This is a genomic window from Streptomyces sp. NPDC059874, from assembly GCF_042731135.1.
GTDB lineage: Bacteria > Actinomycetota > Actinomycetes > Streptomycetales > Streptomycetaceae > Streptomyces.
On the sequence record NZ_JBHWJY010000057.1, the window covers coordinates 1 to 53,640 of the forward strand.

Below are 53,640 nucleotides of genomic sequence, written 5' to 3' on the forward strand. Positions count from 1 at the left end.
TTCTGCTGTCTTGCGTTTCCGACTCTATCAGACTCTTTCGTGTCCGACTTCCTCGGTGCTTTCCAGGTTTCCGCTTTCGCGTTTCCCTTTCCGGCGGTTCCGACTCTATCAGAATCTCTTTCCGGTCGTTTCCGACTGGATTTGAATTCCAATGGCCTTCGGGGGGCCTTTCCCTTTCGGGAGAACCAGACTTTATCAGGTTTCCCTGGGTCTGGATTCCCACCCGCCCGCGCGACTCGACCGGACACACATGTGTGCCCGGCTGTTGTGCTGGGGTGGAGACGTAAACGTACTGGAGCGGGGCCCCCGGATGCAAATCCGGTTGCCCCGCTCCGGTGATGTCGCTACGGCGAGGGTCAGACCTCGACGACGACCGGGAGGATCATCGGGCGGCGGCGGTAGCTGTCCGAGACCCACTTGCCCATCGTGCGGCGGATGAGCTGCTGGATCTGGTGCGGCTCGGCCACGCCGTCGGACGCGGCGCGGGCGATGGCTTCCTCGATCTTCGCGATGACCGGGCCGAAGGCCCCGTCGTCGATGCCGGAGCCGCGGGCCTGGATGTTCGGGCCGCTGACGACCTTGCCCGTGGTGCTGTCCACCACGACGTAGACCGAGATGATGCCCTCGTCGCCGAGGATCTTGCGGTCCTTGAGGTGGACCTCGGTGACGTCGCCGACCGAGAGGCCGTCCACGTACACGTAGCCGGCCTGGACCTTGCCGGAGATCCGGGCCTTGCCGTCGATGAGGTCGACGACCACGCCGTCCTCGGCGATGACGATGCGGTCCTTCGGGACGCCCGTCATGGCGCCGAGCTCGGCGTTGGCGCGCAGGTGGCGCCATTCGCCGTGGACCGGCATCAGGTTCCGCGGCTTGCAGATGTTGTAGAAGTACAGGAGCTCGCCCGCCGACGCGTGGCCGGAGACGTGCACCTTGGCGTTGCCCTTGTGCACCACGTTGGCGCCCCAGCGGGTCAGGCCGTTGATCACGCGGTAGACCGCGTTCTCGTTGCCCGGGATCAGGGACGAGGCGAGGATGACCGTGTCGCCGGGGACGATCCGGATCTGGTGGTCGCGGTTCGCCATGCGGGACAGGGCGGCCATCGGCTCGCCCTGGGAACCCGTGCAGACGAGGACGACCTCGTGGGCCGGCAGGTCGTCGAGGGTCTTGACGTCCACGACCAGGCCCGGCGGGACCCTCAGGTAGCCCAGGTCGCGGGCGATGCCCATGTTGCGGACCATCGAGCGGCCGACGAAGGCGACCCGGCGGCCGTACTCGTGGGCGGCGTCGAGGATCTGCTGGATGCGGTGCACGTGGCTGGCGAAGCTGGCCACGATGATCCGGTTGTGGGCGTTCGCGAAGACGTTGCGCAGGACGTTGGAGATCTCGCGCTCGGGCGGTACGAAGCCCGGGACCTCGGCGTTCGTCGAGTCGGAGAGGAGGAGGTCGATGCCCTCCTCGCTCAAACGCGCGAAGGCGTGCAGGTCGGTGAGGCGCTTGTCCAGCGGGAGCTGGTCCATCTTGAAGTCGCCGGTGGCGACGACCATGCCCGCGCCGGTGCGGATCGCGACGGCCAGGGCGTCCGGGATGGAGTGGTTGACCGCGATGAACTCGCAGTCGAAGGGGCCGAGGTTCTCGCGCTCGCCTTCCTTCACCTCGAGGGTGTAGGGGCGGATGCGGTGCTCCTGGAGCTTCGCCTCGATGAGGGCCAGCGTCAGCTTGGAGCCGATCAGCGGGATGTCCGGCTTCTCCCGGAGGAGGTACGGTACGGCGCCGATGTGGTCCTCGTGACCGTGCGTGAGGACGATGCCCTCGATGTCGTCGAGGCGATCCCGGATGGACGTGAAGTCCGGCAGGATCAGGTCGATGCCCGGCTGCTCCTCTTCGGGGAAGAGGACGCCGCAGTCGACGATCAGCAGGCGACCGTCGAACTCGAAGACGGTCATGTTGCGGCCGATCTCGCCGAGGCCGCCCAGGGGGGTGACTCGGAGGCCGCCCTTGGGGAGCTTCGGCGGCGGGCCCAGTTCAGGGTGCGGATGGCTCAAAAGGTTCTCCTTCACCACGCGCGCCACGTACCCCTTGAGGCACGTGGCGCGCATGTCATTCGTGCACTTGCTGTTGTCTGTTGTGGCGTTGCTTATTCAGTTGTGAAGTCTGTTGTCAGAGCTGTACCCCGCCCGCGGCAAGATCGATCTTGAGCTGGGCCGTCTCTTCGGTCGTCAGCTCGATCAGCGGGAGCCGCAGCGGGCCGGCGGGCAGGCCCTGCAGGTTCAGGGCGGCCTTGGTGGTCATCACGCCCTGGGTGCGGAACATGCCGGTGAAGACGGGGAGCAGCTTCTGGTGGATCTCGGCCGCCTTCTGGACGTCACCGGCGAGGTGGGCGTCCAGCATGGCGCGCAGGTCGGGGGTGACCACGTGGCCGACCACGGAGACGAAGCCGACCGCGCCGACCGACAGGAGCGGCAGGTTCAGCATGTCGTCGCCGGAGTACCAGGCCAGGCCGCTCTGCGCGATGGCCCAGCTTGCGCGGCCCAGGTCGCCCTTGGCGTCCTTGTTGGCAACGATACGGGGGTGCTCGGCCAGGCGGACGAGAGTTTCCGTCTCGATCGGGACACCGCTGCGGCCGGGGATGTCGTAGAGCATGACCGGCAGCTCGGTGGCGTCGGCGATCGCCGTGAAGTGCCGGAAGAGGCCCTCCTGCGGCGGCTTGCTGTAGTACGGGGTGACGGCGAGCAGGCCGTGGGCGCCGGTGCGCTCTGCCTGGCGGGCCAGCTCAAGGGTGTGGCGGGTGTCGTTCGTACCGATGCCGGCGACCACGTGGGCGCGGTCTCCGACGGCTTCGAGCACGGCTCGTACGAGGTCGTTTTTCTCCGCGTCGGTGGTGGTCGGGGACTCACCGGTGGTGCCGTTGATGATCAGGCCGTCGTTGCCTGCGTCCACCAAGTGGACGGCGAGCTGCTGCGCGCCGTCGAGGTCGAGTGCGCCATCCGCCGTAAACGGCGTGATCATGGCGGTGAGGACCCGCCCGAAGGGGGTCTGCGGAGTCGAGATCGGAGCCATGGGTAACACGCTACTCGCTGCCACGCTCGCGGTGAGCCCTCGGGGGACGTAACTGGGTGTTGGACGCCGGCACTGCCTGCTCGGGGGTTCAAGCAGTGCCGGGTCCGTTTGATCAGCCTAGATGAACTTTACGAAACGCCGCAATACGGACACTTCGGACTTGACTCAGTACATCTGTACGTGGCGGGCGTAGCGGACCTTACGGGGCAACCCGGCCGTTGCCGTTGAAGGCCGCGTACGTGAGCGGCATGAGCTTCGCCCAGTGCTGCTCCATCTTCTCGCCGACCATCTCGATCTCCCGCTGCGGGAAGGACGGCACGGTCGCGAGCTCGTGCTGCGTGCGCAGGCCGAGGAAGTGCATGAGCGAGCGCGCGTTGCAGGTGGCGTACATCGAGGAGAAGAGACCGACCGGCAGGACCGAGCGGGCGACCTCGCGCGCCACGCCCGCCGCGAGCATCTCCTGGTAGGCCTCGTAGGCCTGCCGGTACGAGTCCTCCATGACCCGGCCGGTCAGCTCCTGCTGGGCCGCGGTGCCCTCGACGAAGACGTACTTGCCCGGGCGGCCCTCCTGGACGAGCTTGCGCTCGGCGTCCGGGACGTAGAAGACGGGCTCCAGCTCCCTGTAGCGGCCGGATTCCTCGTTGTAGGACCAGCCCACGCGGTGACGCATGAACTCCCGGAAGACGAAGATCGGGGCGCTGATGAAGAAGGTCATCGAGTTGTGCTCGAAGGGGCTGCCGTGGCGGTCGCGCATCAGGTAGTTGATGAGGCCCTTGGAGCGCTCCGGGTCCTTCTGCAGCTCTTCCAGCGACTGCTCGCCGGCCGTGGAGACACGGGCGGCCCACAGCACGTCGGAGTCGGCGGCGGAGTGCTTCACCAGCTCCACCGTCACATCACTGCGGAAGCTGGGTTTCAGATCTGAAGCGGCGGTCTCGCTCACCGGGGTCCTTCCAAACGTGCGTTCCTGGGGCGCGCCCACTCTACGACGCCCCTCACGGGTCCTCGCGCAAGCGCAGTCGCGGCTCGGCCACCCGGACAGCTGACGCGTCGACATGAAATTTGGTGAATGTCCCGAAATCCGGCACCGATTGATCGGTTCGTACGTCCTACGTAGGAGAACGCACGCCCACCGATCCCAAGGAGATGCCCCTGATGTTTCGCCGGCGCGAACCCGTCCCGTTCGCCTTCGTCGCCGAGGCCGACCGTTTTCGCAGCAACGTCACTCCGCCGCCGCGCGAGAGTCTGAGCAAGAGCCAGTTGGCCGCCCGTAGTCTGGTCGGTCTGACCGTGGTGGCGGGGCTCGTCGGCTCGCTGCTCTTCGGCATGCCGGCACTGCAACCGAGCAAGGCACCGGAGAAGTCGCAGCAGTCGGAGGCGTCCGAGGGGCGGTAGCCTCACGGGCACAGCCCAACCGAACGTGCATGTGAGTGAGGTCCAGCCGTGCCCCTGCCCTTCCTGACGGCCGACGGCGTGTCCGACGCGGACGACGACGCCGACGCGGTACTGGCCCATGTGGACCACGACCGGTGGCGGCGCCCCTACCGGCCGGGCCCCTGGCGGGTCGCCATCGCCGCGGTGCTGCTCCTGCTGTCCGCCTTCATGCTGCTGGCCACCATGATCGTCGCCTTCGTCGGCGCGGGGGCCGGGGCGCTGGTCTGCCTGGTCGCCGCCCTCGCGGTGGTCGGCTCGGCGCTGCGGATGCTGCAGATGGGCGTCTGGGTGAGCCGTGCGGGGCTGCGCCGGGTGGCGTTCTTCGGGACGCGCTCGCTCGCCTGGAGCGAGATCGTCGAGCTGCGTACGGTCCAGCAGCCGGTGCGCTGGCTCGGGCTGCCGAGGACCGTGCAGGGGCAGGCGTTGACGGCGGCCGGGCGTGACGGCGCGGAGCTGCCGGTGCTGCTGACCGACCACAACGCCGATTTCCTGTCGCGGGCCGAGGCCTTCGACCGCGCCGCCGACATGGTCGCGGCCTGGGCCGATGAGTACCGGCCCGTGACCGCCTGACGTCGTACCCCCGAGGAGCCCGTACAGGTCAGGCCTGTACGGGCTTCTTGTCGTGCAGGGCGATGGCGCGCTGCATGGCCGTGCGGGCCCGCGGGGTGTCACGGGCGTCGCGGTAGGCGACGGCGAGCCGGAACCAGTTGCGCCAGTCCCCCGGCGCGTCCTCGGTCTCGGCCCTGCGGCGCGCGAAGACCTCGTCGGCGGAGTCCCGCAGGATCCGGCCGTACTGGTCCCGTTCCAACTCGTCGACGGGCAGGCCGCCCTCGGCCTCCAGCTCGGTCGCGAGCTGGTTGGCCTTGGTGACGAACTGCGTGTTCTTCCAGAGGAACCAGACGCCGATGACCGGCAGCATGAGCACGGCCACCCCGAAGGTGACGGTGAGCCAGGTGCCGTGCCGGATCAGCATCAGGCCACGGCTGCCGGCCAGGACGAAGTAGACGACCAGGACGGCGGCCGTGAGGAAGTACGTGATCTTCGCGCGCATCGTGAAATCAGTCCGGTCAGCCCAGGTCGAGGAAGTGTTCCAGGCCGAAGGTGAGGCCGGGGGTCTGCGTCACGCGGCGCGCGCCGAGCAGGATGCCCGGCATGAAGCTGCTGTGGTGCAGGGAATCGTGACGGATGGTCAGGGTCTCGCCTTCGCCGCCCAGGAGCACTTCCTGGTGGGCCAGCAGACCCCGCAGGCGTACGGCGTGCACCGGGACGCCGTCGACGTCCGCGCCGCGCGCGCCGTCGAGGGCGGTGGCGGTGGCGTCGGGCTGCGCGCCGAGACCGGCCTCGGCACGCGCGGCGGCGATGAGCTGCGCCGTACGGGTCGCCGTGCCGGAGGGGGCGTCGACCTTGTTCGGGTGGTGCAGCTCGACGACCTCGACGGACTCGAAGTAGCGGGCGGCCTGGGCGGCGAACTTCATGGTGAGGACGGCGCCGATGGAGAAGTTCGGTGCGATGAGCACACCGGTCGCCGGGGAAGCGGCGAGCCAGGTGTTCAGCTGGGCGAGGCGGTCCTCGTTCCATCCGGTGGTGCCGACCACACCGTGGATGCCGTGGCGGATGAGGAAGTCCAGGTTCTCCATCACCGAGGCGGGGGTGGTCAGCTCGACGGCGACCTGGGCGCCGGCCTCGGCCAGCGTCTCCAGTTTGTCGCCGCGGCCGAGGGCGGCCACCAGCTCCATGTCCTCGGCCGCCTCGACCGCCTTGACCGCTTCGGAGCCGATGCGGCCCTGAGCGCCGAGGACCGCCACGCGCAGCTTGCTCATATTCACGTCCTTAAAAGAGCACGGACCTACGTCCGTACGGAATTAGGCGACCGCTTCGTCGAGGCGGGCAGCCTGCTTCTCCTTCAGCGGGCCGATCACCGCGAGTGAGGGCCGCTGGGCCAGTACATCCTGCGCGACCGAGCGGACGTCGTCCGGGGTCACCGCGGCGATGCGGGCCAGCATGTCGTCGACCGACATCTGGTCACCCCAGCACAGCTCGCTCTTGCCGATCCGATTCATGATCGCGCCGGTGTCCTCCAAGCCGAGGACGGTGGAGCCGGAGAGCTGGCCGACGGCCCGCTTGATCTCGTCATCGGCGAGGCCGTCGGAGGCCACCTTGTCGAGCTCCTCGCGGCAGATCCGGAGCACGTCGTGGACCTGGTTGGGGCGACAGCCCGCGTACACGCCGAAGAGGCCGGTGTCGGCGAAGCCCGAGGTGTACGAGTACACGCTGTAGGCCAGGCCGCGCTTCTCCCGTACCTCCTGGAAGAGCCGGGAGGACATGCCGCCGCCCAGGGCCGTGTTCAGCACGCCGAGTGCCCAGCGGCGCTCGTCGGTGCGGGCCAGGCCCGGCATGCCGAGGACCACGTGGGCCTGCTCGGTCTTGCGGTTCACGAGGTCGACGCGGCCCGCGGTGCGGATGCGCTTGGCGCCGGTGCGCGGGCCGATCGGCTCGGCGTCGGTGCGGGTCAGCGCGCCGGCCTTCTCGAAGGCGGCGCGGACCTGGCGGACGACCTTGTTGTGGTCGACGTTGCCGGCGGCCGCCACGACCAGGTGGGTCGGGTCGTAGTGCTTCTTGTAGAAGCGGCGGATCCGGTCGGCGCCGAGTGCGTTGATCGTGTCGACGGTGCCGAGTACGGGGCGGCCCAGCGGCGTGTCCCCGTACATGGTGTGCGCGAACAGGTCGTGGACCATGTCGCCCGGGTCGTCCTCGGTCATCGCGATCTCTTCGAGGATGACCCCGCGCTCGGCGTCGACGTCCTCTTCGCGGATCAGCGAGCCGGTGAGCATGTCGCACACGACGTCGATGGCCAGCGGCAGGTCGGTGTCGAGCACGCGCGCGTAGTAGCAGGTGTACTCCTTCGCCGTGAAGGCGTTCATCTCGCCGCCGACCGCGTCGATGGCGGAGGAGATGTCGAGGGCGCTGCGCTTGTGCGTGCCCTTGAAGAGGAGGTGCTCCAGGTAGTGCGTGCTGCCGGCCAGCGACGGGGTCTCGTCGCGGGAGCCCACGTGAGCCCAGATGCCGAAGGTGGCGGAGCGTACCGACGGCAGCGTCTCGGTGACGACGCGCAGGCCGCCGGGGAGGACGGTGCGCCGGACGGTGCCGATGCCGTTGCTGCCCTTGAGGAGGGTTTGGGTACGGGCGACGGCCCGCCCCTCCGAAGAGGGGCGGGCCGTCACACGGGAACTACGCGACATCACTTGTCGGAGTCGTCCTTGTCAGCGTCGTCGCCGGCAGCCTCGCCGTCGATCACGGGGATCAGGGAGAGCTTGCCGCGCTGGTCGATCTCGGCGATCTCCACCTGGACCTTGGTGCCGACCGCGAGCACGTCCTCGACGTTCTCCACGCGCTTGCCACCGGCGAGCTTGCGGATCTGCGAGATGTGCAGCAGGCCGTCCTTGCCCGGGAGCAGGGACACGAACGCACCGAAGGTGGTGGTCTTGACGACCGTACCCAGGTAGCGCTCGCCGACCTCCGGCATGGTCGGGTTGGCGATGCCGTTGATCGTGGCGCGGGCGGCCTCGGCGGCCGGGCCGTCGGCGGCACCGATGTAGATGGTGCCGTCGTCCTCGATCGTGATCTCGGCGCCGGTGTCCTCCTGGATCTGGTTGATCATCTTGCCCTTGGGGCCGATGACCTCACCGATCTTGTCCACCGGGATCTTGACGGTGATGATCCGCGGGGCGTTGGGGGACATCTCGTCCGGCGTGTCGATCGCTTCCATCATCACGTCGAGGATGTGGAGGCGGGCGTCGCGGGCCTGCTTGAGGGCCGCGGCCAGGACGGAGGCCGGGATGCCGTCCAGCTTGGTGTCCAGCTGGAGGGCGGTGACGAACTCCTTGGTGCCGGCGACCTTGAAGTCCATGTCGCCGAAGGCGTCCTCCGCACCGAGGATGTCGGTGAGGGCGACGTAGTGCGTCTTGCCGTCGATCTCCTGGGAGATCAGGCCCATGGCGATACCGGCGACGGGGGCCTTGAGGGGCACACCGGCGTTCAGCAGCGACATGGTGGAGGCGCAGACCGAGCCCATGGACGTCGAACCGTTGGAGCCGAGGGCCTCGGACACCTGACGGATCGCGTAGGGGAACTCCTCGCGGGTCGGGAGGACCGGCACGATCGCGCGCTCGGCGAGCGCGCCGTGGCCGATCTCGCGGCGCTTCGGCGAACCGACGCGGCCGGTCTCGCCGACGGAGTACGGCGGGAAGTTGTAGTTGTGCATGTAGCGCTTGCGGGTCACCGGGGAGAGGGTGTCCAGCTGCTGCTCCATGCGGAGCATGTTGAGGGTGGTGACGCCCAGGATCTGGGTCTCGCCACGCTCGAACAGCGCCGAGCCGTGCACGCGCGGGATGGCCTCGACCTCGGCGGCGAGGGTACGGATGTCCGTGATCCCGCGGCCGTCGATGCGGACCTTGTCCTTGATGACGCGCTCGCGCACCAGGGCCTTGGTCAGGCTGCGGTAGGCGGCGGAGATCTCCTTCTCGCGACCCTCGAAGGCCGGGAGGAGCTTCTCGGCGGCGATCTCCTTGACGCGGTCCAGCTCGGCCTCGCGGTCCTGCTTGCCCGCGATGGTCAGCGCCTGGGACAGGTCACCCTTGACGGCGGCCGTGAGGGCCTCGTACACGTCGTCCTGGTAGTCCAGGAAGACCGGGAACTCGCCCTCGGGCTTGGCGGCCTTGGAGGCGAGGTCCGACTGGGCCTTGCAGAGGACCTTGATGAACGGCTTCGCGGCCTCGAGGCCCGCGGCGACGATCTCCTCGGTCGGCGCCTCGGCGCCGCCCTTGACGAGGGCGATGGTCTTCTCGGTGGCCTCGGCCTCGACCATCATGATCGCGACGTCGCCGTCCTCCAGGGTGCGGCCCGCGACGACCATGTCGAAGACGGCGTCTTCGAGCTCGGTGTGCGTCGGGAAGGCCACCCACTGGCCGCGGATCAGCGCGACGCGGACGCCGCCGATCGGGCCGGAGAAGGGCAGGCCGGCCAGCTGGGTGGACGCGGACGCGGCGTTGATCGCGACGACGTCATACAGGTGGTCGGGGTTGAGCGCCATGATCGTGGCGACGACCTGGATCTCGTTGCGCAGGCCCTTCTTGAAGGACGGGCGCAGCGGGCGGTCGATCAGGCGACACGTGAGGATCGCGTCCTCGGAGGGGCGACCCTCGCGACGGAAGAACGAGCCGGGGATCTTGCCGGCCGCGTACTGGCGCTCCTCGACGTCCACCGTCAGGGGGAAGAAGTCGAGCTGGTCCTTGGGCTTCTTCGACGCGGTGGTCGCGGAAAGCACCATCGTGTCGTCGTCCAGGTAGGCAACGGCGGAGCCGGCGGCCTGGCGGGCCAGACGGCCCGTCTCGAAGCGGATGGTGCGGGTGCCGAAGGAACCGTTGTCAATGACGGCCTCGGCGTAGTGGGTCTCGTTCTCCACTAGCGTTTTCTCCATTTTCGTCGTCTCCGTCCGCCGCCCGTGTGGCGGTGGACGGTTGCGGAGAAGCGCTCCTGGCCTGGGGGCCGGTCTTCGATCGAAGCACCCGGTTCGGTGCCCGTGGGGCATTCCGGGTGCCACTACCGAGGACCGGCGGCGTAGGGAGGGCGCTCCTCCTCTTCAGTTGTGAGCGTCTTCCTCAGACGCACACGGGCGTCCGTTCCAGACTACAAAGGGTCCGGTCCGGTCCGCACGTACAGCAAAGGGAGCGGCCCCCGGATGTGGGAACCGCTCCCTCCACAACGCCTTACTTGGCGCCGGCCGCACCGCGGCGGATGCCGAGGCGCTCGACCAGCGTACGGAAGCGCTGGATGTCCTTCTTGGCCAGGTACTGCAGCAGGCGGCGACGCTGGCCGACCAGGATCAGCAGACCACGACGGGAGTGGTGGTCGTGCTTGTGGGTCTTGAGGTGCTCGGTCAGGTCCGAGATGCGGCGGGACAGCATCGCGACCTGGACCTCGGGGGAGCCGGTGTCGCCCTCCTTGGCACCAAACTCTGCGATGATCTGCTTCTTCGTAGCGGCGTCGAGCGGCACGCGTACTCCTCGTTTAGGTCTTCGTTGCCACCGAGTGCCCCAGGTCGAATTCTCTGGGGATCTTCCGTAACTCGGGAGGCGGGGTCCGCTGAGCGCAGCTTCCAGAGGATTCCGGGAGCGCGTACACAAACGGCCGTCACACAGCGTACCAGGCTGCCGGGACGCGCCGTCTCAGCTGGTGAGAGAGCGGGCCCGGGAGTAAACGTCCAGCACGGCCAGGGTCAGGGGGACCAGGCTGAGCAGGACCGCCGCCTCGGTGAGGTCGAGCAGCCTTCCCCAGAAGGGTGACAGGCCCTTGCGGGGGATGACAAGCGCAATTCCGGCGAGGAGCGCCGCGCCGGCCGCGACGGCGGCGGTCAGCCAGATCGTACGGATGTCCATGCCGCTGTGGTCCTGCTTGTACAGGGCTTCGATCAGGGCGACCGGCGGGTGCAGGGCCAGGCCCAGGATCAGCAGGGCGACGGCGGCCAGGCCCGCGCCCAGGGCGCACACCACCTGCGAGGTGTAGCGGAAGAGCCGGGCGCGCAGCAGCATGGCGAGGCCGGTGGCGAAGGCCAGCAGGCGGCCCCAGGTGTTGTCGGAGAAACCGAGCACGGCGGCGGAACCGACGGCGATGGCGGCGCAGCCGGCGACGAGGCCGAGCAGCATCTCGTGGCCACGGCGGGCCTGGGCGGCGATCGCCTCGGCGTCGAGCGGGGCGCCCTGCTCGGTGCCCTCGGTGCCGGGGTGGTCACCGTACGGCTCGGTCTCGTAGCGGTCCGGGGTCTCGTAATCCTCGGTGGCGCTCTGCGGGGCGGCGTAGCCGATGGGCAGCCGGGCGACGCGGGCGGAGAGGCTCGGCAGGAAGGCGACGAGGCCGATGGCGACGGGCGCGCAGGCGGCGGCGGTCTGGGTGGCGGAGGCCTCGGTGGCGATGGCGACGAAGGTGGCGAGGGTGCCGGTGGCAGCGACGAAGGTGGCCGCGACGAAGGGGGCGTCCCCGCTGGGGGTGAGCGCGACCAGGGCGACGGAGGCGACCAGGACGCAGACGCAGCCGAGGAGGAACTGGAGGCGCCCGGGGCCCTGGCCGGCGGCCGGGGCGATGATCCCGGAGCCGGCGATCAGCAGGTGCGGGAGGGCGCTGAGGCCGAGCGCGACGGCCGAGCCGCGGTCCCGGTATACCCGGGCGCGGACCCCGGCCACGGCGGTGAGCAGGACACCGACGGCGCCGGCGATGACGCCTGGCAGTCCGTTCATGTCGTGGCGGATCGGGTCGGCGTACCAGAGGACGAAGCCCAGCATGACGAGGAGCACCGCGGCGCCGGCCAGGCCCGCGCCGCGCAGCATGTCGTCGCTCCAGCGGTGCCGGTCGCGGACGACGGCGGAGGCGACGGCGTCGGAGACGTCGTCGAAGACGGCCGGCGGCAGGGATTCCGCGAAGGGGCGCAGGCTGAGCACCTCGCCGTCGAGGACCTGCTGGGCGGCCAGGGTACGCGCGCCGTCGAGGACGGTGCCGGAGCGGCGTACGAGGTGGAAGCCGGTGGGGGCGCCCACGGGCTGGGTCTGGCCGGTGAGGCGCAGCAGCTCCGGATAGACGTCCGCGACGGCGATGTCCTCGGGGAGGGCGACGTCGATACGACTGTCCGGGGCCACGACGGTGACCCTGCAGAAGCCCGTCGTTGCGGCCGTACTCACCTGTGTGACCCCCCTGGTTGACGCCTGCGTCGACGGACGATTCGCGGATGCGCATGCCCGGACAGGACCTAGGCGCGCCACCCTACCGGGCATATGGCGGACTGTCGGCAAGTAGGATCACGGTCGCGCGGAGGAGACCCCCTCCGCGCCCGCGACTTGGGGGCGCCGGTTGCGACGTCCCGTCCGTTTTCGAGGGATTGATGCTCCGGTGAGCCAGATCGTCGTCAAACGCCCGCCGCGGTCCCTGCCGCCCGAAGTCCCTTCGGACGAGCTGAGACTGGAGGCTCCTCCGGAACTGCCGCGCGGTCAGCAAGAGGGCATGCTGATGCAGGTCCTGCCGATGCTCGGCATGGGCTCGTCCGTCGTGTTCTTCTTCATGACGCCGAATCCCATCATGCGGATCATGGGCACGCTGATGCTGGCGTCCACCGTGGGCATGATCATTGCCCAGTTGGTGCGCTACCGGCGCGGTACGCAGGGGCAAATGGCGGATGTCCGCAGGGACTACCTCAAGTACCTGGCGCAGACCCGCCGTCAGGTACGCAGGACCGCGCGGGCGCAGCGTGACGCGCAGTTGTACCTGCACCCGGCTCCCGAGCAGTTGTGGTCGGTGGTGGCCGAGGGTTCGCGGCTGTGGGAGCGCCGGGTCGGCGACCCGGACTTCGGGCAGGCGCGCCTCGGCCTGGGTTCCCAGCGGTTGTCGACGCCCCTGGTGGCTCCGGACACGGCCCCGGTGGACGAGCTGGAGCCGTTGACGGCGGGCGCGATGCAGCGCTTCCTGAAGGTGCACTCCTCGCTGGACGGGCTGCCGGTGGCGGTGTCGATCCGGGCGTTCTACCACGTGACGGTGTCCGGTGAGCCGGAGTCCGCGCGCGGTGCTGCGCGGGCGTTGGTGGCCCAGCTGGCGACGCTGCACTCCCCCGAGGACCTGATGGTGGCCGTGGTGGCCGCGCCGGGTGCGGTGCCCGCGTGGGACTGGACGAAGTGGCTGCCGCACACGCAGGTCCCGGGTCAGGTCGACGGGGCCGGTACGAAGCGTCTGTTCGGCGACGACCTCGCCGAGTTGGAGGGGCTGCTGGGGTCCCGGCTGGACGGGCGGCCGCGGTTCAGCCGCGAGGTGTCCCCGGTGCTGGACCAGCCGCACCTGGTGGTGGTGCTGGACGGCGGCATGGTGCCGCCGGACTCGGTGTTCGCCGCGGCCGAGGGCCTGCAGGGCGTGACCATCGTCGAGGTGGTGCCGGGCGAGCTGGACGAGCTGCGCGGCGGGCTGTCGGTCGTGGTGCGACCGGGCCGGCTGCGGCTGGAGTCGGGGGCGGGCGTGGCCTACGAGGGCGTGCCGGACACCCTGTCGTTGCCGGCGGCGGAGGCCCTGGCCCGGCAGCTGGCGCCGATGCGCACCGGTGGCGGGGACGACGACGAGCCGCTGCTGGCCAACCTGGACTTCACGGACCTCCTGAACCTGGGCGACGCGGCCTCCATCGACGTGGCGCGGACCTGGCGGCCGCGGTCGGCCGGTGAGCGGCTGCGCGTGCCGATCGGTGTCGGCGAGGACGGCGCCCCGGTGATGCTGGACCTCAAGGAGGCCGCGCAGGAGGGCATGGGCCCGCACGGCCTGTGCGTGGGCGCGACCGGTTCCGGCAAGTCGGAGCTGCTGCGCACCCTGGTGCTGGGTCTGGCCGTCACGCACACCTCGGAGACGCTGAACTTCGTACTCGCCGACTTCAAGGGCGGTGCGACCTTCACCGGCATGGGGCAGATGCCGCACGTCGCGGCGGTCATCACCAACTTGGCGGACGACCTCACGCTCGTGGACCGCATGGGCGACTCGATCCGCGGCGAGTTGCAGCGCCGTCAGGAGCTGCTGCGTTCTGCGGGCAACTACGCGAACATCCACGACTACGAGAAGGCCCGCGCGGCCGGTGCCCCGCTGGAGCCGCTGGCCTCGCTGGTGCTGGTCATCGACGAGTTCAGCGAGCTGCTGACCGCGAAGCCCGACTTCATCGACATGTTCATCCAGATCGGCCGCATCGGCCGTTCGCTGGGTGTGCACCTGCTGCTGGCCTCGCAGCGGCTGGAGGAGGGCAAGCTGCGCGGCCTGGACACCTACCTGTCGTACCGGATCGGTCTGCGGACCTTCTCGGCGGCGGAGTCGCGGACCGCGATCGGCGTGCCGGACGCGTACCACCTGCCGTCGGTGCCCGGTTCGGGCTATCTGAAGTTCGGCACGGACGAGATGACCCGCTTCAAGGCGGCGTACGTCTCGGGCACCTACCGCTCGGGCGGCCCGGACCTGTCCGTGGGCCTGTTCCCGGTGGAGCGGCGGCCCGCGCTGTTCACGGCGGCTCCGGTGCCGGTGGTGTACGCGGCCCCGGACCCGGCGTACCTGGCGGCGCAGTCGGCGCGGGAGGACGACGCGCTGGCGGACACGGTGCTGGACGTGATCGTGGGCCGGCTGGAGGGGCAGGGGGTGCCGGCGCACCAGGTGTGGCTGCCGCCGCTCGACCAGGCGCCGCCGCTGGACCAGTTGCTGCCGGCGTTGGCGCCGAGCGCGGAGCGCGGGCTGCACGCGGACGGCTACACGCGGCCCGGCGGGCTCGTCGTACCGCTCGGCCTCATCGACAAGCCGTTCGAGCAGCGGCGCGAGGTGCTGTACCGGGACTTCTCGGGTGCGGCGGGCCACATGATGGTGGTCGGCGGTCCCCAGTCGGGCAAGTCGACGCTGATGCGGACGCTGATCTCCTCGTTCGCGCTCACGCACACCCCGCGCGAGGTGCAGTTCTACGGGCTGGACTTCGGTGGCGGCAGTCTGTCCGCGGTCGCCGAGCTGCCGCACGTGGGCGGGATCGCCTCGCGTCTGGACCCGGAGCGGGTACGGCGCACGGTCGCGGAGGTGGCGGGCATCCTCAACCGCCGCGAGGAGTTCTTCCGTTCCAACAACATCGACTCGATCAGCACCTACCGGCGCCGGCGCGCGGCGGGCGACCTGCCGGGTGAGGCGTGGGGCGACGTGTTCCTCGTCATCGACGGCTGGGGCAACTTCCGGGGCGAGTACGAGGGCCTGGAGCAGGTCGTCAACGACATCGCGGCCCGTGGTCTCGGCTACGGCATCCACGTGGTGATCACCGCGGCGCGGTACATGGAGGTGCGGGCCGCGCTCAAGGACCAGATGCTCAGCCGGCTGGAGCTGCGGCTCGGCGACGTCATGGACTCCGAGTTCGACCGGAAGGTCGCGGCGAACGTCCCGGCGGGGATGCCCGGTCGCGGTCAGGTGGCGGAGAAGCTGCACTTCCTGGGGGCGCTGCCGCGGATCGACGGCTCGCACGAGGCGGGCGACCTGTCGGAGGCCACGGCGGCCTTCGTGGAGGCCGTGAAGCAGAACTGGGCGGGGGCCGCGGCTCCCGGCGTACGGCTGCTGCCGCGGCTGCTCCACGCCGACCAGCTGCCCAAGGGCGGGGAGCACCCCGGCCGCGGGATCGCGATCGGCATCGACGAGACGGACCTGGAGCCGGTGTTCGTCGACTTCGAGTCCGACCCCTTCCTGCTGGTCTTCGGCGAGAGCGAGTCGGGCAAGACGAACCTGCTGCGGCTCATCGCCCAGCAGATCGCGGCCCGCTACACGCCGGACCAGGCCCGCCTGGTCGTGGGCGACTACCGGCGGAGCCTGCTGGGGGCGCTGCCGGAGGAGCACCTGCTGGAGTACGCGCCGATGGCGAGCTCCCTGCAGATGCACATGGAGGCGCTGGGCGGGGTGTTCTCGCGCCGGCAGCCGCCGACCGACGTCACTCCGCAGCAGCTGCGGGACCGCAGCTGGTGGACGGGCCCGGACGTGTTCATCATCATCGACGACTTCGACCTGGTGGCCACGAGTCAGGGCAATCCCCTGGCCCCGCTGGTGGAGTTCCTGCCCTTCGCCCGGGACACGGGCGTGCGCTTCATCATCGCGCGCAACTCGGCGGGTGCCTCGCGGTCGCTGTACGAGCCGTTCATGCAGCGGATCAAGGAGCTGGGCGCGCAGGGCATCGTCCTGTCCGGCGATCCGTCCGAGGGCGACCTGGTCGGCAACGTCCGGCCGCGTCCGATGCCGCCGGGCCGGGCGTACTACGCCTCGCGCAGGCGGGGTACCTCGCTGGTGCAGCTGGGGCGGATGCCGGGGATGTGAGGAAACCGGTCCCCTCGGGCGGCGCAGAGCCGATAATCGGCGGTGAAGACCGCGCCACCGAGGGGAAAGGCCGCACATGGGCACCCAGCAGGAGAAGGACGAGCTGTACGCGCTCGACATCAGCGGCGTGGAGTGGGAGGGCCCGCCCGGGACCAGCCCGGACGAGGAGCGGGTCGAGATCGCCCGGCTGCCCGAGGGCGCGGTGGCCATGCGGTCCTCGCTGGACCGGGACACGGTGCTGCGGTACACGGCGGCCGAGTGGGAGGCCTTCGTACTCGGGGCCAGGGACGGCGAGTTCGACCTGGACCGCCATCACCCCTGAGCGGTCCGGAGACGCCGAAGGGGCGCGCCCGGTGCGGGCGCGCCCCTTCTGGTGTACCGGGCTCAGAAGGCCTCGGTGAACAGGCGCGAGGCCTTCACGTCGGTGGAGCGGTAGTCGTCCTTGCCGCGCTCGATGAGCTGGGCGACCTGCTCCAGCTGGTTCTTCATGTGGTCCGCCTGGCCCTTGTACTTGGCCTGGAGCTGGACGTACGCGGCGTGGGCCTCACCGTCCCAGGTGTCCGTGACGACCTTGAGCGCCTGGTCCATCGCGGCCAGGTCGTCGACGATCTTCTTGGAGACCGTGCGGATGCGGTTGGCCATCTGCTGGACGGACTCGTATGTGACCTTGGTGTGGCCGTCAGTGGCAGCCATGTTCTTCTCCTTAGCGCTGAGCGGGGCTTACCGGAATACGACGTGCGTCAGATGGAGTTGAGGCCCGAGCCGTTGCCACCCGCGTTGGACTGGACGGCGCTGAAGGCCGCACGCACGTCGTCGTCCTGGGCGTTGCTCAGGTTCTTGGTCTGGGCCACCGCGTTGTGCAGCACCCCGAGCAGCCGACGGATCTGGTCGTGGTCCTCGTTGACCACCGTCTGGGCGTTGATGAACCCCTGGGCACCCACACCGGTCCAGCCCGCGCCCACGGTGGCGAGGATGTCGGCCAGCTCGCGGGCCTGGGTGGTGACGGCATCGGCCGTTTCGGAGATCTTGTTCTTGGCCTGGACGATGGGATCGTCTGCAAGTCCGAAATTGTTGCTCATCCGAAGCTCCTCACTTCTCAATTCGCCGGCGCGATCGGCGGATTACGTGGCGGAGCGGACACTTCCAGGGCGGTTTTCAGCCACACGCCCCCGAGATCCCCCTCCGCTTCACGAGAATCCCCCGATCACAGTCGTGAAGCCTGCTGTCACTCTAGCCAGTTCGGCGGACCTGCCCAACACCAGTGGTCCGCTTCTGTTGATGAACCGTGACCGTTCACTGCAAACGGCGTCTGCGGCTCCGCGCCTCGCGCAGGACGGTCGCGGTCCCCGCGATGACGGCGATGAGGACGGCGCCGATGCCCAGAGCGTACGTGCCGAGGCGCTCCTCGCGCTCCTGCGCCGTCTCGGTCAGCGTCAGCTCCGCCGCCTCCGGGGCGGCGGCCGGCGGCGGGCCCGGGTCGGGGACCGGGGCCTTGGGGGCCTCACGGTCCTGGCTGAGGGCGCGCACCGGGTCGACGATGCCCCAACCCACGTAGTCGTCGCGGCCCTTGACGGAGCGTTCGGCGGTGTTCTGGATCTGCCAGACGATCTGCTGCACGGTCCAGTCCTCGTGCTCGGCGCGCAGCAGGGCGGCGACTCCGGCCACGTACGGGGCGGAGAAGCTGGTGCCGTTGTCGAGGCACTGCCCGAAGCCGGGGACGGTGGAGACCATGTCGACACCGGGCGCCGCGACCCCGATGAAGTCGCCGGGCTGGGAGAAGGCGGCCCGCTCGTTGTTGCGGTCCGAGGCGCCGACGGCGAGCACGCCCGGGAAGGCGGCCGGGTAGGTCTTGCGCTTCTCTCCGCTCATGCCGTCGTTGCCGGCGGAGGCCACGACCACGACCTTGGCGTCGATGGCCTTCTGGACCGACTTGCCGAGGTCGGAGTCGGCGGAGAGCGGTACGTCGGTGTCCTGGGAGATGTTGATCACCTGGGCGCCCTTGGCCACGGCGTGGTCGATCGCCTCGCTCAGGGACTTGGCGTTGCCCTTGCCCTGGCCGTCGTTCTGCCGGATCGGGATGATCGTGGCGTCCGGGGCCAGGCCGACGAAGCCGGTGCCCTCGTAGGGGCGGGCCGCGATCAGCCCGGCGACCTTGGTGCCGTGGCCGACCGTGTCGGTCGTGCCGTCGCCGCCCTTGGGGTCGACGAAGTCCCTGCCGGCGCCGGTGTCGAGGGCTCCGGCGAGCTGCGGGTTCGCCCGGTCCACTCCGGTGTCGATGACGGCCACCCGGACGCTGTTGCCCTTCTTGTCCTTGCCCTTGGTCTGCGCCCAGAGCTCGTCGAGGAGCAGGCGCTGCAGGGCCCAGGGACGGTCGGCGATCTGCTTCTTCATGGGGAAGGTGCACTCGCCGGCGCCGTCGAGGTGGAAGGCGTACGGGGGTTGCTGCGCGGCGGTCGCGGGCGCGGCGCCGGCCGCGAGCAGGGCGAGGGCCGTGGTGATCAGCGGCGCGCGGCGCGGGGCGCGGCTGCGGGGCTGGTGAACGGGCGGCTTGGACGGCATGTGCGGCTTCCTCACGAACCCTGCGGCTGACGGGCGGAGTTGGTGTCCAGGCGCGGGCCCTTGGAGAGGAACTCCGACCACGCGATGGGCACCAGGGTCGGGGTCACGTTCCCGTAGCCGAGCCGGATCTGCGCCTGGCTGGCCTCGGGGCGTACGTCCGTGGCGCCCTTCGCCTGCTGGTCGGCTGCGCCGATCTTCGACTTCTCGGCGTCGCTGTCGCCGTTGGCCTGCACGGCGTACCGCAGGCCGGTGTCGGTGACGAGGAAGAGGGAACCGCCGGCCGTCGTCTGCTTGCCCTGGAGCTGCGTGTAGAGCAGTCCGGAACCAGGGGTGACGTAGGAGCTGGTGCCGCTGGCCGTGATGTCGATGGGGAAGGCGGTGCCCGCCCAGGTGCTCAGGGTCTGGTTGCCCTGGGCGTCGACGGAATGCAGGACGTTGCAGACGGTGTCGCGGCCGTTGCCGCCGGAGCCCGCCGGCTGGCCGGCGGTGGCCGGAGCCGTCTGGTTGATCCGGTCGGACTTCTTCTGCGGCCACCTGGTCCCGCCGGCGAACGGGGTCGCGTCGGGGTTCAGGGCCTGGAGGTCGACCTCACGGGCCTTGCCGTGCATGTTGAGGCCGTCGGTGGCGGGGGCGGAGATCAGCAGCCAGGCGACGAACTCGGAGACCGGGGCGACCTTTCCGGGCAGCACCACGTAGTGCTGGGTGCCGGAGCCGGTCTGGGCCTTGAGCACCATGCCGACCTTGTTGTCGGCGGTGACCAGGCCCTTGACGTCTGCGTTGGTTCCGGCCTTGGCGGGCAGTTGCGGGAAGGCAAGGTCGTCGCCGGCGTTGAGGGTGGCCAGCCACTGCTCGGTGACCTGCTGCGGGGAGGCGCCGGTACCGACCAGCGCGTTGGTCATCGTCCCGGCGGCCGGGGTGCCCTCCGGGAACTTGTACTTCGTGCCCGTCCCGTCGACGAGGTAGCGCTCCTTGCCCGGCCCGGTGCTCTGGACGTACAGCACCTGGGTGTCGGTGAGCTTGCGCTCGTCGTCCATGCGGACGGCCTCGCGGTCGGCGAGGACGAAGGTCGCGGTCTGCACGGCCTGGCCGTTGCCGCCGGGCTGCTGGCAGACGGCCCAGCGCTTGCCCTTGCCCGCGTCGTCCTTGGAGGGGAGCCGGTCGGGGGCGTACGGGATGCCGATGATGGGTCCGCGCGGCACCTTGCCGCCGTCGAGGACCTTGTCGGCGACGGTGACGACCTTGCTGGATTTGGCCGGTTCGAGCAGGAGTCGGGCCGAGGCGAGGTTCAGCACCGGGTGCAGCCTGCGCTGCTCCTTGCCGTCCACCTTCGTCGTCAGCACCACGTACCGGGTCGTCGAGTCCTTGCCGACGATGACCTGGACACCGGGCTCGTCCCAGCCCTTGGGGGCCGTCGGCTTGAACATGCCCCACGCGCCGAATCCGGCGATGACCAGCGCCCCCACGATCAACCCCGGCAGGACCGCGCGCAGCGGGCGCGGTGCGCCCTCCTCGGTCCCCGTGGCGGAAGGCTGGAGGAACGCAGCCACCGTGCGCCGCTTCGCAGAGGTGTACGCGTTGAGCTCATCACGTCGTGATGCCATGACCGCCTGCTTCTCCCCGCACGGCCCGGTCGGTGGGTACGGTCCCCGAGCCTCGATTGTCGGACCGGGCACCTACTATGCCTCTTGACGGACCGTACGCAGGGGCCGGGTAGGGTGAGGCTGCCGCTCAGCGCCTTTCGGACCGCCGTATTCAGGATCATCGGGGCATCAGGGCTTGTTGGGGTGGATCGGGGAGATTCCGGTGGTCGTGCGGCAGGTGCCGTGCGGTGCCGGGATTCATGGGGCGCGGCCCCAGAAAGGGGAGCTGCGCGAGTGATGGCCACCGCGACGCCGCCACGGACTGGCACGGCCGCACCCGTACGCGGCGGGGTGACCCCGCATCCGAAGTCGAGCCCCGGCCGCTTCGGCCCGTTCCGACTGCAACAGCTCGTGCTGCTCCAGGTCGCCGCGGCCGCCCTGTTGGTGGCCTGGGTGGTGGAGCCGGTTCTGCTGGTTCCCGCCGGAATCCTGGCCCTGGTCCTGGTGATGCTCGCGGTCGTACGCCGTCACCAGCGCTCCCTGCCGGAATGGCTCGACGGCGCGCTCGCGCTGCGCGCGCGGCGGCGCCGGGCCGCTTCGCTCACCGTGCCCACGGGCACCGAGCCCGGGCTGGCCCCGCTCGTCGAGGCCGATCCCGCGCTGCGGACGCTCACCTTCAGCGACCGTGACCGGCGGCCCGTCGGGATGGTCGGCGACGGCACCTTCCTGACCGCGGTCGTCCAGGTGGACACGGACGCGACCGCGCTGCGGCCCGACCGGGCGGAGCGGCCGCTGCCGCTGGGCCTCGTACGGGACATCCTCGAAGTGGACGGCATCCGGCTGGAGTCCGCGCAGCTGGTGCAGCACACCCAGCCGGCTCCGGCCCCGCACCTGCCGGCCCAGTCGATGGCCACGCGCAACTACGCACCGCTGCAAGCCCGGACGGGGACGCCGGCGGTGCGGTTGACCTGGATCGCCCTCAAGCTCGACCCGGAGCTGTGCCCCGAGGCGGTCACCGCGCGCGGCGGCGGACTGGCGGGCGCGCAGCGGTGCGTGGTGCGGGCGGCGGACCAGCTGGCGAGCCGGCTGACGGGGGCCGGGTTCAAGGCCACCGTGCTGACCGAGCAGGAGCTGACGGCGGCGCTGGCCACCTCCTCGTGCGCGAACCCGATGGCGATCACCCAGGCGGGCCGGTCGGCCAGCACGGGGCGGCGTACGGAGGAGACCCCGCGGACCTGGCGCTGTGACGACCGGCGACACACGACGTACTGGATAGCGCGCTGGCCGCAGCTGGGCGGCTCGGGGGCGGCGCTGCCGCAGTTCGTGGCGCTGCTGACCTCGCTGCCCGCGCTCGCGACCAACTTCAGCCTCACGATGTCCTCCGCCGAGCGACAGGGCGTGACCCTGGCCGGACACGTACGGGTGACGGGGCGCAGCGACGAGGAACTGGTCGCGGCCCGCCGGGAGTTGGAACGGACGGCGCGTGGCGTGAAGGCCGGCCTCGTCCGGCTCGACCGGGAACAGGTACCGGGGCTGCTGGCTTCGCTGCCGCTGGGAGGGGCGCGATGAGGGGCGGTTTCGGGCTGGTCGGCCCGCGCCGGGAACGGCACGTGGTGGCCGCCGCGGATCTGGACTCGCTGGCGCTGCCCGTCGGGGACGACGGGGTCGTCATCGGCGTGGACTCCGGGGGGAAGCCGGCGGTGCTCGGCATCAACCGGCCGACGCCGTACGAGGTGACGCTGATCGGCGGCCTGTGGACGGCGCAGGTGCTGGCGCTGCGCGCGGCGGCCACGGGTGCGCGGGTCGCGGTGGAGACCGGGCGCGGGCACGTGTGGTCCGGGCTGGCCCAGGCGGCGGGTGGCGGGCAGCAGTGCGTGACCCTGCACGAGGTGGGCCGGATCCCGCCGCAGGGCGCCTCCGCGGGCAGCCCGGTGCTGGTGATCCGCGATTGCGGGATGCGGCCGCCGCGCGGGCGCGTGGTGGCCGGGCCCTGGCAGTCGGTGCTGACCCTGCTGCCGTACCTGAGCCCGACGGCGCCGCGGCTGCTGCAGCAGTCCGCGCTGGTGGGCGTGCAGCGGGTGTCCCCGGACGAGGCGGAGCAGATCGGCCGTCTGATGAACCTGTCGCGGCGGGCGGTGGATTCGCTCCCGACGCTGGGTGACGGGGTGACGCTGTGGTGTACGCCACGGGACCGGCAGTTCGTCATGACCCAGGGGACGGAAGCGGAGACGGGCCTGCTGGGCGGGGCCCGGCGCATCGACTGACCGTCGGGCGAACATCCACCGAACGTCGACCGAACATCGTTCACCTTGGATCGGCGCCCGGTTGACCGGGGTTGACCGTTGCCGTGGTCGCGACCGCGCGGGGCCGGGCCGACGGGGGCGGACACGGGCGGCGGGCCGCGATTAGGCTGGGCGCGGGCGCGCGTCGAGGTGGGCGCCGGACCAGTGTTCGACAGACCAGGAGGACCAGTGAGCGGCGATCGGAACGAGAGGCGCGGCGGGACGTGGGACGTCCCGACGGACGATCAGTCCGACGCGGAGCCCGAACTGACGGGCGAGTTCACCATCGACTACACCCCGCCGGCCTGGTACACCCAGGGCGCGAGCCCGGCCGCGGTGCCGGGGCTGCCCGAGGGCAGCGGCTTCGAGCCCCACCGCCCGTCGGAGGTGACCTCTCCCCCGACGATGCGCGTGGGCCCGCCGGCACCCCGCCCGGCCCCCGAGGCGGCGTCCGCGCCGCCGGCTCCGCCGGCCAACACCGCCAGCCCCGACGCGCCCACGGCCCCGGCCGAGGCCCTCCCGGCGTACCCGGCCCTGCCCCTGCCCCCGACGCCCGTCGGCGGCACACCCGCGCCCGACGCGCCCACGGCCCCGGCCGAAGCACTGCCTTCGTACCCGGCGCCCGAGCCCCCCGCGCAGTACGCGGCCCCGGCCCTGCCGACGACGCCCGCGCCCGACGCGCCCACGGCCCCGGCCGAAGCGCTCCCGCCGTACCCGGCCCTGCCCTCGGCGCCCGACAGCGGCACACCGGCCGACGACGCCCCCGCGCAGTACGCGGTCCCGGCCCTGCCGACGACGCCCGTGAGCAACACGCCCGCGCCCGACGCACCGACCGCACCGGCCGAAGCGCTCCCGCCGTACCCTGCGCTGCTCTCGGCGCCGGACGGTGGCACCCCGGCCCACGAGGCCCCCGCGCGGTACGAGGCCCCGGCCCTGCCGGCGACGCCCGATGGCGGCGCCGCTTCGTTCGCGCCCCCGAGCGAGCCGCTCCCGTCGTACCCGGCGCCTGTCGCAGACGCGTCCGGGCCCGCCGCCGGGCCGCACGACACCCCCGCCGACGGGGTCCCCGTGCTGCCGGCCGCCTCCGGGGACGCGCCGCGGGTCGGCGCGGAGACCCCGTTCGGGGGACCCGGAGGTGAACTGCCGCCGCTGCCGCCCGCCTTCGCCGCCGAGCAGGGCTACGCCTTCGCACCGCCGCAGGCCCAGCAGCAGCCGCAGCCGCCTCAGCCGCACCCGCAGGCCCAGCAGCCGCCGCAGGCAGCCCCGCAGGCGACCCCTCAGTACGACCCCCGTTCCGGCGCCCAGTGGCAGGCGAGCCAGCAGCCGTTGCCGCCGCAGCCCCACGACCCCCGTTACTCCTCCGGCCAGACCACCGGTGGGGCGCCGCTCGGCTACACCGCCGCCGTCGAGTTGTCCTCGGACCGCCTGCTGCGCAACAGGCAGAAGCCGAAGAGCAACAACAACGCCGGCGGCGGCCGCTTCCGTTTCGGCGGCAAGGCGGCGGAGGCGGAGCGTCAGCGCAAGCTGGAGCTGATCCGCACGCCGGTCATGTCCTGCTACCGCATCGCCGTGATCAGTCTGAAGGGCGGTGTCGGCAAGACCACGACGACCACGGCCCTCGGCGCCACCCTCGCCACCGAGCGCCAGGACAAGATCCTGGCCATCGACGCGAACCCCGACGCCGGCACCCTCGGCCGTCGCGTCCGCCGCGAGACCGGCGCCACGATCCGGGACCTGGTCCAGGCGATCCCGTACCTGAACTCGTACATGGACATCCGCCGGTTCACCTCTCAGGCGCCCTCCGGTCTGGAGATCATCGCCAACGACGTGGACCCGGCCGTCTCGACGACGTTCAACGACGAGGACTACCGCCGCGTCATCGAGACGCTGGGCCGCCAGTACCCGATCATCCTCACCGACTCCGGCACCGGGCTCCTGTACTCCGCCATGCGCGGGGTCCTGGACCTGGCCGATCAGCTGATCATCATCTCGACCCCGTCCGTGGACGGCGCCAGCAGCGCCAGCACCACCCTCGACTGGCTCTCCGCGCACGGGTACGCCGACCTCGTCTCGCGCTCCCTCACCGTCATCTCGGGGGTCCGCGAGACCGCGAAGATGATCAAGATCGAGGACATCGTGCAGCACTTCGAGACCCGCTGCCGCGGAGTCGTCGTGGTGCCGTTCGACGAGCACCTCGCGGCCGGTGCCGAGGTCGATCTCGACATGATGCGTCCCAAGACGCGCGAGGCGTACTTCAACCTCTCCGCGCTCGTGGCGGAGGACTTCATCCGGGCCCAGCAGCAGGCCGCCCAGGGCCACTGGGGCGCTCAGCAGCCGCAGCAGCCCCAGCCGCACCAGCAGCCCCCGTACGGTCAGCCCCAGGGGCCGCCGCAGTACCAGCAGCAGCCTCCGCCGCAGGCCCCGCAGCAACCCTACGGCCAGCCGTACCCGCAGCCGGGCCAGCCCTGGCAGCAGCCACCGGCCCCGCAACAGCCCCCGCGCGACCCGCGCCTCGGCTGAGCGGCCGAAGCACCGAACGACCGAACGACCGAGGGCCCGTACACCGGTACGGGCCCTCGTCGTTCACGTCCATCCGGCCGCGGCGGTGGCGCCGCCGTCAGCGCTGCGCGTCGTACGCGTCCGTCAGCACCCGCGACCGCTTCACGTCGTCCGCGATCGCCTCCAGCAGCCCGTCGAGCGACTCGAACTTCGCCATCCCGCGCACGTACGCGAGGAAGTCCACCGCCACGTGCATCCCGTACAGGTCCAGCCCGATCCGGTCGATCGCGTACGCCTCCACGGTCCGCTCGGTGGCGTCGAACTGGACGTTCGTCCCCACCGAGATCGCGGCGGGCATCCGCTCGCCGGCCGCCGTCAGCCAGCCCGCGTACACGCCGTCCGCCGGGATCGCGGTGTGCGGCGCGGTCTCGACGTTCGCCGTCGGGTAGCCGAGCTCGCGGCCGCGCTGCGCACCGCGCACCACGACGCCCTCGACCCGGTGCGGCCGGCCCAGGATCTCGGCCGCGCCGTCCATGTCGCCCTCGGCGACGAGCTTGCGCGCGAGCGTCGAGGAGAACGGCACGCCGCCGCCCGCATCGCCCCGCTCGACCAGGTCCACGACGTCGACCTCGTAGTCGTACGTGGAGCCCAGCTCGCGCAGGAAGTCGACGTTCCCCGCGGCCCGGTGGCCGAAGCGGAAGTTCGGCCCCTCGATGACGGCCCGCGCGTGCAGCTTGTCGACGAGCACCTTCACGATGAAGTCGGCCGGGGACAGCTGCGAGAACTCCGCCGTGAACGGCAGGATCAGCAGCGCGTCCACGCCCAGCCCGGCCATCAGTTCGGCGCGCCGGTCGTACGGCGCCAGGATCGGCGGGTGGCTGCCGGGGCGCACGACCTCGCTCGGGTGCGGGTCGAAGGTGACCACGACCGACGGGACGCCGAGCTCGCGCGCCTTCGCCACCGCCCGTCCGATGATCAGCTGATGACCCCGGTGCACACCGTCGTAGGAGCCGATGGTGACGACGCTGCGTCCCCAGTCCTGGGGGATGTCCTCCAAGCCACGCCAGCGCTGCACTGTGACCGCTCCTCGCCCGAACCCGTTAGGCCTTGTATTTGAATGCCGATTACAGGTCTAAGACTGCCATGCCGGTGCCCGGTGCCCCGCATCGGCGTCTGGATGCGACAACTGCCATGTCAGATCGTCACGTCACATCCTGCGCAGCTCTGCTGAGGGTCTCCACCGTCCGCCGTGCGCTCGGCCCCAGCAGGGCCGCCGCTTCCGCTCCCGCCTGCGCCAGCCAGCGGGCCACGAGCGCCCCGAAGGCGGGGGCGGTCCGGGTCAGCTCCACCGTCCGACGCTCGAACACCGCCGCCCCACCGGGGGCCCGCAGCAGCTGCCGCCCGGTGCGGCGCAGCAGCTCCCGCGTCCGGTCCTCCGGGCGGGCGGCAGCCCCGGCCGCGAGGGAGCCGAGGAAGGCGTCGAGCACCAGCGGGTCGGCCTCCTCGCGCAGCAGTACGTCGGCCAGCTCGCTCCGCAGCGCGTACGAGGACTCCCCGCCCGGAGCGGCCAGTACGGCGGCCAGCTCGGCCCGGACCGAGGCCGGCGCGGTCCGCAGCAGGTCCAGCACGAGCGGGCGTACGACGGGGCCCGCGGCCGGTCCCTGCTCCAGGCGCAGGTCCACGAAGGCGGCGGCGTGCGGTGCGTCCTCGGGGCACCGCGCCAGGTGCTCCCGTACGAGTTCGGCCGCGCGGCGGGCGAGCCCCGGCGTGGTCAGCGCGGCCAGGGCCCGCACCACCTCGCCGTCGGCCCGGGCCCGCAGGGCGTCGAACACCGCGTCCGGATCGGGCAGCACGGGCAGCGCCGTGACCAGCGCCGAGGCGGGCAGCCGGGCGCCGTGCTCGGGGTCGCGGAAGCAGGCCAGGGCGTCCGGCAGATAACGGCCGCGCGTCTGCGGGTCGCGGAGCAGCGTGGCGAGAGCGCCGGCGTGCAGGGTGGCGTCGGTGGGGCGGGCGAGCAGCGCCTGGGCGGCGTAGCGCAGCAGCTCGCGGTCGGCGGGGGTGCGCACGTGGGGGGCGGTGGCGAGCCCGTACGCGGCCGCCGCGACGCGCCGCCCGGGGCGTTCGTCGTGGGCCCAGCGGTCCACGGCCCGGCACATGGCGGAGGGCTCCTCCTCGGCGAGTGCGGCGAGCAGCTCGTCGGCGCGGGGGTGCCCGGCGGTGACGAGCTGCTCGGTGAGGTCGTCCAGGGCGAGCCGGCGGTGGGTGTGCAGCAGGGCCTGGGCGGCGCCGGCGACGGTGGCGCCGGGGCGGCCGCGCAGCCGGCGGCCGTCGCCGAACCAGGCGCAGAGCAGTGGCTGGACGGTTTGCGGGTCGCGGGCGGGCGGCGGGCGGCGGCGTCGAGGTAGCGGTCGCCGGGGACGGCCTCGGCGGGGTCGGCGGGCAGGAGGCGGCGCAGCAGGTCGAGGCGCTCGGGCTCGGGCAGCCGCAGCCGGTTCCAGAACCAGCCGCCGAACTCGCCGGGCCCGGCGCGCGCCACGTGCTCGGCCAGCGCGTGCAGGACGGGCAGGTGGGGACGGGCGTCGGGGGCGCGCAGCAGGCTCTCGCGGAGCAGCCGGCCGGCCCACCACCCCGCCTCGCCCCGGCTCGCCAGCCCGGCGACCCCGCCCTGCCCGGCTGACCCGGTGAGCGTGCCTGGCCCGGCTGGCCCGGCTGACCCGGCTGACCCGGTGAGCGTGCCTGGCCCGGCTGGCCCGATGAGCGTGGCCGGCTCTGCCGGTGCGGCATCCCCGGCTGGCCCGACCGGCCCGGGTGACCTGCCCGGCCCGGACGGCACGCCTGCCGGTTCCGACGGGGACGGGGGTGTGCCGGGGCGTCCCCGCAGGGCGCCGAACGCAACCACCGCCCGGCCCTCCGACCCCTGGAAACGTTCGGCGCCCGAGGAGACGCCCCGGCGCGCCACCGGCCCCGGCGGAACCCCCTCGACCCCGCCGGAGCGGCGCAGCCCACCGGCCTCTGACCCCGGCGGGACCCCCTCGCCCCCCTGAGAGCGGCGCAGCCCCCCGACCCCCGGCCCCGGCGGTGCGGCCCGCTCGGTCATGGTGTTGAGGGCCTCGACCAGGTGGGTGAGTTCGGTGCGCAGCCGGTCCGGGGGGAGCCTGCGCAAGGCCTCCAGGACGGGGCCGATGCGGTGGCGTGGCACGGGCAGGCCTTGACCGGTGGGCTGGTGGACGAGGGCGCGGAGGGCCGCCGGGACGTCCAGGTGGCCGGCCTGGAGCCAGTCGGACAGTTCCTCGTGGGCGAAGCGGTAGCCGGGTCCGGCGGGCACGAGCAGCCCCTCGGTGATCACGGCTGAGGCCCAGCCGGTGCGCCACGGGAACAGTTCCTCGAACGCGGCCCGGTCCAGCTGCCCCTGCCCTGGCCCGAGGCAGCGGCGGGCGGCCTCGTGCACCCTCCCGGCCACGCGCGCCGCCAGCCGCCGCACGCCGGGCCCGTGGACCCCGCCGGCAGCGGCGGCGATCCGGACGGCCACCCGCAGGGCCACCAGGTCCAGGTGGGTGGCGAAGACCTCGTCCCGGCCGGGCCGCCCGGCGGTGACCCCGGCGGCGCGGATCCCGGCGAGCAGGCGCAGGGTGAGCGGGTGCCGGGCGTCGGCCTCCTGGACGGCGTCGGCCGGGATGCCGAGACGGGCCCGGGCAGTCTCGGCCTCGGCGGGCGCGAGGTCGCCGAGCGGCAGTGCGGGCGGCAGGCGGCGGGCGGGGCGGGCCGGTGTGTGCAGCACCTCGGGCGGGTAGAGCGCGCCGGCCGCCTCCCAGTACTCGGGCCGCGCGGCGACGACCAGCCGGGCGCCGGCCCCCCGCAGCCACGCGACGGTGGCTTCGGTCCAGGGGCCCGGGCGGTGCGCGAGCTGGGGCGGCATCTCCTCGGGGGCGTCCAGCACCACGACCAGGCCCCGCCCGGCGGCGGCGGCCGCGCGCGCCACGGCGTCGGCAATGCCGTTCGCCTGCGGCGGGCCGGGCGGGGTCGACGGGGTTCCGCCAAGGTCGGGCGCCGGGGGGCTGCGCCGCTCCGGCGGAACTTGGCACGTTCCGCCAGCGCCCGGCGCCGCGGGGCTACACCGCTCCGGCGGGGTCGAGGAGGTTCCGCCAAGGTCGGGCGCCGGGGGGCTGCGCCGCTCCGGCGGGACTTGGCACGTTCCGCCAGGGTCGGGCGCCGCGGGGCTCCGCCGCTCCGGCGGGGGCGACGGGGTTCCGCCGGCGCCGGGCGCGTGCCGGGGCGTCTCCTCGGGCGTCGAACCTTTCCAGGGGTCGGAGGGCCGAGGGTGGTGGTGTTCGACGCCCTGCGGGGACGCCCCGGCACACACCCGACCCCGGCTGGGTCGGTCCGGGGTGGCGAGGATGCGGGCCGTCGTTGTCAGGGCGCGGGTGGCGGCGTCGGCCAGGGAGGTGTCCTGGGCGTGGAGGTCCGCGCCGCGGAGCCAGAGGGTCGGGGCCGGGCTGGAGCCGCGGGATCGACGGGCGGCCAGCGCGGCCAGGGCGGTGGTGCGGCCCGTGCCCGGGCTTCCGACCAGGGCCAGGACGAGGCTGTTCCCCGCGGTGAAGGCGTCCAGTTCGGCCGCGATGGCCGGCCGGTCGATGGGGGCGGGCTCCGGATCGTCGGCCGCGCCCAGGGTGGTTCCCGTGAGTTCCAGCGCGCCGGCGAGGTTCAGGTCCGCGCCGTAGGCGGGTACCGTCGCCGCGTTGCGGTCCAGCAGCTCGGCCAGGGGGCCGCCCGGGTCGGCCTTGGCCGCCGCGCGGAGGGCCACCGCGAAGCCGCCGCCCAGGACCGCGAGCACGGCGCCGGTTTCCGCGTCGAGGACCGGACCCCCGCACGCCTCCCCGCCCTGCCGCAGCGCGTCGCGCCCGTCGGTCCCGATCGCCAGCTCAACGACCAGTGCGTGAAGGGCCAGTACCCTCGCCTGCCGCCACCCGCGCGCGGGGACGCGTACGTACGCCCCCTGCGGGATCGGATCGCGCATCGCCACCGGCAGCGGCCGTGCCCCGAGCCCGTGGGCTTGTACGAGTGCCAGTGCGGCTCCCGGCAGGAGGGTGATGTCCGTGGACAGGCAGGTCCTGCCGTCCGGCCCGTGCAGCAGCACCCGGGTCAGCCCGGCCACGGCCTCATGGCTGGTGACCACCGTTCCGCGGTCGTCGGCGACGAATCCGCTGCCGCGCGCCCGCCCGGCCTGGTCGCAGATTTTGACGAGCTCCGCCATGGCCGCACCACCACTCCCCCGCAACACTTCCGTGCTCACGACGGTAGGCAGGCGAAGATCAGCACGGAAAGCACGCGAGGTGAAAGCGCCCCCTTACGCTCCCTCCATTCACTCCGAGCGCCTGCTCGGACGGGTGAATACCGGGGTTCGGGTGGATAGAGACCTACCCGAGGGGGGTCGTGGAGCGGTGAGCGTCAGGTCATCGGCGCTCACCGCTCCACGTCAGACGAATACCGCCAGGGACTTGGCCTTGCCGGCCTTGTTCTCCACGAGACCGAGCAGCGTTCCGTCCGGTCCGAAGACCGCCACGGTCCGTCCGGTCTCGTAGGCGTCCGGCATTTCGATCCGCACGCCGTTGGCGAGCAGCGAGGCCCGCCGGGCGTCCAGGTCCCAGCGCGGGAAGGCGGCCGCGGCCGCCTCGCCGATCGGCATGACGGTCAGCTCCTCCTGGAGCTGGTCCAGCGTCCGCGCCCGGTCGAGCTTGTACGGGCCGACGCGCGTGCGCCGCAGCGCGGTGAGGTGGCCGCCGACACCGAGGTCGGCGCCGAGGTCGCGGGCGAGGGCGCGGATGTACGTACCGCTGGAGCAGACGACGGAGACGACGAGGTCGACGACCTTCGTGCCGTCCTCGGCCTCCGTCTCGCGCATGTCGTACACCTGGAACGAGGAGATCGTGACCGGTCGGGCCGGGATCTCGAAGTCCTCGCCGTCGCGGGCGCGCTTGTAGGAGCGCACGCCCTTGATCTTGATGGCGCTGACCTTGGACGGGACCTGCATGATCTCGCCGGTCAGCTTCGCGATGCCCGCGTCCACGCCCTCCCGGGTGACCCCGGTGGCGTCGATGGACGAGGTGATCTCGCCCTCGGCGTCGTCCGTCAGGGTGTTCTGGCCCAGGCGGATCGTTCCGAGGTACTCCTTCTCCGTCAGCGCGAGGTGGCCGAGGAGCTTGGTGGCCTTCTCGACGCCCAGGACCAGCACGCCCGTCGCCATGGGGTCGAGCGTGCCGGCGTGGCCGACGCGGCGGGTCTTGGCGATCCCGCGCATCTTGGCGACCACGTCGTGCGAAGTGAAGCCGGACGGCTTGTCGACGATGACAAGGCCGTCCGGCGTCTTTCCTGCGTTGCTGCTCATTCCGCGGCTGCGTCCTCGTCGGAGTCGTCGGCGTCCTCGTCGGGCTTCTTGTACGGGTCGGCGTCGCCGGCGTACTGCGCGCCCGAGGAGACCTCGCGCACGTGGGCGTCGGAGGCGCGCGCCTTGTCGAGGAGGTCCTCGATGGTCTTGGCGTTCTCCGGGAGGGCGTCCGCGACGAAGGTCAGGGTGGGCGTGAACTTGGTGCCCGCCGCCCGGCCGACCGCGGAGCGCAGTACGCCCTTGGCGCTCTCCAGGCCCGCTGCCGCGCTGGCCCGGTCCTCGTCGTCGCCGTAGACCGTGTAGAAGACCGTGGCCTCCCGCAGGTCGCCGGTGACCCGGGTGTCCGTGATGGTCACGTGCGTACCGAGGCGGGGGTCCTTGACGCCGCGCTGCAGCTTCTCGGCCACCACCTCCCGGATGAGGTCCGCCAGCTTCTTCGCCCGCGCATTGTCGGCCACTGGTCCGTCTCCTTCTTATGTCTTGCTATCAGTCTTCATCACCGTGGAGGCGCCGTCGTACGGACAGCAGCTCCACTTCCGGACGTGCCGCGACCAGCCGCTCGCAGCGGTCGAGTACGTCCGAGAGGAACCCCGTGTCCCCACTCACGAGAGCGACCCCTATGCGGGCCCTGCGGTGCAGGTCCTGGTCGCCCACTTCCGCCGCGCTCACGGAGAACTTGCGTTGGAGCTCGGCCACGATGGGCCGGATCACGGAGCGTTTCTCCTTCAGCGAGTGGACGTCGCCGAGGAGCAGATCGAAGGACAGAGTCCCCACGTACATGCAGTTCCGGATATCCCGCCGGTGCGGGTTCGGTGGCCTGCCGGCCGTCGCTCGGCAGGGTCACCAGAACCGTACACGCAACGGCCGGGGCCGATCGACGGATATTCCGTCGACCGGCCCCGGTGTTACGAGTTACGACACGGTGCGAACCGCCTCGCGCTTACGCGCGGGGCTTCTCGCGCATCTCGTACGTCGCGATGACGTCGTCGATCTTGATGTCGTTGAAGGAGCCGAGGTTGATACCGCCCTCGAAGCCTTCGCGGATCTCGGTGACGTCGTCCTTGAAGCGGCGCAGACCGGAGATGGTGAGGTTCTCGGCGACGACCTTGCCGTCGCGCAGGAGCCGCGCCTTGGTGTTGCGCTTGACCTCGCCGGACCGGATGAGGACACCGGCGATGTTGCCCAGCTTGGACGAGCGGAAGATCTCGCGGACCTCCGCCGTACCGAGCTCGACCTCTTCGTACTCCGGCTTGAGGAGACCCTTCAGGGCCGCCTCGATCTCCTCGATGGCCTGGTAGATCACCGAGTAGTAGCGAACGTCGACGCCCTCGCGGTCCGCCATCTGCGCGGCACGGCCGGCCGCACGGACGTTGTAACCGATGACGATGGCGTCGGAGCCCATCGCCAGCGAGATGTCGGACTCGGTGACCGCACCCACACCGCGGTGCAGGACGCGGATGTCGACCTCTTCACCGACGTCGAGCTGGAGCAGCGAGGACTCGAGGGCCTCGACCGCACCGGACGCGTCGCCCTTGATGATGAGGTTGAGTTCCTGGACCAGACCGGCCTTGAGGACCGAGTCGAGGTCTTCCAGGGACACCCGGCGGACGCGCTTGGCGAAGTTGGCGTTGCGCTCACGCGCAGCACGCTTCTCGGCGATCTGACGGGCGGTGCGGTCCTCGTCGACGACGAGGAAGTTGTCGCCGGCGCCGGGGACGTTGGTGAGACCCAGGACCAGGACGGGGGTCGACGGACCCGCTTCCTCGACGTTGTTGCCCTTGTCGTCGAGCATGGCGCGCACTCGGCCGTAGGCGTCGCCCACGACCATCGTGTCGCCGACGCGGAGGGTACCGCGCTGGACGAGGACGGTGGCGACGGCACCGCGGCCGCGGTCGAGGTGGGACTCGATCGCAATACCCTGAGCGTCCTGCTCCGGGTTGGCGCGGAGGTCGAGCGAGGCGTCGGCGGTGAGGACGACGGCCTCGAGCAGGGAGTCGATGTGCAGACCCTGCTTGGCGGAGATGTCGACGAACATCGTGTCGCCGCCGTACTCCTCGGCGACCAGACCGAACTCGGTGAGCTGACCGCGCACCTTGACCGGGTCGGCACCCTCGACGTCGATCTTGTTGACCGCGACGACGATCGGGACGCCGGCGGCCTTGGCGTGGTTGAGCGCCTCGATCGTCTGCGGCATGACGCCGTCGTTGGCCGCGACCACGAGGATCGCGATGTCGGTCGACTTGGCACCACGGGCACGCATGGCGGTGAACGCCTCGTGACCCGGGGTGTCGATGAAGGTGATCTTGCGGTCTTCTTCGTTGACCTGGGCGCTGACCTGGTACGCACCGATGTGCTGCGTGATGCCGCCGGCCTCGCCCGCAACGACGTTCGTCTTGCGGATGGCGTCGAGCAGTCGGGTCTTACCGTGGTCGACGTGACCCATGACGGTCACGACCGGCGGACGCGGCAGCAGGTACTCCTCGCCGCCCTCGTCCTCGCCGAACTCGATGTCGAAGCCCTCGAGGAGCTCGCGGTCCTCTTCCTCCGGGCTGACGATCTGAACGACGTAGTTCATCTCGCCGGCCAGCATTTCGAGGGTCTCGTCGGAGACGGACTGCGTGGCAGTGACCATCTCGCCGAGGTTCATCATCACGGCGACGAGCGACGCCGGGTTGGCGTTGATCTTCTCCGCGAAGTCGGTGAGGGAGGCACCGCGCGACAGGCGAACGGTCTCGCCCTGGCCGCGAGGCAGCATCACGCCGCCGACGGACGGGGCCTGCATGGCCTCGTACTCCTGGCGCCTCTGACGCTTGGACTTGCGACCACGACGGGCCGGACCACCGGGACGACCGAAGGCACCCTGCGTGCCACCACGGGCACCGGGACCACCGGGACGACCACCGAAGCCGGGACGACCGCCGCCACCGGCACCGGCCGGACCGCCGCCGAAGCCGCCACCACCGGGACGCGGGCCGCCGAAGCCGCCACCGCCGCCGGGACGCGAGCCCGGACCGGCCGGACGACCGGCGAAGCCGCCGCCCGCGGGACGACCGGCGCCACCGGGACGCGGACCGCCCGCACCGGGACCACGGCCACCGGGGCCGCCACCGGGACGGGGACCGGGACCACCGGCAGCGGGACGCTGCGGCATCATGCCCGGGTTCGGACGGTTACCACCGGGAGCACCACCCGGACGCGGGGCGCCGCCCTGCGGACGGGGCATGCCGCCCGGGGTCGGACGGGCGCCGCCGGGACCCTGGGGACGCGGAGCGCCACCGGGACCACCCTGCGGGCGGGGAGCACCCTGGCCGCCACCGGCGCCGGGGGCACCGGGACGGGGAGCGCCGGCCGGACGGGGCGCCTGCGGGCGCGCCATGCCGGTGGAGCCACCAGAGGTGAACGGGTTGTTGCCCGGACGGGGACCGGCCGGACGGGCGCCCTGCGGACGCGGGGCCTGGGCGCCGCCCGCGGGGCGGGGGGCCTGGGCACCGGGAGCACCGGCCGGGCGCGGGGCGCCGGGACGGGCGCCGGCCTGGCCACCCTGGGCCGCCGGACGCTGCTGCGCCGGACGGGGACCGGGAGCCGCGGCGGGACGCTCGGTGCGCGCCGGGGCGGCCGGGGCCGCCGGAGGCGCGGAGAACTCGGTCGCCACGGGTGCCGCCGGAGCGGGCTTCGGGGCGGCCGGGGCCTTCGGGCCGGGACGCGGGCCGGGGGCGGCCGGAGTCACCGGGGCGCCGGCGGCCGGGGCCTCGGCAGCGGCGGGCTTGGGAGCCACCGGTGCGCCGGGCTTCGGGGCAGCAGGACGTGCCGCGGCGGCCGGGGAGGGCGCCGCGGGCTTGGCAGGCGCGGCCTTGCGGGGCGCGCCGGGCTTTGCAGCGGTCTTGCCGGCGTTGCCGCCGGGCCCCTGCAGTGCGTCAGTCAACTTGCGTACAACCGGCGCCTCGATCGTCGAGGACGCCGAACGGACGAACTCACCGAGTTCCTGGAGCTTGGCCATGACGACCTTGCTCTCAACTCCGAACTCCTTTGCGAGTTCGTATACCCGGACCTTAGCCACTTCGCTCCTTTTAGGTCCGGGTTACGCCGGACCGTTGCTACTTCATGGGCGTACTCATCGCGTACTCATCGAGTGCTCATCGCAATCTCGACCTACTTCCAACTCGCGAGGTACCTGACCGCACGGGGTATCCGTGCCGTTCTACGTCTTACGGTGTCGCCTCGGCCTGACCGGCCAGGGCTTTGTGCAGTTCCGCGGTGTCGAGCGTTCCGGCTGACCGGAGGGCCCGGGGGAACGCGCGGCGGCGGACCGCCTGGTCGAGGCAGACCACGGCAGGGTGCACGTAGGCACCCCGGCCGGGCAGCGTACCGCGAGGATCGGGGACGCATTCGCCCTCGATCGCCACGATGCGCAGCAGATCGCTCTTGGCCGCTCGCTCCCGACACCCCACACAGGTGCGTTCGGGGCATGCGCGGGCTTGCGTCCGGCCAGACACGCTAAGTCTACCTCCCCGTACCGACCTCACCCCTTCAGGCGAAAAATCGAACGGACGTTGTCGTGTTATTCCCTGTCTACCGTCCGGGAAGCCCCGGCAGGTACCGGTTTATTCCCCGCCGCGGTCCCGGTCGTCCCGATCGCGGTCCGTGTCCGGCTCGGTGTCCGGGCGGATGTCGATGCGCCAGCCGGTGAGCCGTGCGGCGAGGCGGGCGTTCTGGCCCTCCTTGCCGATGGCCAGCGACAGCTGGTAGTCGGGCACGGTCACTCGTGCGGAGCGGGAGTCCCAGTCGACGACCTCGACCTTGCTCACCCGGGCGGGTGACAGCGCGTTCGCGACCATCTCCGCCGGGTCGTCCGACCAGTCGACGATGTCGATCTTCTCGCCGTGCAGCTCGGCCATGACATTGCGCACGCGGCTGCCCATCGGGCCGATGCAGGCGCCCTTCGGGTTCAGGCCCGAGCGGGTGGACCGGACCGCGATCTTGGTGCGGTGACCGGCCTCACGGGCGATCGCCGAGATCTCGACGCTGCCGTCGGCGATCTCCGGGACCTCCAGCGAGAAGAGCTTCTTCACCAGATTGGGGTGGGTGCGCGAGAGGGTCACGGACGGACCGCGGACGCCCTTCGCCACGCGCACGACGTACGCCTTCAGGCGCAGACCGTGCGTGTACTCCTCGCCGGGGACCTGCTCCTGCACCGGCAGGATGGCCTCCAGCTTGCCGATGTCGACGAGGACGTTCTTGGGGTCCTTGCCCTGCTGCACGACGCCGGTGATGACGTCGCCCTCCCGGCCGGCGAACTCGCCGAAGGTCAGGTCGTCCTCGGCGTCGCGCAGACGCTGCAGGATCACCTGCTTGGCGGTCGTCGCGGCGATCCGGCCGAAGTCGGACGGGGTGTCGTCGAACTCCTTGGGCTCTTGGCCCTCTTCGAGGTCCCTCGGGTCTTCCGTCGCCCACACGACCACGTGACCGTTGGTGCGGTCCAGCACGACGCGGGCGCGGCGGAAGCTCCCCTCGGTCCGGTGGTACGCGATGAGGAGGGCCGACTCGATCGCTTCGACGAGCAGGTCGAAGGAGATCTCCTTCTCCCGGACCAGACCCCGCAGGGCACTCATGTCGATGTCCACGGCTACGCCTCCTCTTCCTTCTTGTCCTTGCGGTTGAACTCGATCTCGACACGCGCCTTGGCGATGTCGGTGAAAGCAATGCGGCGGGCGGTGGCCTTGCGGCCCTTCACGCCCGGAACTTCGAGGTCCATGCCCTCGTCGTCGACGTCGAGGATGCGGGCGATCAGTTCCCCGCTCTCGACCAGCTGGAACTTCACGAGACGGCCGACGGCCCGTACGTAGTGGCGGTGCTCGGTCAGCGGGCGGTCTGCGCCCGGGGAGCTCACTTCGAGGACGTACTCGTCCTCGCCCATCACGTCGGTCTCATCGAGCTTGTCGGAGACCTCGCGGCTCAGCTCCGCACACGCGTCCAGCTCCACGCCCTCGTCGGAGTCCACGATGATCCGCAGCATCCGGCGCTTGCCCGCCCGGGACATCTCGATCTCTTCGAGGTCCAGGCCCTTGGCGGCGACGAGCGGCTCCAGCAGTCCGCGCAGCCTGTCGCTCTGGGTGGTGCTCATCCGGGTGACTCCTCGGCCGCGTGTGCTGTTGTGGTTTACGTCGTGTGTCAGGTCAAAGGGTATCCGGTCGCGGAGGGTGTTGCCGTCCGCCCTGTGGACGGGGCCCCGGGTACCGTGATCACACCCTGCCCCGCCATCACCCCCGAGGACGTCGCCGTGCCCTGGACCCTGCCTTTCAGGCCCTCCCGAAGGAGCCTGCTCGCCGGCGCGGCCGGCGCGGCGGGCGCCGCGCTGCTCACCGGCTGCTCCGGCGGCTCCTCACCCGAGGAAGAAGCCGGGATTTCCCTCGAACGGCGGATGCGGGAGGCGGCCGTTCGTGACAGCGAGCGACTGCTGGAACGTTACGACGCCACGCGCGCGGCCCATCCGGCCCTGGCCGAGCGCCTCGCTCCGCTGCGCGCGGCCGTCGCCGCGCACGCGGCGGCCCTGTCCCCGACCGCCGCGGGCTCCCCCACCCCGTCCCCCGCCGCCCCGTCGGGGGCGGTCGAGGCAGCCGCGCCGACGGCGAGCGCCGAGCCGGTGCCCCCGAAGCCCGCCGAGGCGCTGACCGCCCTCGCGGCCGCGGAGCGCAAGCTGTCCGAGACCCGCATCAGCGACCTCGACGGCGCCCCCGGGGAACTGGCCCGGCTGCTCGCCTCGGTGGCCGCCTGCGGCGCCGTCCACGCCCATCTGCTGACTTCCAACCCCGGAGCCGCGTCGTGAGCGCCGAACCCTCCCCCGCCGGGAACGCCCTGGTCGCCGCCCAGGCGGCGCTCGCCGCCGAGCACGCGGCGGCGTACGCATACGGGGTGATCGGCGCGCGGACCGCCGGCGCCCGCGCGACCGAGGCCCGGGAGGCCTACGGCGGCCACCTCGCGCGACGCGACGCGCTCACCCGGAACGTGCGGGAGCTGGGCGGCGCGCCCCGGGCCGCGGAGGCCGCGTACGCCCTGCCGTTCGAGGTGCGCGGCGCCGCCGACGCCGAGCGGCTGGCCGCCGAGATCGAGGACCGGGTGGCCGGCGCGTACTCCGACCTGGTGCGGGCCGCAGAGGGCCGACTGCGCCGCGAGGCGGCCGACGCGCTGAGCGCCGCGGCCGTGCGCGCGGCACGCTGGCGTGGTGTCGGCGTAGCCTTCCCTGGGCTCCCGGAACGATCGGAACGAGCCAAGCAAAGCTGAAAGGGACCACGCACGCATGGCTTTCGAACCGCCGCAGCGGCTTGTGAGGGCGCTCGGCGAGATGCCGCAGACGGAGCAGGACGCGGACTGGCTGGGGCGGCTGCCCGGGCTCACCGACGCCGCGCTGTCCCGGCGCGGGGTACAGGCCCAGCGGGTGCAGGCCCCGGGCGGCCGGAGCAGTCTGGTCGTCCTCGTCCGGTACGCCGACGGGACCCCGGCCGCGCTGAAGCTGGCGCCGCCGTACGCCCGGCCCGACCTGGAGCTGGCCGCGCTGGCGCACTGGGGCGGTTTTGGAGCCGTACGGGTGCTCGACACGCGGTACCACGACGAGGACGGGGCGCTGCTGCTGGAGCGGCTGCACGCGGAGGTGTCGCTGAGGTCGCTGCCGGAGGCGAAGGCGCTGCTGGAGGCCTGCGGCACGCTGCGCAGGCTCTGGGTGGCCCCGCCGGCCGGGCACGGCTGGGAGACGGTGGCCGCGCGCACGAAGCGGCAGTGCGAGGCGCTGCGGGAGGCCCCGGCGGAGGTCCGGGAGCTGGCCGACACGGCGCTGGCGATGCGGGAGGAGCTCGTGGCGTTTCCGGGCGAGGAGCTGCTGCTGCACGGGAACTTCCGGCAGGGCAAGGTCCTCGCGGGCGATCGGGCGCCGTGGCTGACGGTGGGTCCCGAGCCGCTGGTCGGTGAGCGGGCGTACGACCTGGCGCGGCTGGTCCGGGACCGGTTGGAGGACCAGGTGGCCTCCTCGACGGGTGCGGCCGGCGCACGGCGGCGGGTGCAGCGGCTGGCGGACGCCCTGGAGGTGGACCGGGAGCGACTGCGGGGCTGGACGCTGTTCCGGGCGGTGGAGTCGGGCAACCGCGCGCTGGCCGCAGGACGGCACCGGGACGCGGAGCAGTTGCTGGAGTTCGCGGCCTGGCTGTAGGGCATACCGTAAGTAGGTAGGTATGCAGGTATGTCCGGTGTGTCCGGCAGGGGGCCGTCATGGTCGAGGAACTGCTGACAGCGGCAATCGCCGCCGGTGTGGGCATCGCGGTCTACGTGGGCGCGGCGGCCCGGGTGGTGAAGCAGTACGAGCGGGGCCTGGTCTTCCGCTTCGGCCGGCTGCGCGAGGAGATACGGCCGCCCGGCTTCACCGTGATCGTTCCCGGGGTCGACCGGCTCCGCAAGGTGAACATGCAGATCGTGACCCTGCCGGTGCCGGCCCAGGAGGGCATCACCCGGGACAACGTCACGGTGCGGGTGGACGCGGTCGTGTACTTCAAGGTCGTCGACCCGGCCAGCGCGATCGTGGCGGTGGAGGACTACCGCTTCGCCGTCTCGCAGATGGCGCAGACCTCGCTCAGGTCGATCATCGGCAAGTCCGACCTGGACGACCTGCTGTCCAACCGGGAGATGCTCAACCAGGGCCTGGAGCTGATGATCGACAGCCCGGCCGTGGGCTGGGGCGTGCAGATCGACCGGGTCGAGATCAAGGACGTGTCCCTGCCGGAGACGATGAAGCGGTCGATGGCCCGGCAGGCGGAGGCGGACCGGGAGCGGCGGGCGCGCGTGATCAACGCGGACGCGGAGCTCCAGGCCTCGCACAAGCTCGCCGAGGCGGCGGGCGTGATGTCGGACCAGCCGGCGGCGCTGCAGCTGCGCCTGCTGCAGACGGTGGTGGCGGTGGCGGCGGAGAAGAACTCCACCCTGGTCCTCCCCTTCCCGGTGGAGCTCCTGCGCTTCCTGGAACGCGCCGCCCCGCCTCCGGCGACGGGCCCGGGCGCGGAGGGTGCGGCCGTGCCTCCGCCGGCGGCAGTGGTCCCCGGTGCCGGTGGCGAAGTCCCGCCGGCGGTCACCGGCGCGGGGCCCGATGCCCCCTCGCCTGCCGCGGCCCTCGGTGGGGACGAGCCCGCGCCGTGGCCCGGCTCGGCCGCCGAGGGGGCCGGCCCCGACGGGACCGGTCCGGCCCTCGGGGCCGTGGACGGGTCGGCGCCGCCGGACGACGGGCCGCCGGAGTAGCCGCTGCGCGGAGCCGTCCCCTACCCGCCCTTCCACCGTTCCCTGGGCTCTGCCCAGACCCGCGCAGCGGCACTTCCAGCCCCGCCGGCGTTTGAGGCGCGGGGTCTGGGGCGGAGCCCCAGGCAGCGGCGCCGCGGCCGGCGGGGGTGGCGCGCAGCGGCACTTTCAGCCCCGCCGGCGTTTGAGGCGCGGGGTCTGGGGCGGAGCCCCAGGCAGCGGCGCCGCGGCCGCGCACCGGCCGGTCAGCCCCCGGCAGGGGTCAGGCGGGACAGGGCCTCGGCCAGGGGGAGTTCCTCGCGGTGGCCCGTCGCGCGGTGCTGCAGCTCGACCACCCCGTCGGCCGACCGGCGGCCCGCCACCAGGATCCACGGGACGCCGATCAGCTCCGCGTCGGTGAGCTTCACCCCCGGGGACAGGCCCGGCCGGTCGTCCAGTAGGACCCGGAGCCCCCCGGCGGACAGCGCGTCGGCCGCCTGCTCGGCCAGCGCGAGCGGCCCGGCCTTGCCCGCGGCCACCACGTGGACATCGGCCGGGGCCACGGCCGCCGGCCAGCACAGCCCGCGTTCGTCCGCCGACTGCTCGGCCAGCGCGGCCACCGCCCGGGAGACGCCGATGCCGTACGAGCCCATGGTGACCCGGACCGGCTTGCCCTCCCGGCCCAGTACGTCGAGCCCGAACGCGTCCGCGTACTTCCGCCCCAGCTGGAAGATGTGGCCGATCTCGATGGCCCGGTCGAGCCGCAGACCCGCGCCGCAGGAAGGGCACGGGTCGCCCGGTTCCACGACCACCACGTCGAGGTACCGGTCGACCTCGAAGTCCCGCCCGCAGACCACGTTCCGGGCGTGGGTGTCGACCCGGTTGGCCCCGGTGACCCAGGAGGTGCCCGGCGCCACCCGCGGGTCCGCCAGGTAGCGGACCTTCTCCAGGCCCTGCGGGCCCACGTAGCCGCGTACGAGATCGGGACGGTCGGCGAAGTCCTCGGCGGTGACGAGCTCGACCACCGCCGGTGCCAGGTGTTCGCCCAGCTTGCCGAGGTCCACCTCGCGGTCGCCCGGCACGCCCACGGCCACGATCTCGCCGTCCACCTTCACCAGGAGGTTCTTCAGCGTCGCGGAGGCGGGTACGCCGAGCTGCGCCGCCAGGGTCTCGATCGTGGGGGTGTCGGGGGTGTCCACCTCCTCCGGCGCGGGGTGCTCCCCGGCGGCCGGCGTCAGGGGGAAGGTGACGGCCTCCGTGTTCGCCGCGTAGTCGCAGGAGGGGCAGTCGACGAAGGTGTCCTCGCCGGCCGCCGCCGGGGCCAGGAACTCCTCGGACGCCGAGCCGCCCATCGCCCCGGACACCGCCGACACGATCCGGTGGTCGAGGCCGAGGCGGGTGAAGATGCGGACGTACGCCTCGCGGTGCAGCCGGTAGGACTCCTCCAGGCCCTCGTCGGAGACGTCGAAGGAGTACGAGTCCTTCATCTGGAACTCGCGCCCGCGCAGCACCCCGGAGCGGGGCCGTGCCTCGTCCCGGTACTTGGTCTGGATCTGGTAGAGCATGACCGGCAGGTCCTTGTACGAGGTGCACTGGTCCTTCACCACGAGGGTGAAGATCTCCTCGTGGGTGGGGCCGAGCAGGTAGTCCGCGCCCTTGCGGTCCTTGAGCCGGAACAGCAGGTCCCCGTACTCCGACCAGCGCCCGCTGACCTCGTACGGCTCCTTCGGCAGCAGCGCGGGCAGCAGCACCTCCTGCGCGCCGATCGCGTCCATCTCCTCGCGGACGATTCGCGAGACGTTGTCCAGGACCCGCTTGCCGAGCGGCAGCCAGGTCCACACCCCGGCCGAGCTGCGCCGGACGTAGCCGGCGCGGACCAGCATCCGGTGGCTGAGGGTCTCGGCGTCGGCCGGGTCCTCGCGGAGGGTCTTGGCCATGAGACGGGACATGCGCTGTACGGGGTGTGTGGCGTGCTGTGTGGACATGACGGGAGGCTACCGGGGCCGGCGCGCACCCGGGAAACGGCTTTTACGGGCGCAGGAGCGGGAGCTCGGCGCCCATCACGGCGTACGGGAGGCTCGCGCTCGGGAAGTGGACCTGGCGGGCGAGGTCCTTGTAGCCGAGGGCCCGGTAGAGGCCCCGGGCGGGGCTCTCGGTGTCGATGGCGGAGAGGATCGAGCGCGACTCGGCGGCGCTGTCGGTGATGCGGGTGATCAGCTCACGGCCCACGCCGTGTCCCTGGAAACCGGGGTGGACGTGCAGTTCGGTGATCACGAAGGAGCCGTCGAGCCAGCCGTCGTGGCCGCCGGCCCGCAGGTAGGGTTCGACGATGCCGGACCACCAGTGACTGCGGTCGTTGGGCATCCCGTAGACGAATCCGGTGAGCGCGCCGTCCTCGGTGAACGCGCCGAGCGCGCGGGCTCCGGGGCAGGTCATGTGGCGTTGGACGATGTAGCGCCGGATGCCGACCTCCTCCTCGCTGAGGCCGAAGGCGACGGCCTGCACGCGCAGGGCCTCGTCCACGCGGTCGGCGAGGTCGAGGGGGCCGATGCGGAGTCCGGAAGGCAGCATGCGGCGACCTTACTGCGCGGTACTGGGCGGCCGGAATGCCGGCCCCCCGGTCACGGGCCGATTCAGGGCGTTCAGAAGAGCACGCTCATGAACGCGCCGACTTCGCGGAAGCCGACGCGCCGGTACGCGGCTCGCGCGGCGGTGTTGAAGTCGTTCACGTACAGGCTGACCACGGGTGCGACGTCGCGCAGGGCGTAGTCGACGACGGCGGCCATGCCGGCCTCGGAGTGGCCGCGGCCGCGGAACTCGGGGGCCACCCACACGCCTTGGATCTGGCAGGCCTTGGCGGTGGCGGCGCCGATCTCCGCCTTGAAGACGACCTTGCCGTCCTCGACGCGGGCGAAGGAGCGGCCGCTGCCGACGAGCTCGGCGACGCGGGCCTGGTAGAGCAGTCCGCCGTCGCCGGCCATCGGGGAGATGCCGACCTCCTCGGTGAACATGGCCACGCAGGCGGGCATGATCAGGTCCATCTCGTCCTTGCGGATCCGGCGGACCAGGGGGTCGGGGGCGACCGTGGTGGACGCGTGCTCCATGACCATGAGCGGCTGGTGGGAGCGGACGTCGCGGGCCGGTCCCCAGGTGGGTTCCAGGAGCTGCCACAGCAGCCGGGTGGGCTCGGCCGGGCCGACGATGGAGGAGCAGCGGCGGCCGGTGCGGCGGGCCCGGTCGGCGAAGGCGCGTACGGCGTCGGGTTCGGCGCAGACGGGGACCAGGTTGGCGCCGGCGTAGCAGAGGGAGCGGAGCTCCCCGTCGGCGTACCAGCCCCACATCTCGCCGCCCAGGCGCCAGGGGTCGAGTCCCGCGACCTGGACCCGGGAGGTGACGAAGGCGTTCTCGACCGGCGCGCGTCCGAGGACTTCGAGCGCGGCGTCGAGATCACTGGGCTCAAGGACCCGGGTGGTGGTCTGCGTCAACACTGGGGCCTCACCGTACAAGTCTGCTGGTCTCCGCACTGTACCCGCCGCGACCGGAGCTTGCCCGGTCCCACGGGTCACGAAAAGACCCCGGCCCCGCCCCCGAGCTGCGGGAACGGGGCCGGGGCCGGGGCCTTGGGAGGGCCTCGGAGAACTCAGACTCCGATGGCCACGGTGGGCTCGCCGCTCATCACGCCGTCCTTCTCCATCTGCTCGGCGATCTTCAGCGCCTCTTCGATGAGGGTCTCCACGATCTTCGACTCGGGGACGGTCTTGATGACCTCGCCCTTCACGAAGATCTGGCCCTTGCCGTTGCCGGAGGCGACGCCGAGGTCGGCCTCGCGGGCCTCGCCGGGGCCGTTGACGACGCAGCCCATGACCGCGACGCGCAGCGGGACCTCCATGCCCTCCAGGCCCGCCGTGACCTCCTCGGCCAGCTTGTACACGTCGACCTGGGCGCGGCCGCAGGACGGGCAGGAGACGATCTCCAGGCGGCGCGGCTTCAGGTTCAGCGACTCCAGGATCTGGATGCCGACCTTGACCTCCTCGGCCGGCGGGGCCGAGAGGGAGACGCGGATGGTGTCGCCGATGCCCTCGGAGAGCAGTGCGCCGAAGGCGACGGCGGACTTGATGGTGCCCTGGAAGGCGGGGCCGGCCTCGGTGACGCCGAGGTGCAGCGGGTAGTCGCAGGCGGCGGCGAGCTGGCGGTAGGCGTTGACCATGACGACCGGGTCGTTGTGCTTGACCGAGATCTTGATGTCGCTGAAGCCGTGCTCCTCGAAGAGGGAGGCCTCCCACAGCGCGGACTCGACCAGCGCCTCGGGGGTGGCCTTGCCGTACTTCTTCAGCAGTCGGGCGTCGAGGGAGCCCGCGTTGACGCCGATCCGGATCGGGGTGCCCGCGTCGTTCGCGGCCTTCGCGATCTCCTTGACCTTGTCGTCGAACTGCTTGATGTTGCCCGGGTTCACGCGGACGGCGGCGCAGCCGGCGTCGATCGCGGCGAACACGTACTTGGGCTGGAAGTGGATGTCGGCGATGACCGGGATCTGCGACTTCTTCGCGATCACGGCGAGGGCGTCGGCGTCGTCCTGCGTCGGGCAGGCGACGCGGACGATGTTGCAGCCGGAGGCCGTCAGCTCGGCGATCTGCTGGAGCGTGGCGCCGATGTCTGAGGTACGGGTGGTGGTCATCGACTGCACCGAGATGGGTGCGTCGCCACCGACGGCCACGGAACCGACCTGGATCTTGCGGCTGACCCTGCGGTCGGCAAGCTTCGTCGGCACGGCCGGCATTCCGAGAGAGATGGCAGTCATCTGCTGTGCAACCCCAAGGTGTGGATCAAGGTCCCGAATTCGGCGGGCTCCAGCCTCCGAGATTACGCCAAACCCCGCGCGCCCCTCGCATCCGAGGGGGGTGTGCCACCCGAACGTAGGGAGCCGGGCACGATCCGTGCCCGGCTCCCCACATCCGTCACGTACGGACCGCGCCCGCTAGGTGATCTTGATCGGGTTCACCACGTCCGCCACCATCACCAGCAGCGTGAAGCAGATGAACAGACCGGCCACCACGTATGCGACGGGCATCAGCTTCGCGACGTCGAACGGGCCCGGGTCGGGACGCCGGAAGACCCGCGCGACGTTGCGCCGGACCGACTCCCACAGGGCGCCCGCGATGTGCCCGCCGTCCAGCGGGAGCAGCGGGAGCATGTTGAACAGGAACAGCGAGAGGTTGAAGCCGGCCAGCAGTTTGAGGAAGAACACCAGGATGTGGCTGGCCGGGATGTCGAGGGTGAAGATCTCCCCGCTGACCCGGGCCGCGCCGACGACTCCCATCGGGCTGTCCTGCTTGCGCTCGGCCCCGTTGAAGGCCGCGTTCCACAGGTCGGGGACCTTGGAGGGCAGGTCGACGAGCGACTGCACGCCGGCCTGCATCATCTCGCCGATCTGGTCGACGGACTGGCCGAAGGACTGCGGGACGTAGCCGGGGGCGGGGGTGAAGCCCAGGAAGCCCGCGGTGACGTACTGGTCCTTGACGTAGCTGCCGTTGCCGTCGGTCTTGGCGACCTTGTTCTCGATCAGGTTCGCCGCGAGGTCCACGCGCTCACCGGCCCGCTCCACGGTGATCTTGGCGGGGCCGATGGTGGCGCGGATGTCCTTCTGCAGGGCGGACCAGTCGTCCACCGCGCGGCCGTTGAAGGCGATGATCTTGTCGCCCGGCTTCAGGCCCGCCGCCTTGGCGGGGGCGGCCGGGTCCCCGGGGAGGCACTTGTCGCGCTTCTCGCTCTGCTGGATGACGCAGTCCGAGACCGTTTCGACCGACGTGGTCTGGGTGTTCAGCCCGAAGGTCATCAGGGTGGCGACGAAGATCACCACGGCCAGGACCAGGTTCATGAACGGGCCGGCGAACATCACGATCACGCGCTTCCACGGCTTGCGCGTGTAGAAGAGCCGCTTCTCGTCGCCGGGCTGGAGCTCCTCGTACGCCGCCGAGCGCGCGTCCTCGATCATCGACCGGAACGGCGAGGTGGAACGGGCGGTGACCTTGCCGTCCTCGCCGGGCGGGAACATCCCGATCATGCGGATGTAGCCGCCCATCGGGATGGCCTTGATCCCGTACTCGGTCTCGCCCTTCTTCCGCGACCAGATGGTCGGGCCGAAGCCCACCATGTACTGCGGCACGCGGATGCCGAAGAGCTTGGCCGTGGAGAGGTGCCCCAGCTCGTGCCAGGCGATGGAGACCAGCAGGCCGACGAAGAAGACCACGATCCCGAGCACCGTCATCAGAACTGTCATGCGCGCGCCTCCGCGGCGGCCCGAGCCGCCATCTCCCGCGCCCGGGCCCTGGCCCAGGCCTCCGCTTCAAGGACGTCCTGGACGGTCAGGGAAGTTCCCGACTCCGGCGTCCCGTGCTCATCGACCACGGCAGAGACCGTATCCATGATTGCTGTGAACGGCAGCCGACCGGCCAGGAAAGCCTCCACGCACTCCTCGTTGGCGGCGTTGAACACGGCCGGGGCGGTGCCGCCGAGGGTGCCCACGTGCCGGGCCAGGCCCACCGACGGGAAGGCCTCCGTGTCCAGCGGGTAGAACTCCCAGGTGGAGGCCTTGGTCCAGTCGAAGGCGGGGGCCGCGTCCGGGATGCGCTGGGGCCAGCCGAGACCGATCGCGATGGGCCCGCGCATGTCCGGCGGGGTGGCCTGGGCCAGGGTGGAACCGTCCGTGAACTCCACCATCGAGTGCACGTAGGACTGCGGGTGCACGACGACCTCGATGCGGTCGAACGGGATGTCGTAGAGCAGGTGCGCCTCGATGACCTCCAGCCCCTTGTTGACCAGCGTCGCCGAGTTGATGGTGATGACCGGTCCCATGGCCCAGGTCGGGTGGGCGAGGGCGTCCTCGACGGTGACCCCGGCCAGCTCGGCGCGGGTGCGGCCGCGGAAGGGCCCGCCGGAGGCGGTGACCACGAGCTTGCGCACATCGGCCCGGGTGCCGGCGGCGAGGGCCTGGAAGAGGGCCGCGTGCTCGGAGTCCACGGGGATGATCTGGCCGGGCTTCGCGAGGGCCTTGACCAGCGGGCCGCCGACGATCAGCGACTCCTTGTTGGCCAGGGCCAGGGTGCGGCCCGCGCGCAGCGCGGCGAGGGTGGGCGCGAGGCCGATGGAACCGGTGATGCCGTTGAGGACGGTGTGGCACTCGGAGGCGGCGAGCTCGGTCGCCGCGTCGGGACCGGCCAGGATCTCTGGCAGCGGCTCGGCTGCCCCGTACTGGGCGCTCAGCGCTTCCTTGAGGGCCGGTACGACGTCCTCGCGGGCGACGGCCACCTTCTCGACCCGCAGCAGCCGGGCCTGCTCGGCCAGCAGCCCGACCCGCCCGCCGGCGGCGGACAGCGCGGTCACGCGGAACCGGTCGGGGTGGCGCAGGGCGAGGTCGATGGCCTGGGTGCCGATGGAGCCGGTGGACCCGAGGATGACGATGTCCCGGCGGCCGGCCGCGGGGTCGAAGAGGAGGTGCGGGTCGGCGAGGGGGGCTGGGCGGTCGCTCATGCCCCCATTGTTGCCGGAACTCAGGAGCGGCCGGACACGGAGCCCCCCTCGGTGACGCGCAGGAGGAGGTGCGGGAGCGTTCCCGCGAAGTCCGGGAGCGTGACGGCCACGCGCCACCAGGCGTCCGGATCGGCGCCGAGGGCCAGGGCGAACAGCCGGTCGGCCTCGGCCCGCGCGGCCAGCACCGGGGCTGCCCAGTCGTGTCGGTCGGGGTGGTTCACGTCGCCCAGCCAGTGGTCCTCGTCCAGGGCCCAGCAGGCGGGCGCCTTGTGTCGGACGATGTCCTCGCCGGTCAGCAGCCCGCGGGCCAGGCAGTCCCGCACCCACCGGATGTCCTCGTCGACGGACTCCATGGGCACCGCGAGGCTCGCCAGGGCCAGTTCGCGTTCGACTCCCCCGACGGGTTCGGCCGCCTTCGGGGCCAGGGAGCGCACCGCCTCGGCGAGCCCGGAGACGTACGGCTCGTCGGTGGGCTCGGGCAGCGTGCCGCGAACGATCCGGGCCACGAGCACCGGCAGGGTGCCGGGGAAGGCGGGGGCGCGGCGGAGCAGCTCCGCCCAGAGCCGGGGGTCGTCCCGCAGGGGGCGCAGCGCCCGGGAGACGGCCGTCCGCATCCCCGCCCGTTCGGGCAGGGCCCAGCGCAGGCCCCTGGTCTCGGGGAGCTGAGCGAGCAGCAGGGTGCGGCGCGCGGGGGCGACGTGGGCGACGAGCTCGTCGCAGGTGAGCAGGCCCATCCGGACGGCCCGGACGGCGGGCCGGTACCAGCGGTACCCGTCCGTGCGCTGGGTGCCGGCGTCGAGCAGCGCCCGGCCGACCGGTCTGGGCAGGCCGCCGGCCAGCAGCAGGGCCTCGACCGCGATCGGCGGCAGCGGGTCCCGGGCGTGCTCGGCGAGCAGCGTCTCGGTGTCGAGGGGGGCGTGCGGCATCCGCAGCAGGGTGAGGGGGATCTTGAGCCGACGGCCGTGCCGCCGCAGCAGCGCGATCAGCTCGTCGGTGGTGAACGGCCCGGGGCCGATCTGCGCCAGCAGTTCGGGCGAGGGCCCGGGGCGGGCCGCGTACTTCGCCGGTCCGGGCAGCCCGGGCAGGGGCCGTCCGACGACGTGGGGGTTGCGGGCGACGTACTGCCGGTCCTCCTCGCCGCCGTGGCGCAGCAGCAGGGTGACGGTGGAGGCCGACAGCCACTCGTCGCGGCACAGGTACTTGCGGGTCGGCGCGTCGAGCCGGCCCATCAGGTCGGTGACGACGTGGTCCGGTGCGTGGCGCAGCACGTGCGCCACGCACCAGGCCAACCGTCGGCTGGCGCGGTCTTCATCGGCCGTCGGCATCGTTCTCTCCGCCTTGCCCGTGCTCGTGCGCGTACGGACATCCGTACACGCACTCATCCTCGTACGTCTGTCCGACGTCCGGCGATGATCGCAGGTCAGCGGATGGGACGGTGGACGTTTTTCCGGGTGGAGGGGCCGGGGGCGGCGTCCGCGATCCAGGGGCCGTCTCCGGAGGGGTCGATGATCCCTTCCTCCAGCCAGGTGTAGGTGCCGGTGAGGACGCCCGCGACGACCTTGCGGTCGAGGTCGTCGGTGTTGGACCAGAGCCGTCCGAAGAGCTCCTCGACGCGGAGCCGGGACTGCTCGCAGAAGGCGTCGGCGAGCTGGTAGGCCTCGCGGCCGTGCTCGCCGGCGGCGCGCAGGTGCTCGGCGCGGACGCAGGCCGCGCTCATCGCGAAGAGTTCGGCGCCGATGTCGACGATGCGGCCGAGGAAGCCCTGTTTGGTCTCCATCCGGCCCTGCCAGCGGGACATCGCGTAGAAGGTGGAGCGGGCGAGTTTGCGGGCGCCGCGTTCGACGTAGCGCAGGTGGGTGGCGAGGTCGGGGTGGCCGGCGGGGTGGAAGGCCCGGTAGGTGCCGGGGACCTGGCCGGGGCCGGTGGCGAGTTTGGGCAGCCAGCGGGCGTAGAACCCGGCGGCGCGGGCGCCCGCCTTCGCCTTGTCGCCGAGTGCCTTCTCCGGGTCGATGAGGTCGCCCGCCACCGAGAGGTGGGCGTCGACGGCCTCGCGGGCGATCAGCAGGTGCATGATCTCCGTCGAGCCTTCGAAGATCCGGTTGATGCGCAGGTCGCGGAGCATCTGCTCGGCGGGGACGGCGCGTTCGCCGCGGGCGGCGAGGGACTCGGCGGTCTCGAAGCCGCGGCCGCCTCGGATCTGGACGAGCTCGTCGGCCATCAGGCAGGCCATCTCGGAGCCGTAGAGCTTGGCGAGGGCGGCCTCGATGCGGATGTCGTTGCGGTCCTCGTCGGCCATCTGGGAGGCGAGGTCGACGACCGCTTCGAGGGCGAAGGTGGTGGCGGCGATGAAGGAGATCTTGGCGCCGACGGCCTCGTGCCGGGCGACCGGGCGGCCCCACTGCTCGCGTTCTCCGGACCACTCCCGGGCGATCTTCAGGCACCACTTCCCGGCGCCGACGCACATCGCGGGCAGTGACAGCCGGCCGGTGTTCAGGGTGGTCAGGGCGATCTTGAGGCCGGCGCCCTCGGCGCCGATGCGCTGGTCGGCCGGCACCCTGACCTGGTGGAAGCGGGTGACGCCGTTCTCCAGGCCGCGCAGGCCCATGAAGGCGTTGCGGTGTTCGACGGTGATGCCCGGCGAGTCGGCCTCGACGACGAAGGCGGTGATCCCGCCCCGGTGGCCCTCGCTCTTGGGCACCCGGGCCATCACGACGAGCAGGTCCGCGACGACCCCGTTGGTGGTCCACAGCTTCACGCCGTCGAGGACGTACGCGTCCTCCCCGTCCGGGACCGCCGTGGTGGCCAGGCGGGCCGGGTCGGAGCCGACGTCCGGCTCGGTGAGCAGGAAGGCGCTGATGGCGGTGGTGGCGCAGCGCGGCAGGTAGGCGTCCTTCTGCTCCTGCGTGCCGAACATCTTCAGCGGCTGGGGCACACCGATCGACTGGTGCGCGGAGAGCAGGGCGCCGATGGCGGGGCTGACGGAGCCGACGAGCGCGAGTGCCTTGTTGTAGTAGACCTGGGTCAGGCCCAGGCCCCCGTACTTGGGGTCGATCTTCATGCCGAGGGCGCCGAGCGCCTTCAGCCCGCGCACGGTCTCGTCGGGGATCTTCGCCTCGCGCTCGATGCGGGCGCCGTCGATGGAGGTCTCGCAGAATTCCCGCAGCCGGGCCAGGAAGGCCTCACCGCGCCGAACGTCCTCGTCGGCGGGGAGCGGGTGGGGATGGATCAGGTCGAGGCGGAACCGGCCGAGGAAGAGTTCCTTGGCGAAGCTGGGCTTGCGCCAGTCCTGTTCCCGGGCCGCTTCCGCGACCTGTCGTGCCTCGCGTTCGGTCACCTTGGGCGGTACGGGCCGTGCGGGCTGTGTTGCGGACATGAGCGGGCTCACCTCGCCGCCGGAGTCGGTGGAACCGGCCTACCGGCCGGTGCTACCTGTGAGTCGTACCCGTTTCGGGCCGCGGGGAAAAGAAGGACGGCCGGAGCCCCCGCACAGTAGGCTCCGGCCGTCGGCTTTATGGCCGTACGAGATCAGATGTCGAGGCCGGTCAGGACCAGGACTCGCTCGTACGTGTAGTCGTCCATCGCGTAGCGGACGCCCTCGCGGCCCACACCGGACTGCTTGACGCCGCCGTACGGCATCTGGTCGGCGCGGTAGGACGGCGCGTCGCCGATGATCACACCGCCGACCTCGAGCTCGCGGTGGGCGCGGAACGCGGTCTGGACGTTGCGGGTGAAGACGCCCGTCTGCAGGCCGAACTTCGAGTCGTTGACGGCGGCGAACGCCTCGTCGGTGTTCTCGACCTTCAGCAGCGTCAGGACCGGTCCGAAGACCTCCTCGGTGGCGAGCTTCACGCCGTCCGGGACGTGCGCGATGACGGTGGGCTCGTACGCGGCACCCTCGCGCTTGCCGCCGGTGAGGAGCTTGGCTCCCGCGGACACGGCCTCTTCGACCCAGGACTCGACACGCTTGGCGGCGTCCTCGGAGACGAGGGGGCCGACGTCGGTGGCGGAGTCGGACGGGTCGCCGGTGACCTGCGCCTGGACCTTCGAGACGACCTTCTCGACGAGGCGGTCGTAGACGGAGGCGTCGGCGATCACGCGCTGCACGGAGATGCAGGACTGGCCGGCCTGGTAGTTCGAGAAGGTCGCGATACGGGTCGCGGCCCAGTCGAGGTCGGCCTCGGAGGACCAGTCGTCCAGGACGACGGCCGCGGCGTTGCCACCGAGCTCCAGGGTGCAGTGCTTGTGGGGCACCGACTGCTGGATGGCGTAACCGACGGTGTCGGAACCGGTGAAGGAGATGACGGGCAGTCGCTCGTCCTTGACCAGGGCCGGCATCTTGTCGTTCGCGACCGGCAGGACCGACCAGGAACCGGCCGGGAGGTCGGTCTCGGCGAGCAGCTCGCCCAGGATCAGCCCGGACAGCGGCGTGGCCGGGGCGGGCTTGAGGATGATCGGCGCGCCGACGGCGATGGCGGGGGCCACCTTGTGGGCGCACAGGTTCAGCGGGAAGTTGAACGGCGCGATGCCGAGGACCGGACCCTTGACGAAGCGGCGGGTCAGGGCGAGACGGCCGACGCCACCGGCGTCGGTGTCGAGGCGCTGGGCGTCTCCGCCGTTGAAGCGGCGGGCCTCTTCGGCGGCGAAGCGGAACACGGACACCGCACGGCCGACCTCACCGCGGGCCCACTTGATGGGCTTGCCGTTCTCGGCGGAGATCAGCTGGGCGATCTCCTCGGTGCGCTCGACGAGCCGCTTGGACACGTGGTCCAGGGCGGCGGCCCGTACGTGGGCGGGGGTCGCGGAGAACTCCGCCGTCACGGCGTACGCCGCGGCCACGGCCTCTTCGACCTGCGCGTCGGTGGGCACGCTGACGGTGCCGACGAGGCGTCCGTCCCACGGGGAGTGGACGTCGAAGCTGTCCTCGCCGGAGGCCTGGCGGCCGGCGAGCCAGAAGGCGTGGGTGGAAGTCATGCGAATCCCGGCCCTTCGGAGTGTGCGGTGGGGTCCTTGTCCCCTCCACCGTAGGACTCCGTCGGTGATTCGGCGTTTATCCCTCGTGGAGCGGCGGGCCGTCGGGCTTCGCCGCTTTGTCACTGTCGTACCCGCGGATCCGTTGCTGGGGCTCCGCCCCGGACCCCGCGCCTCAAACGCCGGCGGGGCTGAATTGCCCTCCGGTCAAATCCAGCCC

At 71.9% G+C, this 53,640-nt stretch carries 43 protein-coding genes; 11 read left to right on the plus strand and 32 right to left on the minus strand.

The window, feature by feature from the left end; all coding sequences use genetic code 11:
* Positions 1-356: 356 nt before the first annotated feature.
* The 3 genes from ACFV9H_RS27775 to thyX all read right to left on the minus strand — a co-directional run bounded on the left by ACFV9H_RS27775 (position 357) and on the right by thyX (position 4,111).
* Positions 357-2,042, minus strand: coding sequence for a ribonuclease J (locus ACFV9H_RS27775; protein WP_385403351.1), 1,686 nt, complete (start codon positions 2,040-2,042; stop codon positions 357-359).
* Positions 2,043-2,157: 115 nt separating this feature from the next.
* Entirely contained in the window at positions 2,158-3,057 is a 900-nt protein-coding gene (gene dapA / locus ACFV9H_RS27780; RefSeq protein WP_385403267.1) for a 4-hydroxy-tetrahydrodipicolinate synthase, read from the minus strand.
* A gap of 199 nt (positions 3,058-3,256) precedes the next feature.
* Positions 3,257-4,111, minus strand: coding sequence for an FAD-dependent thymidylate synthase (gene thyX / locus ACFV9H_RS27785; protein WP_385403269.1), 855 nt, complete (start codon positions 4,109-4,111; stop codon positions 3,257-3,259).
* A 98-nt stretch (positions 4,112-4,209) separates the two neighbouring features.
* On the opposite strand from thyX, the gene ACFV9H_RS27790 reads away from it, so the two are divergent.
* A complete protein-coding gene (locus tag ACFV9H_RS27790) occupies positions 4,210-4,449 on the plus strand; it encodes a hypothetical protein (protein WP_329378611.1) in 240 nt (79 codons plus the stop codon).
* Between the two features lie 48 nt (positions 4,450-4,497).
* Entirely contained in the window at positions 4,498-5,058 is a 561-nt protein-coding gene (locus tag ACFV9H_RS27795) for a PH domain-containing protein (RefSeq protein WP_385403270.1), read from the plus strand.
* A gap of 28 nt (positions 5,059-5,086) precedes the next feature.
* Here ACFV9H_RS27795 and ACFV9H_RS27800 read toward each other — a convergent pair whose 3' ends face one another.
* The 6 genes from ACFV9H_RS27800 to eccD form a co-directional block, all read right to left on the minus strand.
* Entirely contained in the window at positions 5,087-5,539 is a 453-nt protein-coding gene (locus tag ACFV9H_RS27800; RefSeq protein WP_385403272.1) for a hypothetical protein, read from the minus strand.
* A gap of 16 nt (positions 5,540-5,555) precedes the next feature.
* Positions 5,556-6,308 (minus strand): 4-hydroxy-tetrahydrodipicolinate reductase, encoded by a 753-nt coding sequence (gene dapB / locus ACFV9H_RS27805; RefSeq protein WP_385403274.1) that lies wholly within the window; start codon positions 6,306-6,308, stop codon positions 5,556-5,558.
* Between the two features lie 42 nt (positions 6,309-6,350).
* On the minus strand, positions 6,351-7,730 hold the full coding sequence (locus ACFV9H_RS27810; RefSeq protein ID WP_385403277.1) for a M16 family metallopeptidase: 1,380 nt from the start codon (positions 7,728-7,730) through the stop codon (positions 6,351-6,353).
* Positions 7,727-9,949: a polyribonucleotide nucleotidyltransferase gene (locus ACFV9H_RS27815; protein ID WP_385403354.1), complete on the minus strand. Its 2,223-nt coding sequence runs from the start codon at positions 9,947-9,949 to the stop codon at positions 7,727-7,729. Before ACFV9H_RS27815 ends, ACFV9H_RS27810 begins: the two co-directional genes overlap by 4 nt.
* Before the next feature lie 304 nt (positions 9,950-10,253).
* Positions 10,254-10,541, minus strand: a complete 288-nt coding sequence (rpsO, locus tag ACFV9H_RS27820; protein WP_007266917.1) for a 30S ribosomal protein S15 — start codon at positions 10,539-10,541, stop codon at positions 10,254-10,256.
* Positions 10,542-10,712: 171 nt separating this feature from the next.
* Entirely contained in the window at positions 10,713-12,215 is a 1,503-nt protein-coding gene (gene eccD, locus ACFV9H_RS27825; RefSeq protein ID WP_385403281.1) for a type VII secretion integral membrane protein EccD, read from the minus strand.
* Between the two features lie 208 nt (positions 12,216-12,423).
* Here eccD and eccCa point away from each other — a divergent pair, with 208 nt between their 5' ends.
* Together eccCa and ACFV9H_RS27835 are read left to right on the plus strand one after the other, a co-directional pair.
* Positions 12,424-16,374 (plus strand): type VII secretion protein EccCa, encoded by a 3,951-nt coding sequence (eccCa, locus tag ACFV9H_RS27830; RefSeq protein WP_385403283.1) that lies wholly within the window; start codon positions 12,424-12,426, stop codon positions 16,372-16,374.
* A gap of 76 nt (positions 16,375-16,450) precedes the next feature.
* Complete coding sequence (locus ACFV9H_RS27835) at positions 16,451-16,696, plus strand: DUF397 domain-containing protein (RefSeq protein WP_376659548.1); 246 nt, start codon at positions 16,451-16,453, stop codon at positions 16,694-16,696.
* A gap of 62 nt (positions 16,697-16,758) precedes the next feature.
* Here ACFV9H_RS27835 and ACFV9H_RS27840 read toward each other — a convergent pair whose 3' ends face one another.
* The 4 genes from ACFV9H_RS27840 to eccB all read right to left on the minus strand — a co-directional run bounded on the left by ACFV9H_RS27840 (position 16,759) and on the right by eccB (position 20,534).
* A complete protein-coding gene (locus tag ACFV9H_RS27840; protein ID WP_376659547.1) occupies positions 16,759-17,067 on the minus strand; it encodes a WXG100 family type VII secretion target in 309 nt (102 codons plus the stop codon).
* 47 nt (positions 17,068-17,114) lie between these two features.
* Entirely contained in the window at positions 17,115-17,453 is a 339-nt protein-coding gene (locus tag ACFV9H_RS27845; RefSeq protein WP_385403285.1) for a WXG100 family type VII secretion target, read from the minus strand.
* A 214-nt stretch (positions 17,454-17,667) separates the two neighbouring features.
* Positions 17,668-18,933, minus strand: a complete 1,266-nt coding sequence (gene mycP, locus ACFV9H_RS27850) for a type VII secretion-associated serine protease mycosin (protein ID WP_385403288.1) — start codon at positions 18,931-18,933, stop codon at positions 17,668-17,670.
* Positions 18,934-18,944: 11 nt separating this feature from the next.
* Positions 18,945-20,534: a type VII secretion protein EccB gene (gene eccB, locus ACFV9H_RS27855; protein WP_385403291.1), complete on the minus strand. Its 1,590-nt coding sequence runs from the start codon at positions 20,532-20,534 to the stop codon at positions 18,945-18,947.
* A 276-nt stretch (positions 20,535-20,810) separates the two neighbouring features.
* On the opposite strand from eccB, the gene eccE reads away from it, so the two are divergent.
* The 3 genes from eccE (at position 20,811) to ACFV9H_RS27870 (ending at position 25,315) form a co-directional block, all read left to right on the plus strand.
* On the plus strand, positions 20,811-22,082 hold the full coding sequence (gene eccE, locus ACFV9H_RS27860; protein WP_385403294.1) for a type VII secretion protein EccE: 1,272 nt from the start codon (positions 20,811-20,813) through the stop codon (positions 22,080-22,082).
* Positions 22,079-22,777, plus strand: a complete 699-nt coding sequence (locus ACFV9H_RS27865; protein ID WP_385403297.1) for a hypothetical protein — start codon at positions 22,079-22,081, stop codon at positions 22,775-22,777. The genes eccE and ACFV9H_RS27865 overlap by 4 nt, the downstream gene beginning before the upstream one ends.
* A 207-nt stretch (positions 22,778-22,984) precedes the next feature.
* Positions 22,985-25,315 (plus strand): SCO5717 family growth-regulating ATPase, encoded by a 2,331-nt coding sequence (locus tag ACFV9H_RS27870; RefSeq protein ID WP_385403299.1) that lies wholly within the window; start codon positions 22,985-22,987, stop codon positions 25,313-25,315.
* A 97-nt stretch (positions 25,316-25,412) separates the two neighbouring features.
* Here ACFV9H_RS27870 and ACFV9H_RS27875 read toward each other — a convergent pair whose 3' ends face one another.
* The 10 genes from ACFV9H_RS27875 to rimP form a co-directional block, all read right to left on the minus strand.
* Positions 25,413-26,369, minus strand: a complete 957-nt coding sequence (locus ACFV9H_RS27875; protein WP_385403301.1) for a bifunctional riboflavin kinase/FAD synthetase — start codon at positions 26,367-26,369, stop codon at positions 25,413-25,415.
* Positions 26,370-26,496: 127 nt separating this feature from the next.
* Positions 26,497-27,147 (minus strand): hypothetical protein, encoded by a 651-nt coding sequence (locus tag ACFV9H_RS27880; protein WP_385403303.1) that lies wholly within the window; start codon positions 27,145-27,147, stop codon positions 26,497-26,499.
* Positions 27,066-30,545, minus strand: a complete 3,480-nt coding sequence (locus tag ACFV9H_RS27885; RefSeq protein ID WP_385403305.1) for a hypothetical protein — start codon at positions 30,543-30,545, stop codon at positions 27,066-27,068. Before ACFV9H_RS27885 ends, ACFV9H_RS27880 begins: the two co-directional genes overlap by 82 nt.
* Positions 30,546-30,767: 222 nt before the next feature.
* On the minus strand, positions 30,768-31,676 hold the full coding sequence (truB, locus tag ACFV9H_RS27890) for a tRNA pseudouridine(55) synthase TruB (RefSeq protein WP_385403308.1): 909 nt from the start codon (positions 31,674-31,676) through the stop codon (positions 30,768-30,770).
* Positions 31,673-32,134, minus strand: a complete 462-nt coding sequence (rbfA, locus tag ACFV9H_RS27895) for a 30S ribosome-binding factor RbfA (RefSeq protein ID WP_385403311.1) — start codon at positions 32,132-32,134, stop codon at positions 31,673-31,675. The genes truB and rbfA overlap by 4 nt, the downstream gene beginning before the upstream one ends.
* Before the next feature lie 28 nt (positions 32,135-32,162).
* Complete coding sequence (locus ACFV9H_RS27900) at positions 32,163-32,456, minus strand: DUF503 domain-containing protein (RefSeq protein WP_356847816.1); 294 nt, start codon at positions 32,454-32,456, stop codon at positions 32,163-32,165.
* Positions 32,457-32,616: 160 nt separating this feature from the next.
* The gene (gene infB, locus ACFV9H_RS27905) at positions 32,617-35,733 is read right to left on the minus strand and encodes a translation initiation factor IF-2 (protein ID WP_385403314.1); all 3,117 of its coding nucleotides are present in this window, start codon (positions 35,731-35,733) and stop codon (positions 32,617-32,619) included.
* Positions 35,734-35,881: 148 nt separating this feature from the next.
* Positions 35,882-36,169 carry a YlxR family protein gene (locus tag ACFV9H_RS27910; RefSeq protein WP_385403316.1) on the minus strand — a complete coding sequence of 96 codons (288 nt, stop codon included), beginning with the start codon at positions 36,167-36,169 and terminating at the stop codon, positions 35,882-35,884.
* Positions 36,170-36,277: 108 nt separating this feature from the next.
* Positions 36,278-37,297, minus strand: a complete 1,020-nt coding sequence (gene nusA / locus ACFV9H_RS27915) for a transcription termination factor NusA (protein ID WP_385403318.1) — start codon at positions 37,295-37,297, stop codon at positions 36,278-36,280.
* Between the two features lie 2 nt (positions 37,298-37,299).
* Positions 37,300-37,797 (minus strand): ribosome maturation factor RimP, encoded by a 498-nt coding sequence (rimP, locus tag ACFV9H_RS27920; protein WP_365174760.1) that lies wholly within the window; start codon positions 37,795-37,797, stop codon positions 37,300-37,302.
* A gap of 114 nt (positions 37,798-37,911) precedes the next feature.
* Here rimP and ACFV9H_RS27925 point away from each other — a divergent pair, with 114 nt between their 5' ends.
* From ACFV9H_RS27925 to ACFV9H_RS27940, 4 genes are read left to right on the plus strand one after another with little or no spacing between them, the layout of a single operon-like run.
* Positions 37,912-38,499 (plus strand): hypothetical protein, encoded by a 588-nt coding sequence (locus ACFV9H_RS27925; protein WP_385403321.1) that lies wholly within the window; start codon positions 37,912-37,914, stop codon positions 38,497-38,499.
* A complete protein-coding gene (locus ACFV9H_RS27930) occupies positions 38,496-38,954 on the plus strand; it encodes a DUF4439 domain-containing protein (protein ID WP_385403323.1) in 459 nt (152 codons plus the stop codon). Before ACFV9H_RS27925 ends, ACFV9H_RS27930 begins: the two co-directional genes overlap by 4 nt.
* Positions 38,955-38,970: 16 nt before the next feature.
* The gene (locus ACFV9H_RS27935; RefSeq protein ID WP_385403325.1) at positions 38,971-39,873 is read left to right on the plus strand and encodes an aminoglycoside phosphotransferase family protein; all 903 of its coding nucleotides are present in this window, start codon (positions 38,971-38,973) and stop codon (positions 39,871-39,873) included.
* A 59-nt stretch (positions 39,874-39,932) separates the two neighbouring features.
* Positions 39,933-40,949, plus strand: coding sequence for an SPFH domain-containing protein (locus ACFV9H_RS27940; RefSeq protein WP_385403327.1), 1,017 nt, complete (start codon positions 39,933-39,935; stop codon positions 40,947-40,949).
* Between the two features lie 242 nt (positions 40,950-41,191).
* On the opposite strand, the gene ACFV9H_RS27945 is transcribed toward ACFV9H_RS27940, so the two are convergent.
* The 9 genes from ACFV9H_RS27945 to ACFV9H_RS27985 all read right to left on the minus strand — a co-directional run bounded on the left by ACFV9H_RS27945 (position 41,192) and on the right by ACFV9H_RS27985 (position 53,423).
* Positions 41,192-42,910 (minus strand): proline--tRNA ligase, encoded by a 1,719-nt coding sequence (locus ACFV9H_RS27945; protein ID WP_385403330.1) that lies wholly within the window; start codon positions 42,908-42,910, stop codon positions 41,192-41,194.
* A gap of 43 nt (positions 42,911-42,953) precedes the next feature.
* Positions 42,954-43,496: a GNAT family N-acetyltransferase gene (locus ACFV9H_RS27950; RefSeq protein WP_385403333.1), complete on the minus strand. Its 543-nt coding sequence runs from the start codon at positions 43,494-43,496 to the stop codon at positions 42,954-42,956.
* A gap of 71 nt (positions 43,497-43,567) precedes the next feature.
* Complete coding sequence (locus ACFV9H_RS27955; RefSeq protein WP_385403335.1) at positions 43,568-44,410, minus strand: GNAT family N-acetyltransferase; 843 nt, start codon at positions 44,408-44,410, stop codon at positions 43,568-43,570.
* Between the two features lie 155 nt (positions 44,411-44,565).
* Positions 44,566-45,723 (minus strand): flavodoxin-dependent (E)-4-hydroxy-3-methylbut-2-enyl-diphosphate synthase, encoded by a 1,158-nt coding sequence (ispG, locus tag ACFV9H_RS27960; RefSeq protein WP_385403338.1) that lies wholly within the window; start codon positions 45,721-45,723, stop codon positions 44,566-44,568.
* Positions 45,724-45,900: 177 nt separating this feature from the next.
* Complete coding sequence (locus ACFV9H_RS27965) at positions 45,901-47,202, minus strand: M50 family metallopeptidase (protein ID WP_385403341.1); 1,302 nt, start codon at positions 47,200-47,202, stop codon at positions 45,901-45,903.
* Positions 47,199-48,452 carry a 1-deoxy-D-xylulose-5-phosphate reductoisomerase gene (dxr, locus tag ACFV9H_RS27970; RefSeq protein ID WP_385403343.1) on the minus strand — a complete coding sequence of 418 codons (1,254 nt, stop codon included), beginning with the start codon at positions 48,450-48,452 and terminating at the stop codon, positions 47,199-47,201. Before dxr ends, ACFV9H_RS27965 begins: the two co-directional genes overlap by 4 nt.
* Positions 48,453-48,472: 20 nt before the next feature.
* Positions 48,473-49,777 (minus strand): hypothetical protein, encoded by a 1,305-nt coding sequence (locus ACFV9H_RS27975; RefSeq protein ID WP_385403345.1) that lies wholly within the window; start codon positions 49,775-49,777, stop codon positions 48,473-48,475.
* A 95-nt stretch (positions 49,778-49,872) separates the two neighbouring features.
* A complete protein-coding gene (locus tag ACFV9H_RS27980; protein ID WP_385403347.1) occupies positions 49,873-51,825 on the minus strand; it encodes an acyl-CoA dehydrogenase family protein in 1,953 nt (650 codons plus the stop codon).
* A 152-nt stretch (positions 51,826-51,977) separates the two neighbouring features.
* On the minus strand, positions 51,978-53,423 hold the full coding sequence (locus ACFV9H_RS27985; RefSeq protein WP_385403349.1) for an aldehyde dehydrogenase family protein: 1,446 nt from the start codon (positions 53,421-53,423) through the stop codon (positions 51,978-51,980).
* Positions 53,424-53,640: the final 217 nt, after the last annotated feature.

Excerpts from the sequence above, each read along its gene's own strand:
- ACFV9H_RS27800 (WP_385403272.1), bottom strand. The coding sequence starts at position 5,539 with ATGCGCGCGAAGATCACGTACTTCCTCACGGCCGCCGTCCTGGTCGTC.
- rimP (WP_365174760.1), bottom strand. The coding sequence starts at position 37,797 with ATGAGCACCACCCAGAGCGACAGGCTGCGCGGACTGCTGGAGCCGCTC.
- ACFV9H_RS27885 (WP_385403305.1), bottom strand. The coding sequence starts at position 30,545 with ATGGCGGAGCTCGTCAAAATCTGCGACCAGGCCGGGCGGGCGCGCGGC.
- ACFV9H_RS27985 (WP_385403349.1), bottom strand. The coding sequence starts at position 53,423 with ATGACTTCCACCCACGCCTTCTGGCTCGCCGGCCGCCAGGCCTCCGGC.
- ACFV9H_RS27845 (WP_385403285.1), bottom strand. The coding sequence starts at position 17,453 with ATGAGCAACAATTTCGGACTTGCAGACGATCCCATCGTCCAGGCCAAG.
- ACFV9H_RS27900 (WP_356847816.1), bottom strand. The coding sequence starts at position 32,456 with ATGTACGTGGGGACTCTGTCCTTCGATCTGCTCCTCGGCGACGTCCAC.
- eccB (WP_385403291.1), bottom strand. The coding sequence starts at position 20,534 with ATGGCATCACGACGTGATGAGCTCAACGCGTACACCTCTGCGAAGCGG.
- ACFV9H_RS27935 (WP_385403325.1), top strand. The coding sequence starts at position 38,971 with ATGGCTTTCGAACCGCCGCAGCGGCTTGTGAGGGCGCTCGGCGAGATG.
- ACFV9H_RS27950 (WP_385403333.1), bottom strand. The coding sequence starts at position 43,496 with ATGCTGCCTTCCGGACTCCGCATCGGCCCCCTCGACCTCGCCGACCGC.
- ACFV9H_RS27790 (WP_329378611.1), top strand. The coding sequence starts at position 4,210 with ATGTTTCGCCGGCGCGAACCCGTCCCGTTCGCCTTCGTCGCCGAGGCC.
- thyX (WP_385403269.1), bottom strand. The coding sequence starts at position 4,111 with ATGTCGACGCGTCAGCTGTCCGGGTGGCCGAGCCGCGACTGCGCTTGC.
- ACFV9H_RS27975 (WP_385403345.1), bottom strand. The coding sequence starts at position 49,777 with ATGCCGACGGCCGATGAAGACCGCGCCAGCCGACGGTTGGCCTGGTGC.
- ACFV9H_RS27980 (WP_385403347.1), bottom strand. The coding sequence starts at position 51,825 with ATGTCCGCAACACAGCCCGCACGGCCCGTACCGCCCAAGGTGACCGAA.
- ACFV9H_RS27940 (WP_385403327.1), top strand. The coding sequence starts at position 39,933 with ATGGTCGAGGAACTGCTGACAGCGGCAATCGCCGCCGGTGTGGGCATC.
- ACFV9H_RS27840 (WP_376659547.1), bottom strand. The coding sequence starts at position 17,067 with ATGGCTGCCACTGACGGCCACACCAAGGTCACATACGAGTCCGTCCAG.
- ACFV9H_RS27965 (WP_385403341.1), bottom strand. The coding sequence starts at position 47,202 with ATGACAGTTCTGATGACGGTGCTCGGGATCGTGGTCTTCTTCGTCGGC.
- ACFV9H_RS27835 (WP_376659548.1), top strand. The coding sequence starts at position 16,451 with ATGGGCACCCAGCAGGAGAAGGACGAGCTGTACGCGCTCGACATCAGC.
- ACFV9H_RS27865 (WP_385403297.1), top strand. The coding sequence starts at position 22,079 with ATGAGGGGCGGTTTCGGGCTGGTCGGCCCGCGCCGGGAACGGCACGTG.
- truB (WP_385403308.1), bottom strand. The coding sequence starts at position 31,676 with ATGAGCAGCAACGCAGGAAAGACGCCGGACGGCCTTGTCATCGTCGAC.
- ACFV9H_RS27945 (WP_385403330.1), bottom strand. The coding sequence starts at position 42,910 with ATGTCCACACAGCACGCCACACACCCCGTACAGCGCATGTCCCGTCTC.
- dapA (WP_385403267.1), bottom strand. The coding sequence starts at position 3,057 with ATGGCTCCGATCTCGACTCCGCAGACCCCCTTCGGGCGGGTCCTCACC.
- ispG (WP_385403338.1), bottom strand. The coding sequence starts at position 45,723 with ATGACTGCCATCTCTCTCGGAATGCCGGCCGTGCCGACGAAGCTTGCC.
- dxr (WP_385403343.1), bottom strand. The coding sequence starts at position 48,452 with ATGAGCGACCGCCCAGCCCCCCTCGCCGACCCGCACCTCCTCTTCGAC.
- eccE (WP_385403294.1), top strand. The coding sequence starts at position 20,811 with ATGGCCACCGCGACGCCGCCACGGACTGGCACGGCCGCACCCGTACGC.
- mycP (WP_385403288.1), bottom strand. The coding sequence starts at position 18,933 with ATGCCGTCCAAGCCGCCCGTTCACCAGCCCCGCAGCCGCGCCCCGCGC.
- dapB (WP_385403274.1), bottom strand. The coding sequence starts at position 6,308 with ATGAGCAAGCTGCGCGTGGCGGTCCTCGGCGCTCAGGGCCGCATCGGC.